Here is a 55,408-nt window from a genome sequence, read left to right on the forward strand (position 1 = left end):
TGCGGCCGATCAGGGCAATGCGTTCGCCCGCGTCGATGGAGAGATCGACGTGGTCGAGCAGGAGCGGCCCGCCCACGCTGTAGTCGAGCTGGTTCAGGGAGATCAGGGACATCGGCAAAGTGTATCAGCCGCCGCCAGCGCGCTCACTCGGGCACCAGCACGCCGCCGCTCCAGCGCCAGCCAAACGCGGCGGCCTCGGGTGCCGGGCCGGACCAGTGCGTCAGGATCCGGCCGCGCTCGCGCTCGGGCAGCGACAGGGCCAGCCAGCCGTCGGCAAGGTTCCAGGTCCAGCCATCGGCCGCGACATCGGCGGCGCGGTCCCAGCCGTGCTCTCGCAGCGCCTTGGGCTGCAGGCCGGTGCCCAGCGCCTTGGCGCGGGCCTCGTCCAGGGTCCAGCGCTGAAAGAAGCGCTGGCGGCGCGCCAGATCGTCTTCCGCGGCCAGCACCTGCACGAACGCCGGCGCATACAGGGCCGAGGCCAGCCCCAGCAGGTCGCGCTGGCGCAGGGCGCGCTCGATATCCACGCCCACCGGCACCGCCGCGACGGCAGCGGCGAGCTGCCCGCCGCTGTGCGCCAGCGACAGGTGCAGGCCGGTCGGCCGTCCGCGCCGCAGCGCCAGCGGCGCGCCGTGCGCATTGCGCTCCAGCGTCCAGTCGCCGGCGCGGCCACCCTCCATTTCCGCCAGCAGCTCGCGGGCGTAGCCGTGCCCGGCAAGAAACTGCGCGCGCCGCAGGGGATGGGTCATCGCCGCCAGGCGCGCACGCTCGTCGCTTCCCAGCCAGGTCTCGGTGGACGGCAGCCGCTCCAGCACCGCGTCGATGTCGTTGACGCCCAAGAGCACACCCATGGCCCCTCCCGTGTGCGCGCCAGCGGGCGCGACCAGGCCATTGTCGCAGGCGCGGTGGCGAACTCAACGAAGCGGCCGATGCTATCGTGCGCACCTGTCATTTTGCGGAGGTTTTTCCATGTCCCTGACCCAGCGCTACGCCGATGAACTGGCCGGCATCGAACGCGACGGCCTGTTCAAGCGCGAGCGCGTCATCGTCTCGCCGCAGTCCGCAGAAATCACGTTGGAAGACGGCCGCAAGGTATTGAACTTCTGTGCAAACAACTATCTGGGCCTGGCCGACCACCCGCGCGTGATCGAGGCTGCGAAGAAGGCGCTCGACAGCCACGGATTCGGCATGGCCTCGGTGCGCTTCATCTGCGGCACCCAGGACCTTCACAAGCAGCTGGAAGCGCGCATCGCTCAGTTCTTCGGCACCGAGGACACCATTCTTTATGCCGCCTGCTTCGACGCCAACGGCGGCCTGTTCGAACCCCTGCTGGGGCCGGAGGACGCGATCATCTCCGACGCGCTCAACCACGCCTCCATCATCGACGGCGTTCGCCTGTGCAAGGCCCAGCGCTATCGCTACGGCAACTGCGACATGGCCGATCTGGAAGCCCAGCTCAAGCAGGCCCGCGCCGACGGCGCACGCACGATCATGATCACCACCGACGGGGTGTTCTCGATGGACGGCTTCGTCGCCCCGCTGGATGAAATCACCGCGCTGGCGAAGAAATACGGTGCCCTGGTCCACATCGACGAATGCCACGCCACCGGCTTCCTCGGTACCACCGGGCGCGGCTCGGCCGAGGTCACCGGCGTGCTGGAGAAGATCGACATCATCACCGGCACGCTGGGCAAGGCGCTGGGCGGCGCGCTGGGCGGCTTCACCACGGCGAAGAGGGAAGTGATCGAGATGCTGCGCCAACGCTCGCGGCCCTATCTTTTTTCCAACTCGCTGCCGCCGCACGTCGTCGCCGCCGGGATCGAGGTGTTCGACATGCTCGACGCCGCCGGCGAGCTGCGCGAAAAGCTGGTGGCGAACACCGCGTACTTCCGCGGGAAGATGACCGCCGCCGGCTTCGACCTGAAGCCCGGCAGCCACCCGATCTGCCCGGTGATGCTCTACGACGCCCCGCTGGCGCAGAAGTTCGCCGAGCGCCTTCTGGAAGAAGGCATCTACGCGATCGGCTTCTTCTTCCCCGTGGTGGCGCAGGGCCAGGCGCGCATCCGCACCCAGATGAGCGCCGCGCACACGCGCGAGCACCTGGACCGCGCGATTGCCGCGTTCACCAGGATCGGCCGCGAGCTGGGCGTGATCGCGTGACCCGAAACGCGAACGGCCGGGCACCAGGCCCGGCCGTTCGCGTGCAGGCCGCGCAATCGGGTTACGGCAGGACCGCGATATCCAGCGCCTCGCGGCGCTGTTCGGACAGGCTCATGCGGCTCTGGTCCGAAAGGTTCAGGTCGCGCAGCGCATACGGGGCCGACAGCGCCGGGTTCATCACGTCCGGAGTGAAACGCAGCTCCAGCACGCCCGAACCCGCCGACACCACCTGGGCACCGTGCGCGATGGCCATCGGCTTGAGTTCACCGGAAGGATCGCTGCCGTAGAGCGTGCCGCGCAGTTCGTAGCGGCCTGCGGCGGCGGTTTCCACCGGCACCTGGAACACCACGCCGCCGTCGCGGCGCAGCACTTCGGCCTCGCCCGTGAAACGCGCCGTCGGCAGGCTCACCATGACCGCGGTGCGGGCATCGCGCAGCACGGTGTTCTTCGCCTGCTGCGTGCTGCCGAAGGCGTGGACTTCCCACGGCTCCAGGCCACCGCCGGCATCGGCCGGAATGTCGAAATGCGTGACGGCGTTTCCGGCCTTGTCCAGCCGGAACTCCAGGTCGAAACTGCGGCCATCCGGGGCGGTGATGAGCCCGGCCACTTTCTTCGCCGAGCGCGCCTTGGACTGATCCAGGAAGCGCGCGTCCAGCGCGATGCGCTGGCCCGGCATCGCCTGCACGGCATTGGCGGACAGCGTCATCGTCACGGTGCTGTTGGGTTCGAGCACGTGCATCAACGCGCCCGCCGCGGATTTCGGCAGGGCCACATCGACGCGCTTGCCTGCGAGGCCCGGTGCCAGCTGGAACACCAGGGTGCCGTCGCTGAACTGCGCGCCGACCGCCTTGAGGTCCGCATCGGCGGCCAGGTGCTCGATCACCGAGGCGCTGTCGCGCACCTCGCCATCCACGCGAAGCTGCACGTCCGCCGCGCGCAGCGAGCGGTTCTTGCTCGCGCCCTGCAGGCTGATGCGCACCAGCGCGCCGTCCGCGGTGGGAACGAAGCCCCAGCCCTGCTTCGCCTTGGCGGCGTCGAGCTGGGTCCAGAACTCGCGGCTCTCGGCGCGGAAGGGCTCGGAGGCGGAAAGTGCGTCATCCGCATCCAGCGCCCAGGCAAAGTGCACCGCCTTCGTTTCACCCGTCACCGGGGCCGAGGCCGCCTTGGCCATGATCAGGCTGGAAGGAATCAGGTCGCCGGCGGACCGCTTGAGCTGCAGGGTCTCGGCGTGGGCCGCGCCAGCCAGCGTGATCGCGGCAGCCAGGAGTGAGAGTTTCATGATCTTCATGGCGGGCCTCACAGGTCGTTGCGCAGGATGACGTCGAGGTTGAAGCACTGGCGACGGCTCTGATGGTGGCTGAGGTAGTAGCCGTTGCTGGTGCGCTGGGTGTCGGTGAACCACCGCGAACCGGCGGCGCGTTGGCTGTCGCAGTTGAGAAAGCCGTCCGAACACGAGTGGAGCCAGGCCTGGGTGATGGTGAGACCGACCTGGTACTGGTAGCCGCCGCAGTAGCTGTTGGCGGTCCACACTGCGGAACGCACGTTGCTGCCGGTCACCGACCAGAAGCCCTTGGGCAGCGCGGGACGCCCCGTGGTGCCGTAGAGGTTCTGCGCGTTGTACTGCGACATCCAGTGGGTCTGCTGCATTTTCACCGCATCCGAGGCGTAGCCCAGCAGCCAGCCGAGCGACTTTTCGAACACATTGCCCGCCGTCACCGCATTGGCCAGCGGCGTGCCGGCCGAGGACGGCGCCAGCGCGTTGACCCAGCGGATCTTGCTGATGATGTTGGGATAGCGGCTGTCGAACGTCGGGTTCGACATGATCCAGCGCATCACGTTGCCGCCGTTGGAGTGCGTGATCACCACCAGATCGGTGATGCCGCGTGCGCTGATGAAGGTGGTGAGCTGGCCTGCGAGACAGCCCGCCGCGCGGCTGTCCCACATGTAGCGCTCGAATTCGCAGTTGATGACGGTGTAGTTGGCCTGATTGGGCAAGCCCTGACGCACCGAGTTGACCATGTCCGCAGTCCAGTAGTCGGCCAGCGCATTGGTCTGGTTGCCGGTGCCGTGGACAAAGGCGACGCCCGTCACGGCATGGGCCGCGCAGGTCGCGACAAGCAGCACGAGACCGGCGATGAGCCGGCCAGCAAGACGTTTCATTCGATTGTTCTCCCCGGAGTCTTCTGATGGGGCGACCCGGTGCGATCCCGTTCCCTCGCACACCGATGCCGCCATCGCCCGGCGTTTCCCTTGGCCGAAGCAGGACGCAGCATACGCAAGCGAATGGAAAGCGCAAGCTCTTTCGATGTTGCGCCGCCGCAACGAAAAACCGGAAACCGCCTCACGCTTCCCGCCCGCGAGCGTGATCGTGCACTCGTTTTCCCGGGATGCGGCCCGCGTCGGCAGGCCCGCATTACCCCCTGCACCGCGCGCCGCGCGACAATGCGTGGTGACATCGCATTGCCCAAGGAGTCACCGCCATGAAGCACGTCTTCGACCACCTCATCATCGGTGCCGGCATGACCGCCGACGCCGCCGCACACGCGATCCACGAGATCGATCCGGGTGCCTCCATCGGCGTCATTGGCGCGGAGAAACATCCGCCCTACAACCGCCCGCCGCTGAGCAAGGCGCTGTGGAAGGATGCCGGCGAGAACAGTATCTGGCGGCCGACTGCAGACAGCGGCGCACAGCTTTTCCTCGGCCGCCGCGCGGTGGCGCTGGATGCCGATGCACACACCGTCACCGACGACCGGGGCGACCGCTATGAATACGGCAAGCTGCTGCTTGCCACCGGCGGCAGCGCGCGCCGTCCGGCCTTCGAAGGCGACCGCATCCTCGCCTACCGCAGCCTCGACGACTATCACCGCCTGCTGGAACTGGCGGGCAAGAACGCGCGGATCGTGGTGATCGGCGGCGGCTTCATCGGCTCGGAAATTGCCGCGGCGCTCGCCGGCCACGGCTGCCGGGTCACGATGGTGTTTCCGGAGCCCGTGCTGGGCGCGCGCGCTTATCCGGCGGACCTGTGCCGGTTCATCGAAGCCTATTACCGGGAACACGGCGTCGACGTGCTCGCAGGCCGCAAGGTGACGAACGGCGAGCAGGTCGGCGCGCGGGTGAAGCTCGTGCTCGACGACGGCGGCACGCTGGAGGCCGATGCCGTGGTCGCGGGCCTCGGGATCATCCCGGAAACCGCGCTGGCCGAGGCCGCCGGCGCGCAGATCGACAACGGCATCGTGGTGGACGAGTGCATGCGCACCACCGTGATCGACATTTTTGCCGCCGGCGACGTGGCCAACTTCCCCAGCCAGACGCTGGGCCGACGCCGCGTGGAGCACGAGGACACCGCCAACTCCACCGGCCGCATCGCCGGTCTTGCGATGGCCGGCAAGCCCGAACCCTACGCCGAACTGCCGTTCTTCTATTCGGACCTGTTCGACCTGGGCTACGAGGCGGTCGGCACGCTCGATGCGCGCCTGGAGATGATCGAGGACTGGGTCGAACCCAACCGCGAAGGCGTCATCTACTACCTCGACCAGGGCCGCGTGCGCGGCGTGCTGCTGTGGAATACCTGGGGCCGGGTCGACGCCGCGCGCGCGCTGATCGCGGACGTCGGCCCGCACTCGGAACAGACCCTGCGCGGGCGCATCCGCGGCTGATTCACCGCGCGCAGAATGCGCAAGGGCCACCCTCGGGTCGCCCTTGCACCGTTCCTGCGGCTCCTGCCGGCACGGATTTCAGGCTCAGTGCGTCTCGACCGCCAGGTGCTGGCGCGCCTGGACGCGGTTGTAGGCGAAGCCGGCGAGCAGCGCCACCACCATCAGCAGCTGCGCGAGCGCGGATTCCCAGGTCGGATGGATGCCCAGCCAGTCGATCGAAGGCAGCGGTGCCGGCGACAGGCTGAACCAGCCGGCCTCCTGCAGCGCCGCGACGCCCTTGCCGGTCAGTACCACGGCGAGCACCGCGATCAGGATCGAACTGGCCGAGAAGAACGCCCCCAGCGGCAGGCGCCGGCTGGTGCGCAGCATGAGCCAGGCGATCACCGCCAGCACGCCGACCGCGGCAACCATGCCCGCCACCATCCACGGGTGGTGGCCGTCGGCCCACAGCGCGGCGTAGAACAGGATGGTCTCGAATACCTCGCGATACACCGAGACGAAGGCCAGCACGAACAGGAAAAATGCCGAACGCCGCTTCAAGGCCGCGCTCATTTTCACCTTGAGATACTGCTGCCAGCGCCCGCCGATGCTCTTCTGGTGCATCCACAGCCCGACGCTGAGCAGCACCACGGCGGCAAAGAGCGCGGCCAGCCCTTCGGTCACCTCGCGGCTCGCTCCGCTGATGGTGATGAAGTAGGTGGCGACAACCCAGGTGACGCCGCCGGCGACGAGCGCCAGCGTCCAGCCTGCATGCACATGGCGCACCAGTTCCGAACGCCCCGACTTTCGCAGGAAGGCCAACAGCGCGATGACCACGAGCAAGGCCTCCAGCCCTTCGCGCAGGAGGATGGTGAAGGAGCCGATGAAGGCGGTGCCCGGACTCGAGCTGCCGGCCTCCAGCACCGACTGCGCTTCCACCAGCAGCGCATCGGCCGCTGCGGCCAGCGCCGCGGCATCGCCATCGCGCCCCGACAGGGCGCTGCGGTACGCGCCCATGGCCGCTTCGATGCGTCCGCGCAGGGCGCGATCGCGCGTGTTCAGCCGCGCCTCGTCCGGCTCCACGCCGTCCAGATACGAGGAAAGGGCCAGGTGCCGGGCCTCATCGCTGCGCCCGGCCTGGTGCGCGGCGAGGCTGGCGGCAAGTTTCGCCCGCGCCAGCGCTAGGCCGGCGGGCGCCTCCAGCACCGCGGCGGGATTCTGCCGCAGCCAGCCCAGCACGCCGCGCGCGGTGGTCAGGTCGAACGTGGAGGCAAGCTGGCCGGCGCGCGCCTGGGAGAGTTCTTCGAGGCTGCTCACGTGCGCCCGCAGCTGCGGCTGGTCGCGCCACGCCGCCTTGCCCTGCCCGGCCTGCGGACCATAGGCCAGCGTGCCGACGTAGTAGGCCAGCGCCCAGAGATCCTCGTCGGAAAGCGCGCCGGAATAGCCCACCATGCCGGTGCCCTCGATGCCCTGCGCCGTCGCCTGATACAGCGACAGCGGGCTGCGCAGATCGGCGCGCGCGGCGTCGGTGAAATCGATGGGCGGCGGATCGAGCGCGGCGGCGGCGGGGCCGTCGCCCGCGCCCGAGGCACCGTGGCAGGAGACGCACTGCTGCTGGTACAGCGCCGCGCCCCGCGCCAGATCCGGGGCGCGTTCGGGTGCCGACGGCACCGGATACGCCGCCAGCAGGTCCGCACCGAGCGCGTGTGCGCGCTGCGCGACTTCCTCGGCGGAAACCCGGTCGTTGACCGCCCGCATCAGGCCCTGCGCCTGCTCGCGCAGCGCCGCGAGGTGTCCGGCGTCCGGCAGGCGCTCAAGCTGCGCGGCCACCGTGGCGCTGAACTCCTGCTGCTCGAGGTACTCGGCCTCGTGCACCACGACGCCAGCATTCACCGCCCCGGGATAATCCGTGGCGACATAGTCGAGCAGCTTCCAGGTCTGCTGAACCACGGTGGTGATGTCGGAAACCGGCCCCTGCGCCCAGGCCATCAGCGGCAGGGCCAGAAGCGCCAGCAGAGCGCATACACGAATGCGAGTCGTTATCATCCGCGCATGCTAACACGCGCCCGGATTGTCGCCAATCAGATCGGATTTGGTGCTGATTGGAAGCCGTCCCGTTGGGCTGTCACGGCCCGATACCAAGGCATCCATCCCCTCGACAGCCATGCACGGCGGACGACCGATTGGCGTTCGCCATCGGGTGTTGCTCGCCGCCGGATCAGCGCTCGCCCAGCGGGGTCAGCAGGCGAATCCGCGGACGCACGTCATGCCGCATGTACACGCCTCCCTCCGCCAGGACGTCGGGCGACGAGGAATCCGACGGCCCCGACGGGTCCTCCCACGGAAGTTGGTGCTTCGGACCGGGCACGTAGGTGGTCCACAACAGCGTCGCGGAGCCCGACGATTCGTCGGGACTCTCGCGCAGACGGAATGCGATGGGCACCATGACCTGCCAATAGGACTCGCCTGCAAGCGGACCTTCGGTGGGCACCCTGAAAGTCCACTCGCGGATCGCCTTGGCCGCGGCCGCGGCCAGCAGGCCGCGCCACTTTTCCATCACGCGTTCCGTGCCATAGGCATGCAGGTTCACCTGTCGAGTGGCCACGTCTTCGACGCGCCCGTCACGTCCAACCTTGACTCCCATGTAAGCATCGCCCTCGATGCGGGCGCGCACCGCCCTGTCCGGGTAGCGCGGTACAACCATGTCCAGATAGGCCACGCTGGACAGGTCATCGGGATCGTATTCGGTAAAAGAAGCGCCTCGGATGGACACCACGTGGCCGCCATCCTCAGCCTGACCGGCAACCAGGCGCAGGCTCATCGGCGCACGCACTGAAAACGCATGGCCCTCAGCATCACGCGCTGGCTCGAACTGCCAGCGTCGCACGGCATCCTGCACGAACGCTTCCACCCCGGGAGGAATCCGCCCGGCGTCTTTCAGGACCACGTCCTCGACCTGCCCCTCGGCGGTCACCGCAACGGTGCCGTCTAGCCTCAGGCTGTGTTCGATCGTCTTCTTTACGGCGCGCGCGGTAGCGGCCGCTTCCGCGCGCGGAACGGACGCGGTAACCAGAGCCAAGGCCAGCAGGAAGGCGAGAAAAATACGATGCACCAGGCAGATTCCTTTCGTCACGGGATAACACCGGGCACGCTACACCGCGTTCCACCGGATCACAATCCCGACAGCGCCCCCATATGCCCGCGGTAGTAGCGCAGCTCATCCACCGACTCGCGGATGTCGGCCAGCGCGGTGTGGGCGGCGTTCTTGGCGACGTTCTGCGCGATCGCCGGGGCCCAGCGTCGCGCCAGCTCCTTGACGGTGGAAACATCGAGGTTGCGGTAGTGGAAATAGCGCTCCAGCGTCGGCATCTGGCGATGCAGGAAGCGCCGGTCCTGACAGATGCTGTTGCCGCACATGGGCGATTTTCCCGCCGGCACCCACTGGGCCAGGAAGGCCAGGGTGCGGCGCTCGGCCTCGGCCATGTCCACCTCGGAGGCCAGCACGCGATCCCACAGTCCGCTGGCGCGGTGGGTGGTCCAGTTCCATTCGTCCATCGCCTCCAGCCGCGCGAGCGGATGGCGGATGGCCAGCTCCGGCCCTTCGGCAAGCAGGTTGAGCCGCGAGTCGGTGACGAGGGTGGCGATCTCGATGATGCTGTCGTTGGCCGGGTCCAGACCGGTCATCTCCAGGTCGATCCAGATCAGGTTGTCGTCGTGGCAGGTGGGCATCGTGCGGTTCCTCGGGAGCACTGCCGCGATCATACCCGCACGCTCAGCGATTCCGGGCTTCGCGCCGGGCGCGGAACCACTCGGAAAGCCGCGCACCGGCGTCTTCCGCCAGCACGCCGCCGTCCACGATCACGCGGTGGTTGTGGCGCGGATCGCGCAGCAAGTCGAACACGCTGCCGCAGGCACCCGCCTTGGGGTTGGCGGCGCCGTACACCAGCCTTGCGATGCGCGCGTGCACCAGCGCCATCGCGCACATCGCGCAGGGTTCCAGAGTGACGTAGAGCGTGCAGCCGTCGAGCCGATAGTTGCCCAGGCGCTGCCCGGCCTCGCGCAGCGCGACGATCTCGGCGTGCGCGGTCGGATCGCGGCAGGCAATGACGCGATTGGTGCCCGTGGCGAGCAGGCGGCCATCAGCGGACACCAGCAGCGCGCCGACCGGCACTTCGTCGCCCGCGCCCGCCGCCTGATCCGCCAGCTCCAGCGCGAGCCGCATCCAGGCGCTGTCGCCGCGCGGCCTGCGGCCCGCGTCCGCATTGATGGCGTCGATGTCCACGCGCGTCCTGCCCGCGGCTCAGCCGTCCAGCGCGGCGCGCATGTAGCGCCGCGCGTCTTCGGCCAGATCATCGTGTTCCAGCGCGAACTGGATGGTCGCCTCGACCAGGCCGATGCGGCTGCCGCAGTCGAAGCGACGGCCTTCGAAGCGGCAGGCCAACACGGGATGCTCGGCGAGCAGCGCGGCGATGCCGTCGGTGAGCTGGATTTCCCCGCCGCTGCCGGCAGGCACGCGCTCGAGGCAGTCGAACACCTGCGGCGGCAGCACGTAGCGTCCCACCACGGCCAGCGTGCTCGGCGCCTCCTCGGGGCGCGGCTTTTCCACGATCGCATCGATACGCCCGGAGCGACCGGAAAAGTGCGGTGCCGCGACGATGCCGTAGCTGCCGGTCTGCTCACGCGGCACGTCCTGCACCGCGACCACGCCGGCACCCTCCGCCCGCGCCAGCGCCAGCATCTGCGCCAGCGCGCCGGGGCCTTTCGACCAGATCAGGTCATCGGGCAGCAGCACCGCGAAGGGCTCGTCGCGCACCACGGGCTGTGCGCACAGCACCGCATGGCCCAGTCCCAGCGCCTGCGGCTGGGTCACGAACACGGCGCGAACGTGCGAGGGCAGCACGTTGCGCACCAGCTCCAGCAGGTCGTCCTTGCCGCCTTTCTCCAGGCGATGCTCCAGCTCGTAGGCAGTGTCGAAATAATCCGCCACGGCGTGCTTGTAGCGGTTGGTGACGAAAACGAGGGTGTCGCAGCCGGCCGCGACAGCCTCGTCCACCGCGTACTGGATCAGCGGCCGGTCGACCACCGGCAGCATTTCCTTGGGAACGGTCTTGGTGGCCGGCAGAAACCGGGTGCCCAGGCCCGCGACCGGGAACACCGCCTTGCGCACGCGCGAAAAGTCCACTGCGCCCATCATGCCGCGCCCGCGCCTTTGGCCCGGTGGCCGATCGCCACCACCTGTGCCGCCGGCTCGCGGGTGTACTCGGGCACGAGCTGGCGCAGCAGGGCTTCGAGTGCACCCTGGTCATAGCGCAACACGGCCTGGCGGGCCTGGTGCAGCGCCTGGTCCAGCGACACCCCGGGAAGATCGCGCGGCTGGGCCAGCATGATCTTGGCGTGCGCGGTGGGGTGATAGCTTTCCTGCGGGTGGAACAGTTCCTCGAACAGCTTTTCGCCCGGGCGCAGGCCGGTGTAGACGATGGAAATGTCGCGCTCGGGCTGCTTGCCGGCGAGACGGATCATCTGCTCGGCGAGGTAGGCGATGCGCACCGGCTCGCCCATGTCGAGCGCGAAGATCTCGCCGCCGTCGCCCAGGGTCGCGGCCTGCAGGATGAGCTGGCAGGCCTCGGGAATGGTCATGAAGTAGCGCGTGACTTCCGGGTGGGTCACCGTGACGGGGCCGCCGCGCTGGATCTGTTCGCGGAACAGCGGCACCACGCTGCCGGCGGAATCGAGCACGTTGCCGAATCGCACCGTGATGAAGCGCATCAGGTTGTCGCGCGCCAGCGCCTGGCAGACCATTTCGGCGACGCGCTTGCTCGCGCCCATGACGTTGGTCGGGTTGACCGCCTTGTCGCTGGAAATCAGCACGAAACTCTCGACCTGGTGCCGGATCGCGGCCAGCGCCAGGGTCTGGGTCGACAGGATGTTGTTGCGGAAGGCCTCGCGCGACTGCTCTTCCAGCATCGGCACGTGCTTGTAGGCCGCGGCGTGGAAGACGGTGTGCGGGCGCGACAGCGCCAGCGCGTGCTCGGCCACGGCCGGATCGCCGCAGTCGCCCAGCACCACGGTGAGAATCAGCTCGGGGAATTCGGCGCGCAGCTCCTGCTCGATGCGGTAGAGGTTGTACTCGGACAGCTCGACCACGCACAGCGATTCCACGCCCAGCCGCGCCACCTGCCGGCACAGTTCCGAACCGATCGAGCCGCCGCCGCCGGAGATCAGCGCGCGCCGCCCGGTGAGGCCGGTACGGATCGCGGTCCAGTCGAGCGAGACGGGATCGCGCCCCAGGAGGTCGTCGATCGCCACTTCCTTGAGCTGGTTGAAGGCCGAACGCCCTTCGATCACGTCCTTGAGCCGGGGCACGGTGCGGAACGGCAGCCGGGTGGCCTCGCACAGCCCGACCACCCGCTGCATCTGCTGGTTGTTGATGCTGGGCATGGCGATCAGCAGCATCTCCGCGGCCACTTCACGCGAGATTTCCTGCAGGCGATCCAGCCCGCCCAGCACCGGCACGCCCTGGATGCGCCCGCCGCGCAGGGTGCGGTTGTCGTCCAGGATGCCGACCGGGCGCAGCAGGTTCTCGCGCCGCAGCTCGCGGATCAGCGACTCGCCCGCACTGCCGCCGCCCAGCACCAGCACGCGCCGCGGCGGCACGCGCGAGTCGGCACCGTAGCGGCTGTCCTTCCAGCGCCGATAGGCCAGGCGCGGCGAGGCCAGCAGCAGCATGAGCAGGATGGGATAGATGATCAGCACGCCGCGCGGCACGCCGTCGAGGCGATTGACCAGAAACACCGCGAGCGCGATGAACAGCGCGCCGAGGGCGGCGGCACGGGCGATGTTCCAGATGTCGGGCATGCTCGCGAAGCGCCACAGGCCGCGGTACAGGCCCGTCCACCACAGCACCAGCGCCTGCGCGCCGAGCACCACGGGAAGCTCGGGCGCGAACACCGGCACCGGCTCGGCATCGGGCACGAAGGCAAAGCGCAGCACGTTGGCCACGTACCAGGCCAGCCACACCATGACCAGGTCGTGCAGGACCACGGCCAGGCGCGGGTGGATGCCGCCAATCAGCGATTTGTAGGTCATCGGATCAATCCCTTGATTCGCGCGCGCCGCCGCAGCATCGATTTGCCCTGCCACCAGAGCACGGCCGCCAGCAGCAGGACCGCGCCGGCGATGGCCGGTGCCGCCTCGGGCCACCGCCATGCGGCGGCGCAGGCGGGCAGCACGACGAAAAGATTCCAGGCCAGATAGCCCAGCGCCACCGCCGCATGGCTGCACCCGGAGCGGACAAGCCACTGGTAGAGGTGTTCGCGGTGCGCAGTGTACCAACGCCGTCCCGTGTACACGCGCCACGCCAGCGTAAGTCCGGCATCCACCAGAATGGCCGAAGGCAGGATCAGCAGGCACGCGGCGCGCCCCGGCGCGAGCACGAGCGCGGCGAGCAGCAGCGCGCCGCACGCCAGCCCCAGCGCCCCGCTGCCGACGTCCCCGAGGAAGATCGCCGCGCGCGGCGCGTTGAAGGGAAGGAACCCCGCGCAGGCACCCGCCAGCGCCAGCGACACGCCGGCCAGCGGACGCGCCAGCAGCGCAGCCTCGCCTTCCACGCCCGCAAGCACCCAGGCCAGCGCCAGGCCCAGCCACAGGCACTGGCTCGCCAGCAGCCCGTTGCTGCCGTCGATGAAGTTCCACGCGTTGATGCAGCCGACCAGCCAGAACACCGCCAGGGCGGCGAACGGCAGGACCAGGGCCGTATCCGCAGCGCCCGCCAGCGGCAGCCAGACGCCGACCAGCACGAGCGCCGCCAGCGCGTGTACCACGATGCGCACGCGCGCCGACAGCGGCCGGTGGTCGTCGATCCATCCCACCAGCGCCACGGACAGCAGCGCGACACCCAGCGCCAGCGGCACGCGCGGCTGTGGCCAGTCGAGCAGCGTCATCCCGAGGAGCAGCGTCAGCACGATGGCGATGCCACCGCCGCGCGGGGTGGGCGCGCTGTGGCTGCGGCGCTGGCCGGGCAGATCCAGGAGCTGGTGCCAGCGTGCATAGCGCAGCGCCAGCACGGTGAACGCCGCGCTCGTGACGAGGCATCCGATGACGAGCAGGAGCGCGTCCAGCGCGGGCGGTGCCATCATTCGCCGAATGCACCGTGGACCGGCCGCACCGTGCCCCAGCGCTTGCAGCTCGGGCACTGCCAGTGGTGCGCGCGCGCGCCGAAGCCGCAGTGGCCGCAGCGGTAGGCGGCGGCGCTGGCCACCAGCTGCTCGCTCAGCTCGCGCACCACGCGCAGGGTGGCCTCCGAATCCTGATCCGTGCGCCGCAGGCCCAGGTCGATCAACGCGTTCTGGCCGCGCACCGAAGGTCGGCGCTGCAGCTGGCGGATCAGGAACTGTGCGGCAGCCGCATCGCCATCGTCTTCCTGTATCAGCCGCGCCAGCGCCAGCATCGGCGAGACGCCGGCGGAGCGCTCCACCATCTCGGCCAGAAAGGCGCGCGCTCGGCTGCGCTCGCCGAGGCGCTCCCAGGCCCCGAGCAGCGACTGGAGTACTTCGGGCAAGTAATCCACGTCATGTCGCGCCACCCGCTCGAAGGCGCGGATCGCGCCCGCATCGTCGCCCGCATCGAGCGCCATGCGTCCTTCGATGATCCCGGCGCGCGCACTGTGCGAATCGACCTCGGCGGCATCGCGCAGGTGGGCCACTGCGGCCGCGGTGTCCTTGCGCGCCAGCGCCGCCTCGGCCAGTTCGCAATGGAATTGCGCCAACAGGCGTCCCATCGGCTCGCCGGTGGCCGCCTCGTAGCGGCGCGCATGGTCGATCGCCTTGGGCCAGTCGCGCTCCTGCTGGTAGATCGAGATCAGGTGTCGCAAGGCCTTGGGGGCGACCTGATCAAACTGGCCCAGGTCGATGAACAGCGCCTCGGCGCGATCCAGCAGCCCGGCGCGCATGAAGTCCTCGCCCAGTTCCAGCACCGCCTGGACCCGCTGCGCCTCGGTCAGCCGCGGGCGCTCCATGAGGTTCTGGTGGATGCGGATGGCGCGATCCACTTCCCCGCGACGGCGGAACAGGTTGCCGAGCGCAAAGTGGGTTTCCACCGTGTCCTTGTCGACTTCGGCGATCTGCAGGAAGACCTCGATGGCCTTGTCGGGCTGCTCGTTGAGCAGGAAGTTGAGGCCGCGAAAATAGTTCGACGACAGGCGGCTGACGCGCTGGCCACCGCGCCGCTCCGCACCGCGCCGCCCGATCAGCCAGCCGGAAAGCGCCGCCACCGGCAGCAGCGCCAGCACCCACCAGACCGACTGCAGCGCCGGGCTCATGGATCTTCTGGAAACGCCGTCGGGGTGGACGGAGCGAGCGCGGTGGTGCCCCGGCGATCCCGCCCGAAGGCGCGAATGCGCCGCTGCTGCGGCCAGATCACGGCAACCCAGAGCACCAGTGCGGCGATCAAGGCTCCGCCCAGGCAGGCCCCGATCAGCGCCACGCCCAGCGGCACTTCGACCTGCCAGCTGTAGAAGTCGAGTACCACGTCGATTGGATTGAGGGCACCAAAGACAATGCCCGCCAGCAGGAATGCGGCGGCAAGTATCAGCGATAGAAGACGCATGCCGGGCCTCGCGGGGAAAACATCCCCTCAAGCTTAGCCGATTGCCGGCATGGGCCGCAGGCTGCGCTCGGATCGGCCATGAACGGATCGGGCGCGACGCGCCCTGCCGGCATGGAATCAGTCGGCGCCGGCGTCCTGCGGCAGCGGCACCACGGCGTTGACCCGCTCGCGCAGCTCCTTGCCCGGCTTGAAATGGGGCACGTGCTTGCCCGGCAGGGCCACGGATTCGCCGGTCTTGGGATTGCGCCCGATGCGCGGCGGACGGTAGTGCAACGAGAAGCTGCCGAAACCACGGATCTCGATGCGGTCACCATTGGCGAGCGAAGCGCTCATCTGCTCCAGCAGGGTCTTGACGGCCAGGTCCACGTCATCGGACTTCAGGTGAACCTGCCTCGCGGCAAGAATCTCGATGAGTTCGGACTTGGTCATGACGCATTCCCCCCCAGGGATGGTGCAACACATGGAACCGGGCCCGGCATGACCCGGCGAACCGGATCATGCCGAAACCCTGCAACGCTTACTCGGACTTGCCGCCCAGCTGCTCGCGCAGGAGCGCGCCCAGCTTGGTGGTGCCGCCGGAGGCGCTCTGGTACTCGGCCAGGGTCTCCGCCAGCTCGGCGTCGTCCTTGGCGCGGATGGAGAGCTGCAGCGTGCGTCCCTTGCGATCCAGGCCGATGTACTTGGCCTCGACCTCGTCACCGACCTTGAGGTGCTGGGTGGCGTCCTCGACACGCTCCTTGGCGATGTCGTTGGCGCGCACATAGCCCTCGATACCTTCGGCCAGCTCGATCGTGGCACCACGGGGATCGACTTCCTTCACCGTGCCGGTGACGACGCTGCCCTTCGGATGCGCGGCCATGTACTGGCCGAACGGATCCTGCTCGAGCTGCTTGACGCCCAGCGAGATGCGCTCGCGCTCCGGATCGACCGCCAGCACCACCGCCTCGACCGTATCGCCCTTCTTGAACTGGCGGACCAGCTCTTCGCCGGTGGCGTTCCAGGAGATGTCGGAGAGGTGCACCAGGCCGTCGATGCCGCCGTCCAGGCCCACGAAGATGCCGAAGTCGGTGATCGACTTGATCTGGCCGGAGACCTTGTCGCCCTTCTTGAAGATGGCGGCGAAAGCTTCCCACGGGTTGGAGCGGGTCTGCTTGATGCCCAGCGAGATGCGGCGACGCTCCTCGTCCACGTCCAGGACCACGACCTCGGTCTCGTCACCCACCTGCACCACCTTGGAGGGATTGACGTTCTTGTTGGTCCAGTCCATTTCCGACACGTGCACCAGACCCTCGACGCCCGGCTCGATCTCGACGAAGCAGCCGTAGTCGGTGACGTTGGACACCTTGCCGAACAGGCGCGCGCCGGTCGGGTAACGGCGGGCGATGTTGTCCCACGGATCCTCGCCCAGCTGCTTCAGGCCCAGCGACACGCGGTTGCGCTCGCGGTCGAACTTGAGCACGCGCACCTTCATTTCCTGGCCCACTTCCACCACTTCGGACGGGTGGCGCACGCGCTTCCACGCCATGTCGGTGATGTGCAGCAGACCATCGATGCCGCCCAGGTCCACGAACGCGCCGTAGTCGGTGAGGTTCTTGACCACGCCGTCCACGATCGCGCCTTCCTGCAGGCGCTCGAGCAGCTGCTCGCGCTCTTCCGAATGCTCGCTCTCGACCACCGCGCGGCGGGAGACGACGACATTGTTGCGCTTGCGATCGAGCTTGATGATCTTGAACTCGAGTTCCTTGCCCTCGAGATAGACCGGGTCGCGCACCGGGCGCACGTCGACCAGCGAACCAGGCAGGAACGCGCGCACGTCCTTGACGTCGACGGTGAAGCCGCCCTTGACCTTGCCGCTGATGCGGCCGGTGATGATCTCGCCGGCCTCCATGGCCTCTTCGAGCTCGTCCCACACCATGGCGCGCTTGGCCTTCTCGCGCGAGAGCACGGTCTCGCCGAAGCCGTTTTCGAGGGAGTCGAGGGCGACCTTGACCTCGTCGCCGATCCCCACGTCGATTTCACCGGCCTCGTTACGGAACTGTTCGATCGGGACGATGCCCTCGGACTTGAGTCCGGCGTTGATCACGACCACGTCGTTGCGTACGTCCACCACGACGCCGATCACGATGGCGCCGGGCTTGAGCTTGGACAGCTTTTCGCTCTCTTCGAACAGTTCTGCGAATGATTCAGTCATTGGATGTTTACTCGGTTGGACACACGGGCCACGCGCACGCGACCCACCTGGTTGAAAAGAAAAAACACCCGGCGGCCGCCCGGCCCCGGGACCTCCTGCAACACGAAAACCTCCGACGCCAAGCGAGGTGCCGTAACGAAATCAGCGTCCCGGCGAGGTGACCATCGCCAGGACCCGTTCGACGACTGCTTCGACGGGGATGCCAGTGGAATCCACGAGAACCGCATCGGGCGCTGCCTTCAACGGTGCCACAACGCGTTGCGCATCGCGCGCATCGCGCGCCTGGATTTCGCGCAGCAGGACGTCAATTGTAACCTCAAGTCCTTTATCACTCAACTGCTTATGCCGGCGGCGGGCGCGTTCCTCGGCGCTGGCCGACAGGAACACCTTGTGCGCCGCTTCCGGGAACACCACGGTGCCCATGTCGCGCCCGTCGGCCACCAGTCCCGGCGGACGCAGGAAATCGCGCTGCTTCTGGAACAGCGCGGCGCGCACTTCGGGCACGGCGGCGATGGCCGAGGCCGCCGCGCCGGCGGTTTCAGTGCGCAACTCGTCGGTCGCATCGGTGCCATCGACCAGCACCCGCGGTTCGGCACTGCCGTCGGTACGGAACTCGATCACGGTGTCGCGGGCCAGCCGCGCGAGCGCGGCCGGATCGGACAGGTCGGCATTGGCCCAGCCCGCGGCGACTCCGACCGCGCGGTACAGCGCGCCCGAATCCAGATAGTGCCAGCCCAGCCGCTGCGCCACGATGCGGCTGATCGTGCCCTTGCCCGACCCGGAGGGGCCGTCGATCGTCAGGATCGGCACATCCGCCCTCATCCGGCCACCCGCGCGATCGCATCCGCCACGTAGTCGAGGTTGGCCTCGTTCAGCGCGCTGACGCAGATGCGTCCGGACGACACCGCGTAAATGGCGAACTCATCGCGCAGGCGCTGCACCTGGGCCGGACTCAGGCCCGAATAGGTGAACATGCCGGCCTGGCGGTTGATGAATGCGAACTCCGGATGCCCGAGCGCCGCCAGCCGCGCGACCAGGCCGTTGCGCATCGCCTTGATGCGCCCGCGCATCTGGCCGACCTCCTCCTCCCACTGGGCGCGAAGGTCCGGGTCGCCAAGGATCGTCGCCACCAGCGCCGCGCCGTGGGTCGGCGGGTTGGAGTAGTTCGCGCGGATGGTCTGCTTGACCTGCGAACGCACGCGCCGGGCCTCATCGGCCGAGGCGCACACCAGCGACAGCGCGCCGACGCGCTCACCGTAAAGCGAAAACGATTTGGAACAGGAGTTGGCCACCAGCAGGTTTTCCACACCCGCCTCCAGAAGGATCGCGATGCCCTGCGCATCCTCCGCGATGCCGCGGTCAAAGCCCTGGTAGGCCATGTCCACGAACGGCAGCAAGCCGCGATCGCGCACCGTGCCGGCCACTTCGCGCCACTGCGCGGTGGAAAGATCGGCCCCGGTCGGGTTGTGGCAGCAGGCGTGCAGCAGCACCACGGTGCCGGCATCCATGGCCAGCAGCGCCGCCAGCATGGCGTCGAAATCCACCCCGTGGCTGTCTGCGTGGTAATAGGGATAGTTGCCGATCTCGAAGCCGGCGGCGCGGAACAGGACCTGGTGGTTGGGCCAGCTCGGCTGGCTGATGGCCACCTTCGCGAAAGGCAGCGTCGCCTTGAGGAAATCGGCACCCACGCGCAGCGCGCCGGTGCCGCCCAGCGTCTGTGCCGTCACCACCCGCCCTTCGGCTGCGGCAGCGCAGTCCTCGCCGAACACCAGGCGCTGGGTGGCGCTGTCGTAATCGGGCAGCCCGTCGATGGGGATGTAGCTGCGCGCCCTGCGCCGGGCGGTCAGAGTGGCTTCGGCGCGCATCACCGACTCGGGCAAGACCTGCCGGCCGTCGGCGTCGTAATACACGCCCACCCCGAGATTCACCTTGGGGCTGCGCGGATCGGCGAGCCAGGCATCGGTCAGGCCCAGGATGGGATCGTCGGGGGCGAGGGCCACGGAAGAAAAGAAGGACACGGCGCGAATCCATGAAAACGGGGAGGAGTTTTCGGCCGTTTACCCGCAAGCCGACCGCCTATTGGATCATCGACCGCACCCGGAAGGCAAAGCACGCATCCGCGCCATCGGCAGCGCATCGCCATCCGGGTGCCGGCACCCGCTGCGCCGATCGGTCAGGGCTGGACGCGGACCTCGGACTCCAGCTTTCGAATCGCACGCACGCGGCAGGAATCGGGTCCAATGCCGGGCCGGTCGAGCACGACGATCTCCCAGCCCATCGCATCGCTGGTGCAGATCATCGACGAGCCGCTCACGCTGCGCAGCGCGATGCGCCGGGTCCAGTCCACGTCGGGACAGTAGCCCAGGAGGGTCAGCTCGTACTCGTCCTTCACGCCCACGCGCAGGCGCACCGTGGTGGCGTCCACGGGCGTGAAGCCGGACACCCGGCCCGAGGAAAAACAGTCGCGTTGAGGCGCCTCCGCCGCCGTTCCGCCGCGGCTGGCGCACCCTGACAGCGCGAGCGCGGCCGCCAGGACTGCCACCGATCCGATCCATGCTTTCACGACACACCTCCTTCCTGCCATCACCTGCCGGCACGCTAAACCCCCGTCGCGCGCGTGCCAAGCCGCCCGGCGTGCGGCGGCGTCCCGCGATTCAGCCACCGGCACGATTGGCCCGGGAACCGCCATGATTTCCGACCCGCGGTCGTGGCAGTCTTTCGCGATGCGTCCTGTTTCCACCTTCCACGCCGCGCGATGGCTGCTCGCGGCCCTGCTGCTGGCGGCGTCCCTGCTCGCCCTGGACCGGGCGTTCCCGCTACCCCTGCCCGACATCCAGCGCGATGGCGCGAGCGTGGTGCTGGCACATGACGGCACGCCGCTGCGCGCCTTTGCCGACGCCGAAGGCGTGTGGCGCTATCCGGTCGAATCCACGGAAGTCTCGCCGCTGTATCTCCAGGCTCTCATCACCTACGAGGACCGCTGGTTCTTCCGCCACCGTGGAATCAACCCGTTTGCGACCCTGCGTGCCACGGTGCAGGCGCTGTGGCATCGGAAGATCGTCTCGGGCGGCTCCACGCTGACGATGCAGGTTGCGCGCCTGATCGAGCCGATTCCGCATTCCTGGAGCGGCAAGCTGCGCCAGATGGCGCGCGCCCTGCAGCTCGAATGGCACCTGGACAAGGACGAGATCCTCACCCTTTACCTCAACTACGCGCCCTTCGGGGGAACCCTGCAAGGCGTGCAGGCGGCAAGCTACGGCTATCTGGGCAAACCGGCCTCGGAACTCTCCCGGGCCGAAGCCGCCCTGCTCGCGGTGCTGCCGCAGTCGCCCAGTCGGCTGCGCCCGGACCGCTGGCCGGAACGCGCGCAGCGGGCACGCGACAAGGTGCTCGATCGCATGGTCGCGCAGGGCGCATGGCGCGCGGCGGACGTCGCCGACGCGCGCGTCGAGCAGGTTTCGGCGCGCCGGCTCCAGCCGCCCCTGCACGCCGCGCTCGCGGCCGAACGCCTGCGCCGCGACAATCCGCGCAGCCGCCGCATCCGCTCCACGCTGGATGCCGACCTCCAGGTGCGCATCGAGTCGCGCGTGGCCGACTGGGTCGATCGCCTGCCACCGCGCACCTCGGCCGCGGTCATCGTTGCCCGAACCGACAGCATGGAAGTGCTGGCCTACGTCGGTGCCGCGCGCTTCGGCGACGATGCCAGCTTCGGCCACATCGACATGGCGCGCGCCTGGCGTTCGCCCGGCTCCACCCTCAAGCCATTCCTCTACGGGCTGGCGCTCGACGACGGCCTCATCCACTCGCAGAGCCTGCTGGTGGACGCGCCGCAGGCGTTCGGCGGTTACCGTCCGGGCAACTTCGATCAGCGCTTTCGCGGCCCCGTCGCCGCACACGACGCGCTGCGCGAATCGCTCAACGTGCCGGCCGTGGCGTTGCTCGACGCCGTGGGCCCGGCGCGCTTCAGCGCGCGCATGGCGCATGCCGGCGCGCCGCTGCGCCTGCCGCGCGGCAGCGAACCGAATCTGGCGATGATCCTGGGCGGCACCGAGGCACGCCTGGAGGATCTCGTCGGTGCCTACGCCGCGCTGCAGCGCGAGGGCCTCGCCGCGCGCCCGCGCCTGATCGCCAACGAGCCCCTGCGGGAACGCCGCCTGCTCTCGCCCGGTGCCGCATGGATCGTGCGCCAGATGATTTCCGACACCGCCCGCCCCGGCACGCTGGAAGAACGCATCGACACCTCGCGCCGCGCGAACCTGGCGTGGAAAACGGGCACCAGCTACGGTTTCCGCGACGCCTGGGCCATCGGTGCCGCGCCGGGAGCGATCATCGGCGTATGGATCGGCCGCCCCGACGGCACGCCGCTGCCCGGCCAGTACGGTGCCATCACCGCCCTGCCCCTGCTGTTCGCCATCAACGACATGCTTCCGCGAACGCTGCAGGCCGCGGCGTCATCCGCACCGGCCAGCGTCGGCACCGCCACGATCTGCTGGCCGCTGGGCCAGCGCGAGGACGCCACGCTTCCCGAACACTGCGTGCGCCGGCACGCCGCCTGGGTGCTGGACGGCACGATTCCACCGACCCTGCCCGGCCCGACGCATGCGGCACCCGCACCCGTCTCCTACCGTCGCGACCGGCACAGCGGCCAGCGCCTGGGCGATGCGTGCAGCCGCCCGCACGCGGACGAGCTGGCCAGCCTCGCTCCGTGGCCACCCCTGGTCCTGCCCTGGCTGGCGGCGGGCGAGCGCCGCCAGGCGACCCTGCCGGCGCTGGCCCCGGACTGCGTCGACACCGCAGAACCCGTACAGGCGCTGCAGATCGTCGGCCTGGTGGACGGCGCGGTGCTGCGCAGCCCCGGCAACCGGCAGCGCGCCCCGGAGGTCACCCTGCGCGCACTGGGTACCGGCGAGACCGTGCAGTGGCTGCTGGATGGACGCCTTGTGGCACACAGCCGCAGCGGCAGCACCGTGCAACTGCGATTCGACCAGGCCGGCCCGCAGCGGCTCGTGGCCATCGACGCCCAGGGCCGCTATGCCAGCATCGACCTGCGGGTGCTCGATGATGGGCGGGAACGAAACGCCACGGATACCCTCGGTCCTGTTGACAGAACCCGGCCGACGCCGTAAATTGCGCGGCTCGCCCGCCGGCTCGGCGAGCGGTTCGACACCTTGCCCAGGTGGCGGAATTGGTAGACGCACTAGTTTCAGGTACTAGCGGGTAAAACCGTGGAGGTTCGAGTCCTCTCCTGGGCACCACGAAATGACTTTCCGCTTGGCGTTCAGCGGGTGGTGGCGCAGATTTCCCGCCCACTTCTCCTCGCGCCTTGCGCGGCGGCGAAACCGTCGAAGCGGCTGGTTTCTTTTCTGAGCGTGCGGATCACCTCGATCTTGACGAACAGCATCGATCTCCGCATAATTTCACGTCTTGTGCGCCCGTAGCTCAGCTGGATAGAGCACCAGGCTACGAACTTGGGGGTCGGGAGTTCGAATCTCTCCGGGCGCGCCACAAGAATGACTGAAGGGTCAGTGTCTTACGGCACTGGCCCTTCTGCTTTTCCGGGCTGAAGCGCCTGTGACGGCTCCTGTGGCAGTGCCGCGTCTTCACCGCTGCCGTACACGGACTCCTTGGCTTGGTGATCCGATGCCTGCCCGAGCTGCTGGTTTGAAGCAGCTGCCCCAACGGAAACGCGGCGCAGCGCTTCACCGACGACCTGGCCGGGCAGCAACCGCCTGCGTGAACATCCTGCCTGGCGTCACGCCGGTGTACCGCTGGAAGGTTGGTCCCGCTACTTCCCGCGATCCTTCCCAAGGTTACGCCTCCCACCATCGTCGAAGAACCTGGGCCGGAATTCGCCGTCGAATTCGCGCAGGAGGTTCCCGAGACTGTCGTCAACCTTCCAGCGCCAGTTGGACGCGAGGCGAGCCGGAACCGGGATACGTGCCTGCCTTGACGGTGAGCGCAGGCTTTGTGGAGACGCCGCCCAAGACTTTGAGGACGCTTTCAAGTTCCTAGGCAAGGAGCGGAACACATGCCCGAAGCCTCTTCCGCCAAGCCATTTTCCGGGTGCCGTGCTAGGCCGTGTTCTATCGCGTCGTCCCGGGTAAGGCGCGCAATGGCGTCGTTCCATTGGGACAAATCCGGGGCAAACGAGAACTTGTTCCGTCCGGAAACTCAGGCCACCCTGTGGCAGGATCAAAAAGAAAAAAGCCCGCAAGTCATTGAACTTGCAGGCTTTATAGTGGTGGAGCCAGGGAGGATCGAACTCCCGACCTCGTCATTGCGAACGACGCGCTCTCCCAGCTGAGCTATGGCCCCATGCGAGCGCGGCATTGTAGCGATTTTTTGGTCTCGCTGACAAGGCGGCCGTTGGCGGGCGTGCATCAGCGCGGGGCGGGCGCGAACCGCATCCATCGCAGCACCGCCGAACCGCCCTTTTCGTTGGCATTGCCGTGCCGGGCCTGCTGATCTCCGATCCGGTTGCGTCGGCCCGCGCATGCGTGTCTACTTGGAGCCAACACCAGAGATCGCACGCGGCAGGATCTGCGGCGGAGCTATCCGGGAAAGTACCAACACTCGGGAGAGGAATCGTGAAGCGGATCGTTCTCGCATTGGGCGTTGTGCTGGTCCTGGGCTTGGTACCTGCAGCGGGAGCGCTGGCTGCCAACTATCGCCTTGCGGTCGAGCCCATGTACCCACCCGACCAGGCGCAGGAAGTCTACAAACCGCTCATCGACTATCTGAGCCGCACCACCGGCCACCGCTTCCAGCTGGTTGTCTCGCGCAACTATCACACCTACTGGCGCGACCTCAGGAACAACAGCCCGGTGGACTTTGCCTTCGACGACCCGCACTTCGTCGACTTCCGCATCCAGCGCTTTGGTTTCGTGCCGGTCGCGCGCAATGCCCAGCCCACGGTCTACGCGCTGCTCGGTCAGCCCGAGTTGGAGGGCGAGAATGTCCGCGCCCTGATCGGCATGCCGGTTGCCTGCATGCCCTCTCCCAGCCTCGGTTTCGCGCTGCTCGGCGAGATGTACGGCAACAACCCCCTGGCCCAACCGGATATCCGCTCCGAGGCGATTTCCTGGCGCGACGGCGTGGAAATGGTGTTCGCCGGCGAAGTACAGGGCGCGATGGTGCCCGGCTATCTGGCCGAAACCTATTACAACCTGCCCACGCTCGCCCGCACCAGGCCGCTGCCGGGCAAGGCGTTCACCGCATCTCCCAAGGTACCGGCCGAAGACGTGGCCTCGGTCGCCAAGGCACTTGAAACACTGCACGAGGACGCCGAGCTCTATGACGTCCTTGCCGAGCTGGGTGCCCCCCGTTTCGAGCCCGCGACGGCGGCGGAGTACGCGGGGCTGGAGAAGATTCTGAGCGGTTTTTACGGCTACCGGACGGCCCCGAAGCCAGGCCAGGAAGCCACAGTGGAAGCCGAGGCTGTCGACGGCAACTGAGCGACACGACGCAGCGCGCGTTTCAGGACGCGGCCTCTGCTGCTCAGGGAGCCTGCGCGGGCGCATCCTGCGCCACGGTTTCGCCAAAAGCCGCTGCCAGATCCCGGTAGGCGCGACGCTGTGCGTCGTTCTCCGCTGCCGGGGCCCGCACCTCGAGCACCACGAACTGGTCGCCGGCGGGCTTTCCCGCAAGGCCGCGACCGCGAAGCCGCAGGCGCTTGCCGCTCCCCGAACCCGCCGGCACGTTCAGGCTGACCGAACCGCCGAGAGTGGGCACATCGAGGGCTCCGCCCAGCGCCGCCAGCCACGGCGGCACGGCGCGCCGCACGATCACGTCGCGCCCGTCCAGTTCAAACACCGGATGCGGCCTGTAGCCGATCTCGATCAGCAGATCGCGTCCGCCCGCGCCCTGACCCTTGAGGCGAATGTTCTGCCCGGGTGCGATGCCGGCCGGGATCCGGATGTCGAGCGTCCGTCCGCCCACATCGACCCGCGTCTGCCCGCCGGCATGGGCGGTTTCCAGATCGATGTCCAGACGGGCGCGTGAATCCGCCGGCGCGCGCGCGCCGGCACCGTGACCCGTGCGCGCGCGTCCGAACAGCGATTCGAAGAAGTCGCTGAAACCGCTCTCGCCGAAGCCCTCGAAGTCTTCGCGCGTGTAACCCTGTCCGCCCGGGTTCGGCGGCTGGTAGCTGTCGCCCGGGCGATAGCCGCTGGCGCGCAGGCGGTCATACTCGGCGCGGCGTTCGGCATTGCCCAGCACCTCGTACGCTTCGCTGACCGACTTGAACCGCTCCTCGGCGTCGGGCTCCTTGCTCACGTCCGGGTGATACTTGCGTGCGAGCCGGCGATAGGCCGACTTGACCGCCTTCTCGTCGGCACCCGGCTCGACGCCCAGCACGCTGTAGTAATCCTTGAATTCCATGTCCTGCCCCTGCTCCGCCTCCTTCAGCGTCGCGCGATGATACCCATTGCGTCATTCGATGCCGCACGGGCCGCCATGCAAAGCGGCCTGCGAGGTTGCCCGCGCAGGCCGCTGTCCAGACCTCGATCCACCCGGCGACCGCGCCGCCGCCGTGCCTGACGCCTTACTGCACCTGGATGCGGCGCGGCGTGGTTTCGGGCTTCTTCGGGATGCTGATTTCCAGCACGCCGTTGCGGCCGCTTGCGGTGATGCCCTCGGCATCGGCGCTGTCGGGCAGCGAGAAGCGGCGGTGGAACACGCCCTGCGAACGCTCCACGCGGGTGAAGCGCGGGCCCTCGTCAGTCTCGAACGTGGATCGCTCACCCTTGATCGTCAGGATGCCCTTGTCCATGTGGATCTCGATGTTCGCCGGGTCCACGCCGGGGATGTCGGCGAGGATCACGAAACGCGTGTCCTCTTCCTTGATGTCTACGCGCGGTGCCCACTGGCTGGTCACGACGTTGCTCTGATCGGACTCGGCATCGTGCAGCACGCGATCGAAAAGCTGCTTGAACTCCACCGGCCAGCCGTACTGCGTGGCCAGGCGGGAGAGGGGGTTCTGGAATGTGCTCATGGGACGCTCCTTTCAGCTGAAGTGGGGCGGCACAGCTGCCGCGTGACTCAGGAAATGGAGTCCGTGCCGCGCTTCTCAAGGCCACGCTCATCGGACGCAAGCGGGCATCCTCCTGCGTTTGGCTGTGCTTCAGGTTCGCGCCGTGCTCACGCGATGGCCGACAGCCGTCGCAAGGTGTCCTGCACGTCGCCGGGCTGGATCGAACCGTTCCAGTCCTCCATCAGTACCGCATAAATCAGGGTCTCGAACTGCCGCGCGAAGCGGCGCGCGACCCAGCCCGGATCGGGAATCGACTTGGCGTCGGCGATCAATCCGAAGTGCACTCGGCCCTGGTAGCTCAGGATCGACAGGCCAACCCCGATGCCGCCGGTCTGCGGCACCCAGAACATGAACTCGGTGATGGGCGCGCCGGCAAGATAGAGCGGCATCTGCGGGCCCGGGACGTTGGTCGCCACCGCGGACGCCTTGCGGCTGAAAATGTCGAGCGCGATGCGCTGCACGGGCGTGGGCGTCATGCCCAGCGTGGCGAGCGCGCCGAAGGTCATCAGCGCCTGGCGCGAGGACTTGATGCGGTTCATGTTTTCGGCCACCGCCAGCACGCGCGCGACCGGATTGGCCTGCCCCACAGGCAGTTCGAGGAACACCAGGCCGAAGTGGTTGCCGAGCTTCTTCGCGTGTTCGAGCGGTCGCAGATTGACCGGCACCGTGGCGCGCAGGATCAGGCCGTCGGGATCCTCGTCGCGCTCGACCAGGTAGTCGCGCAGCGCGCCCGCGGCACACGCCAGCAGCACGTCGTTGACCGTGCACCCCAGCACGCGCCCGACCGTCTTGACCTCGTCCAGGCTGAGCGGCTCGGCCCAGGCGCAGCGCTTGATGACGCCCAGCGGCCGCTTCAGCGCGGTAGGCGGATCGTCGCTCAGGGTCAGCGCCTGTGCCAGCTCGCGCGCGATTTCGCCGCCCTCGCGCGCAATCACCGTCGCCAGCCCCGGATCGCGGTAGAGCGCACGGCTGCCGTCGAGCACCCTGCCGCCGAGCTTCATCGCCTGATCGACCTGGCGCCGGCCGGGGTAGAAGAAACGGCGGGTGATCCTGTCCCCGTCCTGCTTGAGCCAGGCATCGGCCAGATTCTCGTCGGGCGCGGGCTCGGGCGAAACATCGGTGAGCGAGAGCAGCACCTGGACCAGGGCAATCCCGTCGGCGTAGCAGTGGTGCACGCGCGCGATCAGGGCGCTGCCGCCGTTGTAGTTTTCCACCAGATGGAACTGCCACAGCGGCTTGGAATGATCCAGCGCGGTGGACGCCAGCTGGCTGACCAGCCGCTGCAGCTCGGCGGTTCCCGCCTCGCCCGGCAGCGCGGTCAGGCGCACGTGCCATTCCAGATCGAAATCCGCGTCGGTCTCCCAGTGGCAGGAGGTGCCCGCATCGACGGCCTTCTGACGGAAGCGACGGAACGCCAGGAACCGCTCGCCGATGAGCTGGCGCAGCGCGGTGATCGACAGGCGCTGGCCGAACATCAGGACGCCGGTGATCATCATGAGGTTCGTGGGTTTTTCCATCCGCAGCCACGCGGTGTCCACCTTGGACATGGCTTCGCGCCCGTACCTGCTGCCGTAGGTCATCACCGTTTCCGATCCCGTTGTCGTCCGGCGATGGTGCCCGCGCGTCCCGGAGCCGTCAATGCGGACCCGGGGTGCCGAACCGCGCGGTCGGCGGGCAGCGATCAGAGCGCCGGTTCCCACTCCGCATGGAACACCTGCCAGCCATCATCGCCATCGCGCCAGTGGCTTTCCACCGTCCAGGGGCGCGCGCTGTCCGGCAGCAGGCCACCGCTGCCGCCCGTGGCCATCACGCTGAACTTCACCGTGGCGCGCTCACCGTGCAGGCTGACATCCAGCGGCCCCAGCGTCACGCCGATCGCGGCGTGGCGCAGCACCTGCACCCGCACGAGGTTGCGCAGACCGGTGCGGTCCAGCCCGGACCCGCCGGCGAAGTCGTCGGCCACGCCCGCCATGAAACCAGAAACTTCGCGCGCCTCGAGCGCCTGCTGCATTTCGGCGATGCGCTCGCGCAGGCGCGCTTCCGGCGGCGGGCGGGAGCACCCGGCAAGGCCCAGAATCACCAGCAGCACCGCGGCGGCGGCCCGAATCGCGGCACGCCACGCAAAACAACGATCCATTCGCCTTGCCCCGCCCGTTTCGCCTGTGCTCCAATCGGGAAACATACCGCGAACGCCCTGCGCGCGCAGGCTTTCGCCCCAAGAAGACCGCGGAGGAAGGCACCCATGAGCATCGAGCGTCCCTGGCTGGCGAATTATCCCAAAGGCGTCCCGGAACAGATCGATCTCAGCCAGTTCAAATCGGTGCCCGACGTGCTTGCCGTGGCCTGCCGCGACTTCGCCGCCCGCCCGGCCTACGAAAACCTGGGGCGCACCCTGAGCTATGCGCAGATCGACGCGCTGAGCCAGCAGTTCGCCGCCTACCTCCTGCACGGGCTAAAGCTCAAGAAGGGCGACCGCGTCGCCATCATGCTGCCGAACGTGCTGCAGTACCCCATCGCCATCTTCGGCGCGCTGCGCGCCGGGCTCACGGTGGTCAACACCAATCCGATGTATACCGCACGCGAGCTCAAGCATCAGCTGGTCGACTCGGGGGCTTCGGCCATCGTCGTGCTGGACAACTTCGCCGCCACGCTCTCGGAAGTGCTGCACGACACCCCGATCCGCCAGGTTGTCACCACCGGCGTCGGCGACCTGCTGGGCTTTCCCAAGGGCACCCTGGTCAACCTCACGCTCAAGTACGTGAAGAAGGCGATCCCCGAGTTCCACATTCCCGGTGCCATACGCTTCAACGATGCGCTCTCGCAGGGCGCCGGCAAGGCGTTGCCGTCGATCACGCTCTCGCATGAGGACATCGCCTTCCTGCAGTACACCGGCGGCACCACCGGCGTGGCCAAGGGCGCAATGCTCACCCACGGCAATCTCGTGGCCAACATGCAGCAGGCGGCCGCGTGGCTCGGCAGCAACGTCAAGCCCGGCGACGAGCACATCATCACGGCGCTGCCGCTCTACCACATCTTCGCGCTGACGGCGAACTGCCTGGTCTTCATGAAATTCGGCGGTCTCAACCATCTCATCACCAACCCGCGCGACATGGCGGGCTTCGTGAAGACCCTCTCGCGCATTCCCTTCACCGCCATCACCGGCGTCAACACCCTGTTCAACGGCCTGCTCAACACGCCAGGCTTCAGGAACCTGGATTTCTCCCACCTGCACCTGACCCTGGGCGGCGGCATGGCGGTGCAGCGCGCCGTGGCCGAACGCTGGAAACAGGCCACCGGCATCACCTTGGTGGAAGCCTACGGCCTCACCGAGACCTCCCCCGCGGCCTGCATCAACCCGATGAACCTGGCCGACTACAACGGCTCCATCGGCCTGCCGATCCCCTCCACCGACTGCTGCGTGATGGACGAGGAAAACCGCATCCTGCCCATGGGCGAAGTGGGCGAGCTGTGCGTGCGCGGGCCGCAGGTCATGGCCGGCTACTGGCAGCGCCCGGAGGATACCGCCGCGGTCCTTTCCGCCGACGGCTGGCTGCACACAGGCGACATGGCGAAGATGGACGCCAAGGGGTTCTTCTACATCGTCGACCGCAAGAAGGACATGATCCTGGTCTCAGGCTTCAACGTGTACCCCAACGAGATCGAGGATGTCGTTGCACAGATTCCCGGCGTGCTGGAAGTCGCGGCGGTCGGCGTCCCGGACGAAAAATCGGGCGAAGCGGTGAAGCTCGTCGTGGTGCGCAAGGATCCGGGCCTGACCGCGGACGACATCCGCAACTTCTGCCGCGCCGAACTGACCGGCTACAAGCAGCCGCGCATCATCGAGTTCCGTACCGAGCTGCCCAAGTCCAACGTCGGCAAGATCCTGCGGCGGGAATTGCGCGACAGCGCGCCGCACACATCCAACGGCACGCACTGAGTCCTTCAGCGCCTTCAGCGGATGCCAAGCCCGCGCGGCGGGCCGTTCCAGCCCGCCTGGCTGGCGTAGTCGACTTCGAGCACCTTGAGGTCGGCCTGCGAGGCGTAGTCGACGTAGAACACCTTGACCTGCGCCTGCGAGGCGTACTTGGCCTTCCACCACAGCGCATCGCCGTTCGCCTGGCTGCGATGGCGCACCCAGTGGATGCGCAGATCGGCCTGCGAAGCGTAGCGCACGCGGAACAGCTTGAGATCGGCCTGCGAGGCGTACTCGACCTCGTGCACGGTCAGGGCACCGGCAGGTGCCGGCGCGAGCAGCGCCAGCGCCAGCAGTGCGCCCGGCGCTCGTCGGATGCCCGCAGTCATCGGCATCTCACGCCTCCTCGGACCGATAGGCCTCGGCCAGCGCCTGGAACTCCTGCGCGAGGCGACGGCGCAGCCGCAGCGGCTTGATCACTTCGACCTCCCGACCCTGGCTGCGCAGCCACCAGACCAGCCGCTCGCTTTCATGCACCTGCGCGAAGACGCGGATGCCGTCCTCGCGGTACACGATGCGCTGGTCGTGCGACAGCCTGCGCTCTTCCAGGAAGCGCGCGAGCCACTCGCCGACGCGCAGTTCGAGCCGCAGCATCGCCTCGCCGGGAAGATCGAAGGCGTGGCTGCGAAGGTAGGTATCGAGGTCGAACCCCGCCTTGTCGCGCGCCGCGTCCGCGCTGACGCGCGCGCTGCGGATCCGATGCAGGGCCAGATGCCGGGCGTCCTCGAAGTCATCGAGCATCGCGACCAGATACCCGACCCGCCCCGAATACACCAGCGCCAGCGGATGCACGCGATAGTGCCGCGGCGCGCGCGCCCCGAGCGCCAGATAATCGGCTTCCAGACAGCGCCCGTGCAGGAGTCCCTCATGAACCTGGGCCAGGACATCGGCGGCAAGGTCGGGCGCGATCAGCGGCGCGCCGTCGTCGATCACCGTGACGCGCTTGCGCCAGCGCGTGATCGCGGGCGGAGCCAGGGTATCGAGCGCCGCGCGCGCGGCCCGCAGCCTCGGCGCCAGCGCGGCCTGCTGGGCAACCGGGAGCAGCGCGTGCAGGTGTTGCCCGAGCAGCTCCAGTTCCAGCGCCTCGCCCACGGCCAGGCCCGGCGCGATGACGTCCGGCGCGTCCGCGAGCCAGAACCACCCGCGCGGGCGGCCGCTGCTGTCGGAGCCGACTGGAAACTGCTGCGAGAGCCGCACCAGGTCGCGCTCCACGCTGCGCCGGTCGATGCTGAAGCCAAGTGACTCCAGCGACTGGAGGATCTGAGGAACGGTGCGCTTTTGCGGGTAGCGCGGCAGCAGACGCAGCATGTGGAGCAGGCGCATCGTGGTATCGGACATGGGGTCTCCCGCGGGCGGTGGCAGGGCGAGCGCGACGCCGGGTGTCGCAAACTGCGCCATCATGCCCCCAACCCGCGCCGCAGGACAGCCCCGGTGCGGGCGGCGTGAGCCCCGTCCTGCTACTTCGCGCCGCTGGATTCGGGGCGCATGTAGGGAAACAGCAGCACGTCGCGGATCGAGTCGCTGCCGGTCAGCAGCATCACCAGCCGGTCGATGCCCAGACCCAGGCCGCCGGTCGGGGCCAGGCCGTATTCGAGCGCGCGGATGTAGTCGGCGTCGTAATGCATGGCCTCGTCGTCGCCACCGTCCTTGGCCGCGACCTGGGCGCGGAAGCGCGCGGCCTGGTCTTCCGGATCGTTCAGCTCGGAGAAGCCGTTGGCCAGTTCCTTGCCGTTGACGAACAGCTCGAAGCGGTCGGTGAAGCCCGGCTCGGTGTCGCTGGCGCGCGCCAGCGGCGAGACTTCCTCGGGGTGCTGGGTGATGAAGGTCGGCTGGATCAGGGTGTGCTCGACCGTGGCCTCGAAGATTTCCAGCAGCAGCCGGCCCCAGCCCCATTCGCGCTTCACCTTGATCTTCAGGCGCTCGCAGTGGCGCGCCAGCGCCTCGCGATCGGTGCAGTCGGCCACGGTGATTTCCGGATTGTGGTGGCGCACCGCCTCGTCCATGCGCCAGCGCCGGAAGGCCGGGCCGAGGTCGATGGCGTTGCCTTCCCAGGTGACCGTGGTCGTGCCGAGCACCGTGCGCGCGGTGTCGCGGATGAGGTTTTCGGTAAGGTCCATGACGTCACTGTAGGTGGCATAGGCCTCGTACAGTTCCAGCATGGTGAATTCGGGGTTGTGGCGCGTGGAGACGCCCTCGTTGCGGAAGTTGCGGTTGATCTCGTAGATCCGCTCCAGCCCGCCGACCGCCAGGCGCTTGAGATACAGCTCCGGTGCCACGCGCAGGTACAGGTCGATGTCGAGCGCGTTGTGGTGGGTGACGAAGGGCCGCGCGGTGGCACCGCCGGGGATGAGCTGCATCATCGGCGTTTCCACCTCCAGGAAACCCCGCGCGTCGAGCCAGTTGCGCAGTTCGCGCACGATCTTCGAGCGCAGGATGAAGACCTCGCGCGATTCGGGCGTGACGATGAGATCCACGTAGCGCTGGCGGTAGCGCTGCTCGACGTCGGCCAGGCCGTGCCACTTGTCCGGCAGCGGACGCAGGCTCTTGGTCAGCAGGCGGATCGCATTGGCGCGGATCGACAGCTCGCCGGTGCGCGTGCGCGTGAGCGTGCCGGTGACGGCGATGATGTCGCCCACGTCCCAGCCCTTGAAGGCCTCGTAGGCCTCGCCCAGCGCATTGGCCTGCAGGAACACCTGGATACGGCCGGACTCGTCCTGGATCTGGGCGAAGCTGGCCTTGCCCATCACGCGCTTGGCCATCAGGCGGCCGGCCAGGTGCAGCTCGCGTCCGAGTCCTTCGAGCGCCTCGGCATCCCAGCGCCCGGCGTCGGCGAACTCGGCCTGCAGGTCGCCGGCGTAGTGCGCGCGGCGAAAGTCGTTGGGATAGGCCACGCCCTGCGCGCGCAGCGCGCGCAGCTTCTCGCGACGCTCGGCGATGAGGTGGTTTTCGTCAACGGGTGGGGTGGCGGAGTCGGTCATGGCGGTCAGCCTTGTAGAGCCGAGCTTGCTCGGCTGGAATCTTCCGAAGGCAGCGGAGCAGGCTCCGCTCTACGGGGTATTTCCGCTGCGGGAGCGGAGCGAGCTCCGCGCTACGGGGCGGTGGCACATCAGGCGGCGTCGCTGCGCTTGGAGCCGGCGTCCAGTCCGGCCTTGAGGGCGGCCTCGACGAATTCGTCGAGGTCGCCGTCCAGCACCTTCTGCGTATCCGAGCGTTCGATCCCGGTGCGCAGGTCCTTGATGCGGCTCTGGTCGAGCACGTAGTTGCGGATCTGGCTGCCCCAGCCGATGTCGGACTTGGTGGCCTCCACCGCGTCGCGCTCGGCGTTGCGCTTCTGCACCTCCAGCTCGTACAGGCGCGCCTTGAGCATCTTCATCGCGCGATCGCGGTTGGCGTGCTGGCTGCGCTCGGTCTGGCAGGCCACCACGACGCCGGTGGGAACGTGGGTGATGCGCACCGCCGACTCGGTCTTGTTGACGTGCTGCCCACCGGCACCCGAGGAGCGGTACACGTCGGTCTTGAGATCGGCGGGATTGATGTCGATCTCGATGTCGTCATCGACTTCCGGCGAAACGAACACCGAAGTGAAGCTGGTGTGGCGGCGGTTGTCCGAATCGAACGGGCTCTTGCGCACCAGGCGGTGCACGCCGGTTTCGGTCTTGAGCCAGCCGTAGGCGTGGTCGCCTTCGACCCGGATCGTGGCCGACTTGATGCCGGCCACGTCGCCGCCGGAGGCTTCCAGCAGCTCGGTCTTCCAGCCGCGATCCTCGCACCAGCGCAGGTACATGCGCAGCAGCATCTCGGCCCAGTCCTGCGCCTCGGTGCCGCCCGCGCCGGCCTGGATATCGACGAACGCGGGGGCGGCGTCCATCCGGCCCGAGAACATGCGGGCGAACTCGAGCTTGCCCAGTTCCGCCTCGATGCGCGCGACATCGGCGACCACAGCCTGCGCGGTATCATCGTCGCCCTCGGCTTCCGCCAGGTCCAGCAGCTCGGCCCCTTCCTCCAGGCCCTCACCGACGCGCCGCAGCCCGCCGACGATCTTGTCGAGGCTGGCGCGCTCGCGCCCGAGGGACTGTGCGCGCTCCGGGTCGTTCCAGACGTCCGGGCTTTCCAGCTCGCGCGTCACTTCCTCCAGGCGTTCGACCTTGAGGTCGTAGTCAAAGATACCCCCTGAGCGCGTCGAGGCGCTCGGTGAGGTCGGCGATCTGCGAGCGGACGGGATTGAGTTCGATCATGGCGAAAAGGCGTGCTGCACTGCGGAAAACAACCGTGAATCTTAACAGAAGCCGCGCCGGATCCGCCGCCCGGAACGCCGCGAGTGCCCGCATTCGGCGCGTGTGGATCACGCCTGCGCGAACCGCACCCGCCGCGTCAGCACGCAGCTCAGTTCGTAGCTGATGGTGCCGGCGCTGGCGGCGACTTCCTCGATGGCAAGCCCGTCACCCCAGAGCACCACCTCGTCGCCCACCTTCGCATCGGGTGCCTGCGCGAGATCCACCGTGACCAGATCCATCGATACCCGCCCCACGGTGCGGCAGCGCGCGCCGTTGACGAGCACCGGCGTTCCGGTCGGCGCGTGGCGCGGGTAGCCGTCGCCGTAGCCCACCGCCACCGCGCCGATGCGCATGGGTTCGGGGCACACGAAGCTGCCGCCGTAGCCGATGGCCGCGCCGGCGGGTTTGTCGCGCACCGCCACCAGGCGCGCGGAAAGCCGCATGGCCGGGCGCAGGCCGTCATCGGCGGCACAGCGGCCCGGCTTGGTGGTCAGCCCGTAGAGCGCGCCGCCGGGGCGAATCCAGTCGCCGTGGGCATCGGGGTGGTCGAGCACGGCGGTGGAGTTGGCCAGCGAGACGGGAAGCCCCAAACCGGCCGTCGCGGCGCGAAAGCGCGCGATCTGCCTGGCCACGGTCGGGCTGTCCGGTTCGTCGGAGGCGGCGAAGTGCGTCATCAGCACGATGTCGGGGGCCACGCCGGGAAGGGCGCGCAGCCGCGCCAGCGCCTCGGGCACCTCGTCGGGTGGAAAGCCCAGGCGGTTCATGCCGCTGTCGATCTTGAACCAGACGGAGATCGGCGCGGCTGCGCCGCGCGCTTCCAGCATGGCGATCTGGGCGGGATGGTGGATGACGGGGCGTACGTCGAGCTGGCGCAGGAGATCGATGTCCGCGGGCGCATCGAAGCCGCCGAACAGGACGATGGGCCGGGTCAGGCCGGCGTCGCGCAGGTGCTGCGCCTCGCCCTGCCCCGCCACGCCGAAGCCATCGGCATCGGCCTCCAGCGCCCTGCCCGCCGCCAGCGCGCCGTGGCCGTAGGCGTCGGCCTTGAGCACGGCCAGCATCCGGCTGCGCGGCGCACGGCGCTGCAGCAGATCCATGTTGTCGCGCATCGCACCGGCATCGATCCGCGCCAGCACCTCGCGGCTCATTCGAAGGAGCCCGAATACGGCTGCGCGGAATAGTTGTCGAAGCGGGTGAAGCGGCCGTTGAACACGAGCTTCAGCATGCCCGTGGGGCCGTTGCGGTGCTTGCCGATGATGATCTCGGCCAGGCCCTTGTCGGGCGAGTTTTCCTTGTTGTAGTACTCGTCGCGGTAGATGAAGACGATCATGTCCGCGTCCTGCTCGATGGCACCCGATTCGCGCAGGTCGGCCATCACCGGACGCTTGTCGGTGCGGCTTTCCAGCGAGCGGTTGAGCTGGGAGAGCGCGATCACCGGCACGTTGAGCTCCTTGGCCAGCGCCTTGAGCGAGCGGCTGATTTCGGAGATCTCGTTGGTGCGGTTTTCCCGGGTGCCGGGCACCTGCATCAGCTGCAGGTAGTCGATCACGATCAGGCCCAGCTCGTGTTCGCGCGCCATGCGCCGCGCGCGCGAGCGCAGGTCGATGGGCGACAGCGCCGGGGTGTCGTCGATGAAGATCTTGGAATCGGCCAGCATGGTGATGGCGCTGGTGACCCGGCTCCAGTCCTCGTCCTCGAGCTGGCCGGTCTTGAGGTGCTGCTGGTCGACGCGGCCGAGCGAGGAAATCAGACGGAAGGCGAGCTGGCTGGCGGACATTTCCATCGAGAAGACCGCCACCGCCTTGCTGGTCTTGAGCGAGGCGTACTCGGCGATGTTGAGCGCGAGCGAGGTCTTGCCCATCGCCGGTCGCGCCGCAAGGATGATGAGATCCGACGGCTGCAGCCCTGCCGTCATGTCATCCAGATCGATGAAGCCGGTCGGCAGGCCGGTGATCGCGCCCTTGTTCTCGTGGCGCTTGAGCAGGAGGGTGAAGGCCTCGTGCACGGCACCACGCATGGGCATGAGGCCGGTGCGCCCACGGGCACCGGCCTCGGCGATGCGGAACACTTCCTGTTCGGCCTTTTCCAGCACCGCCCGGCTGTCGCGCCCGCCAGGCTGGAAGGCGTCATTGACGATGTTCGTGCCGACGTCGATCAGGCGACGCAGGATCGCCTTCTCGCGCACGATGTCGGCGTAGCCGGAAATGTTGGCGGCGCTGGGAACGGTGCTCGCCAGCTCGATCACGTAGGCGCTGCCGCCGACCTGCTCGGCGAGGCCGTGGGACTGGAACCACTCGCCCAGGGTGACCGCATCGCTCGGCTTGCCCTGCTCGGAAAGCTGGCCGATGGCGCGGAAGATGAGCTGGTGGTCGCGCCGGTAGAAATCCTCCTCGCTCAGGCGATCGGCCACCTTGTCCCAGGCCTCGGCCGACAGCATCAATCCGCCCAGCACGGCCTGTTCGGCTTCGATCGCGTGCGGCGGCACGCGCAGCGCGTCGATGCGCGGGTCGCGATCCGGAAAGGAGTGGACGACAGCCATGAAGCGTGAATCCTGCAGCCGGGTAGGTGCCAATGATACGGGCAGGTCTCCTGCCGTGCAGGGGACATCCCTGTGGAAAAGCAGGGGACAAGCGGTCGCCGTTCCCCGAAACGACGACGGGCGCCGAAGCGCCCGTCGCAGTGCAGCGCGGGAAACCCGGGGGGGATCAGGCTTCCGCCTCGACCACGACCTTGACCGGCACCGTGATGTCGGCGTGCAGGTGCAGCATCACCTCGAATTCGCCGGTGCGGCGCAGCGGGCCTTCGCCCAGGATGACTTCGGACTTGTTGAGCGGCAGGCCGGCGGCGGTGAAGGCCTCGGCGATGTCGCGCGGACCGACCGAGCCGTACAGCTTGCCTTCGGTCGAGGCATTGGCGTACAGGGTCACGCTGGCGTCGGCGAAGCGGGCGCGGCGCGCATCGGCATCGCCCAGGAGCGCGGCGGCCTTGGCCTCGTACTCGGCGCGGCGCGCCTCGAATGCGGCGATGTTGGCCGCCGTGGCCGGAACCGCCTTGCCCTGCGGCACGAGGTAGTTGCGGCCATAACCGCGCTTGACGGTGACCTTGTCACCCAGGGCGCCGAGGTTGGTGACTTTCTGAAGAAGGATGAGTTCCATGGTGATTCTCCGTTTTCGTTAGCGGGCACTGGCCCGCAACGGGTGCTGTCCGAAAGGACGGGGAAAACCGCATCGCCCCCGCATTCCACCCGGCCGCCGCGCGGGGCGGCGACGGATGGAGCGCGACGTGATGCGGCGCGGATCAGGCGTCGTGGTTGTCGGTATACGGCAGCAGCGCGAGGAAGCGCGCGCGCTTGATCGCGGTGGCGAGCTGGCGCTGGTACTTGGCCTTGGTGCCGGTGATCCGGCTCGGCACGATCTTGCCGGTCTCGGTGATGTACTGGCGCAGGGTGTTGAGATCCTTGTAGTCGATCTCGGTCACGCCTTCGGCGGTGAACTTGCAGAACTTGCGGCGGCGAAAGAACTTGGACATGTCGATGTGCTCCTTGGGTCAGGCGATCAGGCGGCGTCGCGGCTGGCAGCCGCGCTGGAGTCGCCGGAGGCATCCGACGCTTCGCCACTTTCCGACTCGTCGTCGCGACGGCGGCGATCGGGCTTCTCGTCCTTGCTCTTGAGGATGAAGGACGCCTCGGTATCCGGGCCGTCGCGGCCGATGACCAGGTGGCGCAGCACCGCATCGTTGAAGCGGAAGCCGGACACGAGTTCCTCCAGCACCGGCTGGCTGCACTCGATGTTGAACATGACGTAGTGGGCCTTGACCAGATTCTCGATCGGATAGGCCAGCTGGCGGCGGCCCCAGTCTTCCAGGCGGTGGATCTTGCCGCCGTCGCCCTCGATCAGCACCTTGTAGCGCTCGATCATGGCGGGAACCTGCTCGCTCTGGTCCGGGTGGACCAGGAACACGACTTCGTAATGACGCATGGTTGTTTCCTCGTGGATGACGCCGACGTGACCCGGCGAACAGCCTCCCGCACGGGCGGTGAGGCAAGGTCTCCCGGCGCAGGCGGCGCAGGGAGCCGGGCATTGTAGGCGTAGTCGGGGGCCGGGCGCAATTTTGCCGGGGACAGGCATTGCAGCAGGCCGCTGTTCTCGAGCCAGGCCCGGCCGCACCGCCCCAGTCATGGTCGGCATTCATCTCCGGGAGCGCCTGGCGGCAGCTCCCGCCCCGGAACGCTGGCATCATGTCGGCCTTGCAGGAGGACGACCTCCCCCGCGCCATGCGGGCAGCCACGCGGGACGGCCCGGAACGTTGCAGGAGTCCTTGTGATGGCGTGGATCTCGCTACTGCTGGCAGGCGTGCTGGAGGTGGTGTGGGCGTTTTCGATGAAGCGTTCGGAAGGCTTCACCCGGCTTGCGCCCAGCCTCGTCACCCTGGTGGCGATGATCGCCAGTTTCGTGCTTCTGGCACGCGCGATGCGCGAGCTGCCGCTCGGCACGGCCTACACGATATGGACCGGCATCGGTGCCGTCGGAGCCTTTGCGCTGGGCGTCCTGGCGCTGGGCGAACAGCTTTCGCCCATTCGCGTCGCCGCAGCCGGGCTGATCGTCGCGGGCCTGGTGCTGATGCGGGTCTCGGAGGGGTGACGCGGGGCCGCGCGGGGCCGTCAGAATCCCTCGCTCACGGTGAAACTCTCGCCGCAGCCGCAGCCGCCGGTGGCCCTGGGATTGTCGAACACGAATTCCTGGTTGAGGCCGCGGCGAACGAAGTCGATCGTGGTGCCGTCCACCATCGGCAGACTGCGCGGATCGACCAGCACCCTCACGCCTTCCTGCTCGAACACGGCGTCATCCGACTCGACCCGTTCGGCCACATCCACGGCGTAGCCGAAGCCCGAGCAGCCGCTCTTCTTCACCCCAAGGCGCAAACCGGCGGCACCGGGGCGGGTTTCAAGGAAGCGCCGCGCGCGGTCAAGGGCGGCCGGGGTCAGTTGGATGCTCATGGGTCGTCCAGTGGAAGCTCGTCTGATCGAATCGGGCCAAGGTAGCGCCGCAGGCCGGCGGCGTCCATGCCATGACGGCCGGCCGTTTCGCTATCATGACCGACCCCATGTGCGCCCGGCGGCGCGGAGATTCAAGGCAATGTCAGTGGTCAGCGTGCAGAAGGCACTTTCGGGCGACATCGGCACCGGCAGCGAAGTCACGGTCCGCGGCTGGGTGCGCACCCGGCGCGACTCCAAGGCCGGGTTGAGCTTCGTCAACCTGAGCGACGGCTCGTGCTTTGCGCCGATCCAGGTCGTGGTGCCGGACTCGCTGGAAAACTACGAATCGGAGGTGAAGCGCCTTTCCGCCGGCTGCGGCGTGATCGCCACCGGCACGCTGGTGCCCTCGCAGGGCGCGGGGCAGAGCTTCGAGCTGCAGGCGACGGCGATCGAGATCACCGGCTTCGTGGAAGACCCGGAAACCTATCCGATCCAACCCAAGGCGCACTCGCTGGAGTTCCTGCGCGAAGTGGCGCACCTGCGCCCGCGCACCAACCTGTTCGGCGCAGTGACCCGCATCCGCCACTGCCTGGCACAGGCCGTGCACCGCTTCTTCCACGAGCGCGGCTTCTACTGGATCAGCACCCCGATCATCACCACCTCCGATGCCGAAGGCGCGGGCGAAATGTTCCGCGTCTCCACCCTGGATCTTGCCAACCTGCCGCGCGATGCCGGGGGCGCGGTGGACTTTTCGCGCGACTTCTTCGGCAAGGAAACCTTTCTCACGGTCTCGGGCCAGCTCAACGTCGAGGCCTACTGCCTGGCGCTGAGCAAGGTCTACACCTTCGGCCCGACTTTCCGCGCGGAAAACTCCAACACCACCCGGCACCTGGCCGAGTTCTGGATGATCGAGCCGGAAATCGCCTTCGCCGACCTCAACGACGATGCCAATCTGGCCGAGGAGTTCCTCAAGTACCTGTTCCGCGCCGTGCTGGCCGAGCGCGGCGACGACATGGCCTTCATCGCCGAGCGGGTGCAGAAGGATGCGATCACGCGGCTGGAGAAGTTCGTCGAGGCACCGTTCGCGCGCATCGAGTATGGCGAAGCGATCCGCCTGCTCCAGGCCAGCGGCAGGAAGTTCGACTATCCGGTCGAATGGGGACTGGATCTCCAGACCGAGCACGAGCGCTGGCTCACCGAGGAACACGTCGGACGCCCGGTCGTGGTGGTGAACTACCCCGAGCACATCAAGGCCTTCTACATGCGCCTGAACGACGACGGCAGGACGGTCGCTGCGATGGACGTGCTGGCGCCGGGCATCGGCGAGATCATCGGCGGCAGCCAGCGCGAGGAGCGCCTGGACGTGCTCGACGCGCGCATGGACAAGTTCGGGCTGGATCGCGGGCACTACGGCTGGTACCGCGACTTCCGCCGCTACGGCACGGTGCCGCACGCGGGCTTTGGCCTGGGTTTCGAGCGGCTGGTCGTCTACGTGTGCGGCCTGTCCAACATTCGCGATGCGATTCCCTACCCGCGCGCGCCGGGCCAGGCGGAATACTGATCGTGGGCAATCGCTGAATGGGCATGTTCCTCGCATTGATCGCCGTCGCCGTCGCCATCTCCGGCACGCTCGCCTTCGCGCTGTTCTGGGCGATGACGCTGGTGCACCTGCGCGACCGGCACCCTGCCGTGCTGCAGGGCTTTGGCACGATTCCCTTCATCGCGCCCGGTGCGCTGAACTGGCTGCTGCTGGGGCGCTATCGCGCGCTGCTGGATCGGGCGCTCAACGGCCTGGCGACGCCGGCGCGACTGGCCCTCTGGTGCACGCTGGGCGCGCTGGTCATGGCCGCCGCACTCTGGCTGGTCTATCGATGAGGCGCACCCGCTCATGACCGGCAGCGATCAGTGGTGGGTGGTTCGGCTGGGAAACCTGCTGATCTGGAGCCGGCTGCGGCTGCGCGCTTCGGGCACGGCCGAAGTACTCGACAGCGTCGGCAACACCCTCAGCTACGACAGCGAGGACAGCGCGCGCGCCGCCCTGCTCGATGCCGGATTCCTGGCGCTCGACGGCATGGACCACGACGACGCCGCCGCACTGGGCCTCGGGCTGGAGCAGCTGGTTCCGCCCGAAGGCGACGACGAGGCGCTGCGCACCCGCATGGTGCAGCCGTTCCCCGCACGCCATTGAGCCCGTCCGCGGCGCGTCCCGCCTTCGGGCTCAGCGCCGCACCCGGCACCGCTCACCACACCAGATCGTCGGGCACCTGATAGCGCGGGTCGGCATAGTCCTCCTCGGACGGCGGCGCGTTCGGGTCGACCTGCAGCGCGAGCGAATCGGCGAGGATGGCTTCGGCCTGCGCGCCATCGGCGGCGGTGACCAGGTGATAGCGTCCGGCGAGCTGCACCACCGCCAGCGTGCCGGCATTGAGCGCGGCCAGCTGGTCGGCGGTGACGTGGATGCGGCGGATCTTGCCGCCGTAGGGGAAATGCCGCGCGATTTCCGCGGTGTCGTCGTTGAGCCGCACGCGCCGCAGGAACTCGTCCAGCTTCGCCCGCGCCTCGCGGCGCTGGCGCGCGTCCTCCTGACGCTGACGTTCGGCGGCGATGCGCTCGTCCTTTTCCTTCTGCGCGCGGATGGCAAAGGCCTTGCCGAGGTCGATGTCGCCCTCGTGACGCGGCCGGCCGCGGCCTTCCGGGCGGCGCGCCGGCGCGCCCCTGGCCTCACCCGAAGGTCGGCCGTGCTCCTGCCGGCGCTCGGGCTTGCGCTCGGCCACCGGCTTGGGTGTCGGCTTGAAGCCGAGCTTCATCAGCTGGTCCTTCAGCGAATCGGTCATCGGTCACTCTCAATAGTGCGGGGGCGGCGGCTCGTTGGCCGCGCCCGAGGACAAGCCTTCGCGCAGGCTCAGGAGGTCCGCCGTGGCCTCCGTCAGCGCGCGGCGCAGCGACTCCAGCTCCAGGCGCTGGCGGTTGACCAAGTCGCCCAGGTCCTGCAGCGCGGATTCCTGGAAGGCGAGCCGGGTTTCGATTTCGATCAGGCGGGCGTCGTCGTTCATCGCCGGATTTTACCCGCTGGCGGGTGCGGGTTTCACGCAGCGTGTACGCGATGCCGGTCACAACGGGCGGCACCCGCATGAACGCGTGCCCCACGCCGACGCGCGCCGCGCCGGCGGACAAGGCGATGGACGCTACCATCTGCTTCCTGCATTGCGCCCGCCTGGCCTTTCCAGCCTGTATGCGGAGCAATGGGCCACCTTGCGGATCCGGCATGGACTATTCCATCGTTCTCCACGTTCTCGGTGCCCTGCTGGTCATCATCGGCCTGGCCGGCTCGGTCCTGCCTGCGCTTCCCGGCACGCCGCTGATGTTCGTCGGCATGCTGCTGGTGGCCTGGGGCACGGGTTTTACCACGCTCGGCTGGGGCATTCTCGCCATCCTTGCTGCCCTGACCATGCTGTCGCTGGTGCTGGATTTCGTCGCCAACCTGCTCGGCGCCAAGCGCGCCGGTGCGAGCCGACTGGCCCTGGTCGGTGCGGCGCTCGGCACCCTCATCGGATTCTTCTTCGGGCTCGCCGGCATCCTGCTTGGCCCCTTCATCGGTGCGTTTGCGGGCGAGTACATCCACAGCCGCCACGGCGGCATGGCCACCCGCGTCGGCATCGGCACCTGGGTGGGCATCCTGCTGGGCCTGGTGGCGCGCGTCAGCATCGCCTTCCTGATGCTGGGCATCTTCGCGCTCGCTCTGGTGCTCTGAAACGCCCTGCCGCCTCCGCGATCCTGCCGGTGCGCGCCGCGATTCCCCTACACTAGCCGGCTCACTTCCACCGTTTCGCACAGCGCGCCACGCGCGGCGATTGTCTGATGACATCGATCCTCCATCCCCCGCTGCCCCACGGCAGCCAGAAACGCGCCGACTGGCGCGCGCCGTCGAGTCTTTCCGCGCTGTCGCTGGCGGTGGCGCGCGCGGCCGGCGAGCACCCCGGGCTGCTGCTGGCGGTCACGCGCGACAGCCACGCCGCGCGCGTGCTGGAAACCGAGCTGGCGATCTTCGCGCCCGAGCTGCCGGTGCTGCCCTTTCCCGACTGGGAAACCCTGCCCTACGACCTTTTCAGCCCGCAGCCGGACATCATTTCCCAGCGCGTGGCCACGCTCTACCGGCTGCCGTCGGTGACGCGCGGGGTGCTGGTGGTGCCGGTCTCCACCCTGATGCAGCGCCTGGCACCGCCGGGCTTCATCGCCGGGCAGTCGCTGGTGGTCGAACACGGGCAAAGGCTCTCCCTGGAAACCGAAAAGCGCCGCCTGGAGGCCGCCGGCTACCGCAACGTGCCGCAGGTTCTCGATCCCGGCGATTTTGCGGTGCGCGGCGCGCTGCTCGACATCTTCCCGATGGGTAGCCCCGAGCCGTATCGCATCGAGCTGTTTGACGAGGACGTGGACTCGATCCGCACTTTCGATCCGGAAACCCAGCGCTCGCTGCACAAGGTCGATGCGGTGCGCCTGCTGCCGGCGCGCGAGTTCCCGCTCGACGAGGAGGCCTCGAAACGCTTTCGCGGCGCACTGCGCGAGCGCTTCCCGATCGATCCGCGACGCTGCCCGATCTACCAGGACATGAAGGAAGGCGGCACGCCGGCCGGCGTCGACTACTACCTTCCGCTGTTCTTCGAGCACACCGCCACGCTGTTCGACTACCTCGGCACCGATACGCTGTGCCTGCTGGGCGAAGGCGCGCTGGAGGCGGCCGAGGCCTTCTGGGCACAGACCGGCGAGCGGCACGAACAGCGCCGCCACGATATCGAACGCCCGGTGCTGCCGCCCGCCGACCTGTTCCTGCCGCCCGAAGCCCTGCGCGAAACGCTCAACCAGCGCCGCCGCATCGAAGTGCTCGGGCGAGACCATCCGCGCCACGAACAGGCGCACGCCCTGGGCGATGCGCCTGCACCCGCCCTGCCGCTGGTACACAAGGGCGAGGCCAGCGCCGCGGCGCTGCGCGGATTTCTCGAAAGCTACCCGGGCCGGGTGCTGATCGCCGCCGATTCCGCCGGCCGGCGCGAAGCCTTGATCGACACCCTCGGCCACCTCGGGCTGAAGCCGGAAACGGTGGCGGACTGGAACGCTTTCTTCGCTTCCGCGCCCCGATTCACCATCACCGTGGCAGCGCTGGAAGACGGCTTCGCCCTGGCCGAGCCGGCGCTGTGCGTGCTCACCGAGCGCCAGCTCCATCCCGAACGCGCGGTCGGCACGCGCCGACGCGCCCGCGCCGGGCGCGATCCGGAAACTATCCTGCGCGACCTCTCGGAAATTTCCGCAGGCTCGCCCATCGTGCACGAGGATCACGGCGTGGGCCGCTACATCGGGCTGGAAATGCTCGACGTGGGCGATCAGCGCGCCGAGTTCCTGTGCATCGAATACGCCAAGGGCGACAAGCTCTACGTGCCCGTGGCGCAGCTGCACCTGGTCAGCCGCTACGCCGGGGCTTCGCCCGAACTTGCGCCGCTCCATTCGCTGGGCGGTGAACAGTGGGAAAAGGCGAAGAAGAAGGCCGCGGAAAAGGTCCGCGACGTGGCCGCCGAGCTGCTGGAAATCCAGGCGAAGCGCCAGGCCCGCGCCGGCATTGCGCTGCAGGTGGATCGCGCCATGTACGCGCCGTTCGCCGCGCAGTTCCCGTTCGAGGAAACCCCGGATCAGCTGGCCGCCATCGAAGCGGTGATCGCCGATCTCGATTCGGCCCAGCCGATGGATCGGGTGGTCTGCGGCGACGTCGGCTTTGGCAAGACCGAAGTCGCGGTGCGCGCGGCCTTCGTCGCCGCCGCCGCCGGCAAGCAGGTGGCCGTGCTGGTGCCCACCACCCTGCTCGCCGAGCAGCACTACCGCAACTTCCGTGACCGTTTCGCCGACTGGCCGCTGCGCGTGGAGGTGCTCTCGCGCTTCAAGACCGCGAAGGAGATCAAGGCCGAACTCGACACGCTTGCCGCCGGCGGGATCGACGTCATCGTCGGCACCCATCGGCTCTTGCAGGAGGACGTGAAGTTCAAGGATCTCGGCCTGGTCATCGTCGACGAGGAACAGCGCTTCGGCGTGCGCCAGAAGGAGCGCCTCAAGGCGATGCGCGCGCAGGTGCACCTCCTCACGCTGACCGCCACGCCCATCCCGCGCACGCTGAACATGGCGATGGCGGGTCTGCGCGACCTGTCCATCATCGCCACCCCGCCACCGAACCGCCTGGCCGTGCAGACCCTTGTGACCCAGTGGGATCCGGCGCAGATGCGCGAAGCCTTCCAGCGCGAACTGGCGCGCGGCGGGCAGGTGTACTTCCTGCACAACGAGGTCAGCGACATCGAGCGCGTGGCGCGCGAGCTGGGCGAACTGGTGCCCGAGGCGCGCATCCGCGTCGCCCACGGCCAGATGCCCGAGCGCGAACTGGAACAGGTGATGCTCGACTTCAACCGCCAGCGCTTCAACGTGCTGGTGTGCACCACGATCATCGAATCGGGCATCGATATCCCCAACGCCAACACCATCGTGATCGACCGCGCCGACCGCTTCGGCCTGGCCCAGCTGCACCAGTTGCGCGGCCGCGTCGGGCGCTCGCACCATCGTGCCTGGGCCTACCTGATCGTGCCGCCGGACAAGGCCATGACCCCGGACGCGCGCAAGCGCCTGGAGGCCATCGCCTCACTTGATGAACTGGGCGCAGGCTTCACCCTGGCCACGCACGACCTGGAAATCCGCGGTGCCGGCGAGCTTTTGGGCGAAGGCCAGTCGGGCCAGATCGCCGAGGTCGGCTTCTCGCTCTACACCGAGCTGCTGGAGCGTGCGGTGCGCTCGATCAAGCAGGGCAGGATTCCGGACCTGGACGATGCCGACCGCCACGGCGCGGAGGTCGAGCTGCACATTCCCGCGCTCATTCCCGACGACTACCTGCCCGACGTGCACACCCGCCTGACGCTCTACAAGCGCATCGCCTCCGCGCCCGATGCCGAGGCGCTGCGCGAACTGCAGGTCGAGATGATCGACCGCTTCGGCCTCCTGCCCGACCCGCTCAAGAACCTCTTTGCCGTAGCGGAACTGCGCAACGCGGCGACCGCGCTGGGTGTGCGCAAGCTGGAGCTGGGCGAGCGCGGCGGCCGTATCCGGTTCGTGCCGCAGCCGAAAATCGACCCCATGACCATCATCCGCATGATCCAGGGCCAGCCCCGCGTCTTCCAGATGGACGGCCCCGACAAGCTGCGCCTGAAGCTGGAGCTGCCCGGTGCCACGGAGCGCCTGGCCGCAGCACGCGACCTGCTGCACGCCTTCGGCGGCAAACCGCCGGGTGGGTGAGGGCGTGCGGGGCTGACCTGGAGCTGCACGGCGCGACGACCGCGCCCTTTTCGCCCATCCACTCGGCTACAATTCCGCCGTTTTGTGCCTCCGGAGCCGAACATGAACGCCCCCGCCGCGCCGAAGTATCGCCGCATCCTGTTGAAACTCAGCGGCGAGGCGCTGATGGGCGCTGCCGATTACGGCATCGATCCCGAAGTGCTCGGACGCCTGGCGCGCGAGATCGTCGAACTGCAGAACGACGGCGTGGAAGTGGGCCTGGTGATCGGCGGCGGCAACATCTTCCGCGGTGCCGGCCTCGCCTCGGCCGGCATGGATCGCGTCACCGGCGACCATATGGGCATGCTGGCCACCGTGATGAACGCGCTGGCCATGCAGGACGCGCTGGAAAAGCTCGGTGCCCGCGCCCGGGTGATGAGCGCGATCAAGATCAACGAGGTCTGCGAGGACTACATCCGCCGACGCGCCATCCGTCATCTGGAGAAGGGCCGCATCGTGCTGTTCGCGGCCGGCACCGGCAACCCGTTCTTCACCACCGATTCGGCCGCCGCGCTGCGCGCGGTGGAAATCGGCGCCGAACTCCTGCTCAAGGCGACCAAGGTCGACGGCGTCTACGATGCGGACCCGAAGAAGAAGAAGGACGCGCGCCGCTTCGAGCACCTGTCCTACGACGAGGTCATCTCCCGCGATCTGCAGGTGATGGACACTGCCGCGATCGCGCTGTGCCGCGACTACAACCTGCCGCTGCGCATCTACGACATCACCCGCCCCGGCGACCTCAAGCGCATCGTGCAGGGCAAGGCCATCGGCACCCTCGTGCACGGGCGCAGCTGAGCGCCCGGGATCGGAGCTCCACGCGCGCGGGCGCGCCGCGGTGCGGCGCGTTTCGCCTATACTTCCGGATTGCCCACCCCATTCGACCGGAACCCGGCCCATGCTCAACGACATCAAGAACGACACCCAGGCCCGCATGGCCAAGTCCATCGACGCGCTGCGCTTCGAACTGGCCAAGGTCCGCACCGGGCGCGCCAGCACCGCGCTGGTCGACAACCTGAAAGTGGTGTACTACGGCTCGGACATGCCGCTCTCGCAGGTGGCCACGGTGGCGGTGGCCGATGCGCGCACGCTCACGATCACGCCCTGGGAAAAAGGCATGGTCGGTGCGATCGAAAAGGCGATCTACGCCTCCGACCTCGGCCTCACGCCGAACACCGCCGGCACCGTGATCCGCATCAACCTGCCGCCCCTCACCGAGGAGCGCCGCCGCGAACTGGCCAAGCACGTGCACAGTGAAGGCGAGAACTCCAAGGTGGCGATCCGCGGCGTGCGGCGCGACGCGCTGCAGCAGGTGAAAGAGCTGCAGAAGGCCAAGTCGATCAGCGAGGATGAAGAGCGCCGTGCCGAGGACGACATCCAGAAGCTCACCGACCGCTTCGTGAAAGACGTCGATGCCGTGGTCAAGGCCAAGGAAGACGAGCTGATGGCGGTGTGACCGGAGCCGGGAATCGAGAATCCATGAACGGAAATGGAAAGCGGTGAGCGGGTGCCCGCTGAAACCGATGCCGCCCAACGCTGCGGGTGCTGCTTGAACGATTCCCCATTCCCCATTCCCGATGCCGCACGGCCGCGCCATATCGCGATCATCATGGACGGCAACGGGCGCTGGGCAAAGGCGCGGCACCGACCGCGCAGCCTCGGCCACCGCGCCGGCGCGCGCGCGGCGAACCTGTGCATCGACGCCTGCCTGGACGCCGGCATTCCGGCGCTGACTCTGTTCGCGTTCTCGCGCGAAAACTGGCAGCGACCCGATGAGGAAGTCGGCGCGCTCATGCAGCTGTTCCTGCGCGCGCTGGACCGGGAAGTCGACGAGCTGAACCGACGCGGGGTGCGGCTGCGCTTCATCGGCGAGCGCGATGCCTTCAGTCCGGACATCCGCGAGCGCATGGCGCGCGGCGAGGCGCTGACCCTGCGCAACACGCGCCTTCACCTGACCATCGCGGCCGACTACAGCGGCCGCTGGGACCTGGTGCAGGCGGCGCGGACCCTGGCCCGGCAGGTGGCGGGCGGCTCGCTTTCGCCCGAGGCCATCGACGAGGCGCGCCTGGGTGCGGCGCTCGCGCTGTCCGATCTGCCCGAGCCGGATCTCTTCATCCGCTCCGGCGGCGACATGCGCATAAGCAACTTCCTGCTGTGGCAAGTGGCCTACTGCGAGCTGTATTTCACCGACACCCTGTGGCCGGATTTCGACGCGACGGAGCTGCGGCGCGCGCTCGATGCGTTTGCGCAGCGCGAGCGCCGCTTCGGTCGAACCTCGGAACAGCTCGCCATGGAGGCCTCGCCATGAGGCAGCGCGTCATCACCGCACTTGTGCTCGCACCGGCGGTCGTCGCCGGCATCCTGCTGCTGCCACCGGGCCCGCTCATGGCACTGGTCGCCGCGGCGCTGCTCGCCGGCCTGTGGGAGTGGACGCGGCTGATCGGGTTCACCGCTCCCGTGGCCCGCGCGCTGATCCTGCTCGCCCATGCGGCGGCAATGGCGTGGCTGGCGCGATTCGGCTGGTCGGCACTGTTTCCCTGGGTCGCGCTGGCCGGAACGCTCTGGTGGCTGTGCGCGCTGGCCTGGCTGCGCCAGCCGACGCTGGCCAAGGCGGCGACGCCCGGCAACCGCGCGCTGAAGCTGATGATCGGCACGCTCCTGGTCGTGCCCACCTGGTGTGCCTTCGCCCTGCTGCACGCGGACGCGCCGATCTGGGCGCTCTATGCGCTGCTGCTGGTATGGGCGGCCGACACCTTCGCATTCTTCGCCGGACGACGCTTCGGCGGCCGCAAGCTCGCGCCCGCCATCAGCCCCGGCAAGACCTGGGCCGGGTTCTGGGGCGGGCTGTTCGGCGTGCTGGTGCTGGCGCTGGCGATGGCACCCCTGCTAAGCGTGTCGCTGCGCGAGCTGCCGCTGCTGCTTGCGGTCAGCCTCATCGCCAGCCTCGCCTCGGTGCTGGGCGATCTGTTCGAAAGCGTGATCAAGCGCCAGGCCGGGGTCAAGGATTCGGGCCGCCTGCTGCCGGGACACGGCGGCGCGCTGGATCGCATCGACAGCCTGCTCGCCGCGCTGCCGGTACTGGCCATCCTCAAGGCGTGGTTCGGGCTGTGAGGCGAATCGCGATCCTGGGGGCCACGGGATCCATCGGCGGCAGCGCGCTGGATGTCGTCGCGCGCCATCCGCAGCGGTTTCGCGCCAGCGTGCTGAGCGCCAACGAAAACGTCGACGCGCTGGTCGCGCTGTGCTGCCGCTTTCAGCCGGATGTGGCCATCATCGCGCGGGAAGACCGGTATGCCGCGCTGCGCGACGCGCTGGCGCAGGCTTCGCCCGCGACGCGCCCGATGGCGGGAATCGCGGCGCTGGCGGACGTCGCCGCGTCCGAGCTGTGCGATACGGTCGTTGCGGCCATCGTCGGTGCCGCCGGCCTGGGCTCGACGCTGGCCGCGGCGCACGCGGGAAAGCGCATCCTGCTGGCCAACAAGGAATCCATCGTGGTCGGCGGTGCCCTGCTGATGCAGGCGGTGCGCGCTTCGGGTGCCCGGCTTCTGCCGGTCGACAGCGAGCACAACGCGCTTTACCAGTGCCTTCCCGAACCGGCGATCGGGAGCGCGATGCGGCCCGAGGTGCGACGCCTGGTGCTGACCGCCTCGGGCGGCCCCTTCCGCGGCTGGAGTCGCGAGCAGCTCGCCCCGGTCACGCCCGAACAGGCCTGCGCCCACCCCAACTGGCGCATGGGCCGCAAGATTTCGGTGGACTCGGCCACGCTCATGAACAAGGGGCTGGAGGTGATCGAAGCGCACTGGCTGTTCGATGCTCCGCCGGAGCGCATCGAGGTCGTCGTGCATCCGCAGAGCATCGTGCACTCGCTGGTGCAGTACACCGACGGATCGACCCTGGCCCAGCTCGGCAATCCGGACATGCGCACCGCGCTGGCCTACGGACTCGCCTGGCCCGAGCGGATCGAGGCGGGCGTCCCGGACCTCGATCTCGCCGCAGTGGCCCGGCTCGACTTCCAGCCACCGGACGAAGTGGCCTTCCCCTGCCTGCGCCTGGCGCGCGAGGCCCTGCGCGAGGGTCCGGCAGCCACCACCATCCTCAATGCGGCCAACGAAGTGGCGGTTTCAGCCTTTCTTCAGGGACGGCTGAGTTTCCTAGGCATCGCGGCGCTGCTGGAATCCACCCTGACCAGGCTGCACGAACGCGAGGCGGCGGATATTCCGGCACTGCTGGACATTGACGCGCGCGCGCGCCGGACGGCGCTTTCCCTGATCACCGACGAGGCATTCTGATCATGTCCCAGTACGCAGGCTGGATCTGGTGGCTGATCGTCAGCCTCGGCATCCTCGTCACCTTCCACGAGTTCGGCCACTACTGGGTGGCGCGACGCTGCGGGGTGAAGGTGCAGCGCTTCTCGGTGGGCTTCGGCCGGCCGATCTGGCGTCGCACCGCGCGCAGCGGCACCGAATACGTGGTCGGCTGGATCCCGCTCGGCGGCTACGTTCGCATGCTCGACGAGCGCGAGGGCGACGTTCCCGAGCACCTCCTGTCACAGGCCTTCAATCGCAAGAGCGTCTACCAGCGCATCGCCGTGGTCGCGGCCGGTCCCATATTCAACCTCATCCTGTGCATCGTCCTGCTGTGGGCGATGTTCGTGATCGGCAAGGCCGACTTCCTGCCGCTGGTCGGTCAGGCGCAGGGGGTCGCGGCGCAGGCCGGGCTGCGCCCGGATGATCGCATCCTCGCCGTCGACGGACAGCGCGTGGACACCTGGACCCACGTCCAGATGGCGCTGGCCACCGCCGCCGTCGACCAGCGCCCGATCCAGCTGGAAGTGATGCGCGGCAACGGCGACAGCGCGCAGCTTCGCCTCGATCTCGAAAACCTCTCGCCCGCGCCCAAGCCGGCGGCGGTGCTGCGGGACATCGGTCTGGTTCCTCGCCAGTTCCTGCTGCCGCCCCGGGTCGGCGGCGTCACCGCGGACGGTGCTGCCGCGCGCGCCGGGCTGCAGGCAGACGATCGCCTGCTCATGGTCGGCACCCGGAGCCTGCGAAGCTGGGACGAAATCGGCGCGGCGGTTCAGGCCCAGGCACGCGAGGACACTCCGCTGGCCATCGTGTTCGAGCGCGACGGCACCCGCCACGAGGCCCGAGTCCAGCCCGCGTATGACGCCAGCGCCGATCCCCCGCGCTGGCTGCTGGGCATCTCGGCGCCGCGCGTGGCGGTGGAGTACGACGCCCTGCTGCGTTTCGGGCCGATCGACGCCGTCGGCGCGGCGCTGGACGAGACCTGGCGCCTGACCGGCGCAACGCTCGGCATCGTCTGGCGCATGGTGCGCGGCGCGGTGTCGCTGGAGAACATCAACGGCCCGATCTCGATCGCCCAGTACGCCAGCGCCTCGGCCCAGCTCGGCCTGGCATGGTTCCTGTCCTTCCTGGCCATGCTCAGCCTCAGCCTCTGCATCATGAACCTGCTGCCGATTCCCATCTTGGACGGCGGTCACCTCCTGTATTACCTTATCGAGATGGTCAAGGGCAGCCCGGTCAGCGAGCGCACGATGATCGCCGGCCAGTTCGTGGGCATGGTCCTGCTGGTGGGGCTCATGGGTCTGGCGTTCTACAACGATATCCTGCACCTGGTGTCGTCCTGACCGCCCGCCATTCGCCCACCGACGACGACGAGGACCATGTGCAAGGATCTTCCCTCATGACCCGCCCCACGAGCGGCCGGTATCCGGTCCGCTGCGGGTCGCCCTGTCTCCTTCGTTCCGTTGCCTGCACGCGGTGCCAGCGCGCCGCCTCTACCCGGATGTCCCCATGAAGCGTATTGCTGTCGCTGCACCACTGCTCGCCTCGCTGGCACTGGCCACGCCGATCCACGCGCAAAGCCTGCCCGCCCAGCCGTTCGAGCCGTTCACCATCAGCGACATCCGCGTCGACGGCCTGCAGCGCATCTCCGCCGGCACGGTCTTCACTTACATGCCGCTCGAGCGCGGCGACCACGTCGACCAGGCGGCGGCCGCGCGCGCCATCCGGGCGCTGTTCCGCACCGGCTTCTTCAACGACATCCGCCTCGAGCGCCAGGCCGACATCCTGGTGGTGACGGTGCAGGAGCGTCCCGCGATCAACAAGATCACCCTGGTCGGCAACAAGGACATCAAGACCGAGGAGCTGAACAAGAACCTCAAGGAAATCGGCCTGGCCGAAGGCGAGACCTTCGACCGCCTCCAGCTCGAACGCGTGGTGCAGGAGCTGACCCGCGCCTACAACAACCGCGGCAAGTACAACGTCGCGGTGCAGCCCTCGGTCACCCCGCTCGACCGCAATCGCGTGGACGTGCAGATCGACATCAAGGAAGGCAAGGCCGCCAGGATCCGGCACATCAACATCGTCGGCAACGAAACCTTCGAGCAGGACGAACTGCGCAAGGGATGGGAGTCCAACACCACCAACTGGAAGTCCTGGTACAAACGCGACGACCAGTACTCGCGCGAAAAGCTGTCGGGCGACCTGGAAAAGCTCAATTCGTATTACCTGGACCGCGGTTACGTGGACTTCGACGTGGAATCGACCCAGGTTTCCATCAGCCCCGACCGCCGCGACATGTACCTGAGCGCGAACGTGCACGAGGGCGAGACCTACACCATTTCCGAAGTCATCGTCACCGGCGACACGATCATTCCCCATGAGGAAATGGAGCGGCTCGTGCTGGTCCGCCCCGACACGATCTTCTCGCGGCGGCTGCTGGAAATCACCTCCGATGCGATGACCGCGCTGCTGGGCAACATCGGCTACGCCTTCGCCAACGTCACGCCGGTGCCCGAGGTCGATCGCGAGAATCGCAAGGTCAAGATCAACTTCTACGTGGAGCCCGGCAAGCGCGTCCAGGTGCGCCAGGTCCGCTTCGTGGGCAACACCCGAACCGGCGACGAGGTGATGCGCCGCGAACTGCGCCAGTTCGAAGGCAGCTGGTACTCGCAGTCGGCGATCGACCGCTCCAAGATCCGCCTCAACCGGCTGGGCTTCTTCAGCGAAGTGGAGATCGAGACGCCCGCGGTGCCGGGTACCGACGACCAGGTCGACGTGGTGTTCAAGGTGACCGAGACCACCTCGGGCAGCTTCATGGTGGGCCTGGGCTATTCACAGCTCGCCGGCCTCATCACCTCGCTCTCGGTCAGCCAGAACAACTTCCTCGGAACCGGCAACCGCATCGGCGTGGCGATCCAGAACAACGCCTACTCCAAGCGCTACGACGTCAACTACTTCGACCCCTACTACACCCGCGAGGGCGTCTCCGTCGGATACAACCTGACCTACTACGAACTGGACCAGTCCAACTTCAACATCGCGACCTACTACGCCGATCGCGGCTCGGCGCGCGCCATTTTCGGCCTGCCGCTGTCCGAAACCGACTCCGTGGGCCTGAGCTTCGGCATCGACTACAACACCATCCGGCCGGTCGAGGGTTACACCGCGCAGCCGATCGTGGACTACATCGACGCCCTCGGCCAGCGCACCTTCCACGCCTGGCGCACCGAGCTTTCCTGGGCGCGCGATTCGCGCAACGCCTACTGGAATCCGACCCGCGGCACCTACCAGCGCGCGGCAGCCGAGCTGACCCTGCCCGGCTCCACCGTCGAATACTACAAGTTCAACTACCAGTTCGCCCGCTACTGGCCGGTGCATCGCGCCCTGGTGCTCCTGACCAGCGCGGAGATCGGCTACGGCGATTCCTACGGCGATCGCGTGGAGCGGGTGATCTACAACGAAGACGGCACCGTGGCGCGCGAAGTGGTCGCCGACGGCCTGCCGTTCTTCGAAAACTTCTACGCCGGCGGCGTGCGCTCGATCCGCGGCTTCGAAGACAACACCCTGGGGCCATGGGCCACCGCGGAGCTGAGCAACTGGCGCCAGCCGCTGGGCGGCGCGCTCAAGACCACCGGCTCGTTCGAAGCCATCTTCCCGACCCTGTTCGACACCGACAAGACGCGCCTGTCCGCCTTCATCGACTTCGGCAACGTCTATCGCAGCGCCAACGACTTCGAGTTCCGCGAATTCCGCGGATCGGCCGGCGTGTCCCTGCAGTGGCAGGCTCCGGTCGGGCCGATCGTGCTGAACTTCTCCTATCCGTTCATGTCCGACCGGGATGACCGTACCGAGCGGCTGCAGTTCTCCTTCGGATCCCAGTTCTGAGCACGGACCGGACGGAGTTGCGCC

At 68.3% G+C, this 55,408-nt stretch carries 54 protein-coding genes and 3 tRNA genes (1 of these 57 running past the window's edge); 20 read left to right on the forward strand and 37 right to left on the reverse strand.

Annotated elements, in window-relative coordinates; all coding sequences use genetic code 11:
- Positions 1-112 carry the 5' end (the start) of an ATP-binding cassette domain-containing protein gene (locus WB794_RS07190; RefSeq protein WP_337335170.1) on the reverse strand. The gene continues 1,769 nt to the left of window position 1, outside the view, so 112 of the gene's 1,881 nt are visible here — the first part of the coding sequence; its start codon is at positions 110-112; its stop codon lies off the left edge, out of view.
- Positions 113-143: 31 nt separating this feature from the next.
- A complete protein-coding gene (locus WB794_RS07195; RefSeq protein ID WP_337335171.1) occupies positions 144-848 on the reverse strand; it encodes a 4'-phosphopantetheinyl transferase family protein in 705 nt (234 codons plus the stop codon).
- A gap of 118 nt (positions 849-966) precedes the next feature.
- Here WB794_RS07195 and kbl point away from each other — a divergent pair, with 118 nt between their 5' ends.
- A complete protein-coding gene (gene kbl / locus WB794_RS07200; RefSeq protein ID WP_337335172.1) occupies positions 967-2,157 on the forward strand; it encodes a glycine C-acetyltransferase in 1,191 nt (396 codons plus the stop codon).
- Positions 2,158-2,218: 61 nt separating this feature from the next.
- Here the strand turns inward: kbl and WB794_RS07205 are convergent, their stop codons facing one another.
- Positions 2,219-3,436, reverse strand: a complete 1,218-nt coding sequence (locus WB794_RS07205; RefSeq protein WP_337335173.1) for a DUF4785 domain-containing protein — start codon at positions 3,434-3,436, stop codon at positions 2,219-2,221.
- A gap of 17 nt (positions 3,437-3,453) precedes the next feature.
- The gene (locus WB794_RS07210; protein ID WP_337335174.1) at positions 3,454-4,317 is read right to left on the reverse strand and encodes a hypothetical protein; all 864 of its coding nucleotides are present in this window, start codon (positions 4,315-4,317) and stop codon (positions 3,454-3,456) included.
- A gap of 320 nt (positions 4,318-4,637) precedes the next feature.
- On the opposite strand from WB794_RS07210, the gene WB794_RS07215 reads away from it, so the two are divergent.
- Positions 4,638-5,816 carry an NAD(P)/FAD-dependent oxidoreductase gene (locus WB794_RS07215; protein ID WP_337335175.1) on the forward strand — a complete coding sequence of 393 codons (1,179 nt, stop codon included), beginning with the start codon at positions 4,638-4,640 and terminating at the stop codon, positions 5,814-5,816.
- An 84-nt stretch (positions 5,817-5,900) separates the two neighbouring features.
- On the opposite strand, the gene WB794_RS07220 is transcribed toward WB794_RS07215, so the two are convergent.
- The 14 genes from WB794_RS07220 to WB794_RS07285 form a co-directional block, all read right to left on the reverse strand.
- Positions 5,901-7,841, reverse strand: a complete 1,941-nt coding sequence (locus WB794_RS07220) for an FTR1 family protein (RefSeq protein ID WP_337335176.1) — start codon at positions 7,839-7,841, stop codon at positions 5,901-5,903.
- Between the two features lie 172 nt (positions 7,842-8,013).
- Positions 8,014-8,928, reverse strand: a complete 915-nt coding sequence (locus WB794_RS07225) for an energy transducer TonB (protein WP_337335177.1) — start codon at positions 8,926-8,928, stop codon at positions 8,014-8,016.
- 38 nt (positions 8,929-8,966) lie between these two features.
- Complete coding sequence (gene orn, locus WB794_RS07230; protein ID WP_337335178.1) at positions 8,967-9,524, reverse strand: oligoribonuclease; 558 nt, start codon at positions 9,522-9,524, stop codon at positions 8,967-8,969.
- A gap of 43 nt (positions 9,525-9,567) precedes the next feature.
- The gene (tadA, locus tag WB794_RS07235; RefSeq protein WP_337335257.1) at positions 9,568-10,017 is read right to left on the reverse strand and encodes a tRNA adenosine(34) deaminase TadA; all 450 of its coding nucleotides are present in this window, start codon (positions 10,015-10,017) and stop codon (positions 9,568-9,570) included.
- A 78-nt stretch (positions 10,018-10,095) separates the two neighbouring features.
- Positions 10,096-10,977, reverse strand: a complete 882-nt coding sequence (gene galU / locus WB794_RS07240) for a UTP--glucose-1-phosphate uridylyltransferase GalU (RefSeq protein WP_337335179.1) — start codon at positions 10,975-10,977, stop codon at positions 10,096-10,098.
- 8 nt (positions 10,978-10,985) lie between these two features.
- A complete protein-coding gene (locus WB794_RS07245) occupies positions 10,986-12,881 on the reverse strand; it encodes a polysaccharide biosynthesis protein (RefSeq protein ID WP_337335180.1) in 1,896 nt (631 codons plus the stop codon).
- Positions 12,878-13,930, reverse strand: a complete 1,053-nt coding sequence (locus WB794_RS07250) for a glycosyltransferase family 4 protein (RefSeq protein WP_337335181.1) — start codon at positions 13,928-13,930, stop codon at positions 12,878-12,880. Before WB794_RS07250 ends, WB794_RS07245 begins: the two co-directional genes overlap by 4 nt.
- Positions 13,927-15,111: a lipopolysaccharide assembly protein LapB gene (lapB, locus tag WB794_RS07255; RefSeq protein WP_337335182.1), complete on the reverse strand. Its 1,185-nt coding sequence runs from the start codon at positions 15,109-15,111 to the stop codon at positions 13,927-13,929. The genes WB794_RS07250 and lapB overlap by 4 nt, the downstream gene beginning before the upstream one ends.
- The gene (locus tag WB794_RS07260) at positions 15,108-15,398 is read right to left on the reverse strand and encodes a lipopolysaccharide assembly protein LapA domain-containing protein (RefSeq protein ID WP_337335183.1); all 291 of its coding nucleotides are present in this window, start codon (positions 15,396-15,398) and stop codon (positions 15,108-15,110) included. The genes lapB and WB794_RS07260 overlap by 4 nt, the downstream gene beginning before the upstream one ends.
- A 117-nt stretch (positions 15,399-15,515) precedes the next feature.
- Positions 15,516-15,827 (reverse strand): integration host factor subunit beta, encoded by a 312-nt coding sequence (locus tag WB794_RS07265; RefSeq protein ID WP_337335184.1) that lies wholly within the window; start codon positions 15,825-15,827, stop codon positions 15,516-15,518.
- Between the two features lie 88 nt (positions 15,828-15,915).
- Positions 15,916-17,589, reverse strand: coding sequence for a 30S ribosomal protein S1 (gene rpsA, locus WB794_RS07270; protein WP_337335185.1), 1,674 nt, complete (start codon positions 17,587-17,589; stop codon positions 15,916-15,918).
- 141 nt (positions 17,590-17,730) lie between these two features.
- Positions 17,731-18,411 carry a (d)CMP kinase gene (cmk, locus tag WB794_RS07275; protein ID WP_337335186.1) on the reverse strand — a complete coding sequence of 227 codons (681 nt, stop codon included), beginning with the start codon at positions 18,409-18,411 and terminating at the stop codon, positions 17,731-17,733.
- Entirely contained in the window at positions 18,408-19,607 is a 1,200-nt protein-coding gene (locus WB794_RS07280) for an amino acid aminotransferase (RefSeq protein ID WP_337335187.1), read from the reverse strand. The genes cmk and WB794_RS07280 overlap by 4 nt, the downstream gene beginning before the upstream one ends.
- Before the next feature lie 155 nt (positions 19,608-19,762).
- Entirely contained in the window at positions 19,763-20,152 is a 390-nt protein-coding gene (locus tag WB794_RS07285) for a DUF6491 family protein (protein ID WP_337335188.1), read from the reverse strand.
- Between the two features lie 160 nt (positions 20,153-20,312).
- Here WB794_RS07285 and pbpC point away from each other — a divergent pair, with 160 nt between their 5' ends.
- Entirely contained in the window at positions 20,313-22,715 is a 2,403-nt protein-coding gene (pbpC, locus tag WB794_RS07290) for a penicillin-binding protein 1C (RefSeq protein ID WP_337335189.1), read from the forward strand.
- 44 nt (positions 22,716-22,759) lie between these two features.
- Positions 22,760-22,844 (forward strand) — tRNA-Leu (locus tag WB794_RS07295).
- Between the two features lie 23 nt (positions 22,845-22,867).
- Here WB794_RS07295 and WB794_RS07300 read toward each other — a convergent pair.
- Positions 22,868-22,990, reverse strand: coding sequence for a hypothetical protein (locus tag WB794_RS07300; RefSeq protein ID WP_337335190.1), 123 nt, complete (start codon positions 22,988-22,990; stop codon positions 22,868-22,870).
- A gap of 27 nt (positions 22,991-23,017) precedes the next feature.
- Between WB794_RS07300 and WB794_RS07305 the strand changes: the two genes are divergently transcribed.
- Positions 23,018-23,094: transfer RNA gene (locus tag WB794_RS07305), tRNA-Arg, on the forward strand.
- Between the two features lie 734 nt (positions 23,095-23,828).
- Here the strand turns inward: WB794_RS07305 and WB794_RS07310 are convergent.
- A tRNA-Ala gene (locus WB794_RS07310) sits at positions 23,829-23,904 on the reverse strand.
- Between the two features lie 272 nt (positions 23,905-24,176).
- Between WB794_RS07310 and WB794_RS07315 the strand changes: the two genes are divergently transcribed.
- A complete protein-coding gene (locus tag WB794_RS07315; RefSeq protein ID WP_337335191.1) occupies positions 24,177-25,043 on the forward strand; it encodes a phosphate/phosphite/phosphonate ABC transporter substrate-binding protein in 867 nt (288 codons plus the stop codon).
- Positions 25,044-25,086: 43 nt separating this feature from the next.
- On the opposite strand, the gene WB794_RS07320 is transcribed toward WB794_RS07315, so the two are convergent.
- The 4 genes from WB794_RS07320 to WB794_RS07335 form a co-directional block, all read right to left on the reverse strand.
- Entirely contained in the window at positions 25,087-25,968 is an 882-nt protein-coding gene (locus tag WB794_RS07320; RefSeq protein ID WP_337335192.1) for a DnaJ C-terminal domain-containing protein, read from the reverse strand.
- A gap of 163 nt (positions 25,969-26,131) precedes the next feature.
- Positions 26,132-26,581, reverse strand: a complete 450-nt coding sequence (locus tag WB794_RS07325) for an Hsp20/alpha crystallin family protein (RefSeq protein ID WP_337335193.1) — start codon at positions 26,579-26,581, stop codon at positions 26,132-26,134.
- Between the two features lie 146 nt (positions 26,582-26,727).
- Positions 26,728-28,200, reverse strand: coding sequence for a WS/DGAT/MGAT family O-acyltransferase (locus tag WB794_RS07330; protein WP_337335194.1), 1,473 nt, complete (start codon positions 28,198-28,200; stop codon positions 26,728-26,730).
- Positions 28,201-28,301: 101 nt separating this feature from the next.
- Positions 28,302-28,757 (reverse strand): hypothetical protein, encoded by a 456-nt coding sequence (locus tag WB794_RS07335; RefSeq protein ID WP_337335195.1) that lies wholly within the window; start codon positions 28,755-28,757, stop codon positions 28,302-28,304.
- Between the two features lie 105 nt (positions 28,758-28,862).
- Between WB794_RS07335 and WB794_RS07340 the strand changes: the two genes are divergently transcribed.
- A complete protein-coding gene (locus tag WB794_RS07340; RefSeq protein ID WP_337335196.1) occupies positions 28,863-30,557 on the forward strand; it encodes an AMP-binding protein in 1,695 nt (564 codons plus the stop codon).
- Between the two features lie 14 nt (positions 30,558-30,571).
- Here WB794_RS07340 and WB794_RS07345 read toward each other — a convergent pair whose 3' ends face one another.
- The 10 genes from WB794_RS07345 to rpsF all read right to left on the reverse strand — a co-directional run bounded on the left by WB794_RS07345 (position 30,572) and on the right by rpsF (position 38,844).
- Positions 30,572-30,928, reverse strand: a complete 357-nt coding sequence (locus tag WB794_RS07345) for a 7(1) septoil knot domain-containing protein (protein ID WP_337335197.1) — start codon at positions 30,926-30,928, stop codon at positions 30,572-30,574.
- A 1-nt stretch (position 30,929) separates the two neighbouring features.
- Positions 30,930-31,931 carry a helix-turn-helix transcriptional regulator gene (locus WB794_RS07350; RefSeq protein ID WP_337335198.1) on the reverse strand — a complete coding sequence of 334 codons (1,002 nt, stop codon included), beginning with the start codon at positions 31,929-31,931 and terminating at the stop codon, positions 30,930-30,932.
- Positions 31,932-32,050: 119 nt separating this feature from the next.
- A complete protein-coding gene (gene lysS, locus WB794_RS07355) occupies positions 32,051-33,571 on the reverse strand; it encodes a lysine--tRNA ligase (RefSeq protein ID WP_337335199.1) in 1,521 nt (506 codons plus the stop codon).
- Between the two features lie 128 nt (positions 33,572-33,699).
- Positions 33,700-34,828, reverse strand: a protein-coding gene (gene prfB, locus WB794_RS07360) for a peptide chain release factor 2 (RefSeq protein WP_337335200.1) whose coding sequence is annotated in 2 segments (ribosomal slippage) — positions 33,700-34,752 and positions 34,754-34,828 — 1,128 coding nt in all. Because the reading frame shifts where the segments join, the coding sequence is not laid out codon by codon here.
- Positions 34,751-34,939, reverse strand: a complete 189-nt coding sequence (locus WB794_RS07365; RefSeq protein ID WP_337335258.1) for a hypothetical protein — start codon at positions 34,937-34,939, stop codon at positions 34,751-34,753. The genes prfB and WB794_RS07365 overlap by 78 nt, the downstream gene beginning before the upstream one ends.
- Positions 34,936-36,015: an alanine racemase gene (gene alr / locus WB794_RS07370; RefSeq protein WP_337335201.1), complete on the reverse strand. Its 1,080-nt coding sequence runs from the start codon at positions 36,013-36,015 to the stop codon at positions 34,936-34,938. The genes WB794_RS07365 and alr overlap by 4 nt, the downstream gene beginning before the upstream one ends.
- Positions 36,012-37,406: a replicative DNA helicase gene (locus tag WB794_RS07375; RefSeq protein WP_337335202.1), complete on the reverse strand. Its 1,395-nt coding sequence runs from the start codon at positions 37,404-37,406 to the stop codon at positions 36,012-36,014. Before WB794_RS07375 ends, alr begins: the two co-directional genes overlap by 4 nt.
- A gap of 166 nt (positions 37,407-37,572) precedes the next feature.
- Entirely contained in the window at positions 37,573-38,022 is a 450-nt protein-coding gene (gene rplI, locus WB794_RS07380) for a 50S ribosomal protein L9 (protein ID WP_337335203.1), read from the reverse strand.
- A gap of 142 nt (positions 38,023-38,164) precedes the next feature.
- Complete coding sequence (rpsR, locus tag WB794_RS07385; protein WP_337335204.1) at positions 38,165-38,395, reverse strand: 30S ribosomal protein S18; 231 nt, start codon at positions 38,393-38,395, stop codon at positions 38,165-38,167.
- 26 nt (positions 38,396-38,421) lie between these two features.
- A complete protein-coding gene (gene rpsF / locus WB794_RS07390; protein ID WP_337335205.1) occupies positions 38,422-38,844 on the reverse strand; it encodes a 30S ribosomal protein S6 in 423 nt (140 codons plus the stop codon).
- Between the two features lie 345 nt (positions 38,845-39,189).
- Between rpsF and WB794_RS07395 the strand changes: the two genes are divergently transcribed.
- Positions 39,190-39,507, forward strand: a complete 318-nt coding sequence (locus WB794_RS07395; RefSeq protein ID WP_337335206.1) for a DMT family transporter — start codon at positions 39,190-39,192, stop codon at positions 39,505-39,507.
- 20 nt (positions 39,508-39,527) lie between these two features.
- Here the strand turns inward: WB794_RS07395 and WB794_RS07400 are convergent, their stop codons facing one another.
- Positions 39,528-39,863 (reverse strand): HesB/IscA family protein, encoded by a 336-nt coding sequence (locus WB794_RS07400; RefSeq protein WP_337335207.1) that lies wholly within the window; start codon positions 39,861-39,863, stop codon positions 39,528-39,530.
- Between the two features lie 139 nt (positions 39,864-40,002).
- Here WB794_RS07400 and asnS point away from each other — a divergent pair, with 139 nt between their 5' ends.
- The 3 genes from asnS to WB794_RS07415 are packed head-to-tail and all read left to right on the forward strand — an operon-like array spanning position 40,003 to position 42,030.
- Positions 40,003-41,403, forward strand: coding sequence for an asparagine--tRNA ligase (gene asnS, locus WB794_RS07405; protein ID WP_337335208.1), 1,401 nt, complete (start codon positions 40,003-40,005; stop codon positions 41,401-41,403).
- A gap of 17 nt (positions 41,404-41,420) precedes the next feature.
- On the forward strand, positions 41,421-41,717 hold the full coding sequence (locus WB794_RS07410) for a hypothetical protein (protein WP_337335209.1): 297 nt from the start codon (positions 41,421-41,423) through the stop codon (positions 41,715-41,717).
- Between the two features lie 13 nt (positions 41,718-41,730).
- Positions 41,731-42,030, forward strand: a complete 300-nt coding sequence (locus WB794_RS07415; RefSeq protein WP_337335210.1) for a hypothetical protein — start codon at positions 41,731-41,733, stop codon at positions 42,028-42,030.
- Positions 42,031-42,082: 52 nt separating this feature from the next.
- Here the strand turns inward: WB794_RS07415 and WB794_RS07420 are convergent, their stop codons facing one another.
- Positions 42,083-42,676 (reverse strand): DUF2058 domain-containing protein, encoded by a 594-nt coding sequence (locus tag WB794_RS07420; RefSeq protein ID WP_337335211.1) that lies wholly within the window; start codon positions 42,674-42,676, stop codon positions 42,083-42,085.
- 9 nt (positions 42,677-42,685) lie between these two features.
- A complete protein-coding gene (locus tag WB794_RS07425; RefSeq protein WP_337335212.1) occupies positions 42,686-42,895 on the reverse strand; it encodes a SlyX family protein in 210 nt (69 codons plus the stop codon).
- A 212-nt stretch (positions 42,896-43,107) separates the two neighbouring features.
- Between WB794_RS07425 and WB794_RS07430 the strand changes: the two genes are divergently transcribed.
- The 9 genes from WB794_RS07430 (at position 43,108) to bamA (ending at position 55,384) form a co-directional block, all read left to right on the forward strand.
- On the forward strand, positions 43,108-43,593 hold the full coding sequence (locus tag WB794_RS07430) for a DUF456 domain-containing protein (protein WP_337335213.1): 486 nt from the start codon (positions 43,108-43,110) through the stop codon (positions 43,591-43,593).
- A gap of 107 nt (positions 43,594-43,700) precedes the next feature.
- Positions 43,701-47,159, forward strand: coding sequence for a transcription-repair coupling factor (gene mfd, locus WB794_RS07435; protein ID WP_337335214.1), 3,459 nt, complete (start codon positions 43,701-43,703; stop codon positions 47,157-47,159).
- Between the two features lie 102 nt (positions 47,160-47,261).
- Positions 47,262-47,993: a UMP kinase gene (gene pyrH, locus WB794_RS07440; protein ID WP_337335215.1), complete on the forward strand. Its 732-nt coding sequence runs from the start codon at positions 47,262-47,264 to the stop codon at positions 47,991-47,993.
- 100 nt (positions 47,994-48,093) lie between these two features.
- Positions 48,094-48,651, forward strand: coding sequence for a ribosome recycling factor (gene frr, locus WB794_RS07445; protein WP_337335216.1), 558 nt, complete (start codon positions 48,094-48,096; stop codon positions 48,649-48,651).
- 93 nt (positions 48,652-48,744) lie between these two features.
- Complete coding sequence (gene uppS / locus WB794_RS07450; protein ID WP_337335217.1) at positions 48,745-49,503, forward strand: polyprenyl diphosphate synthase; 759 nt, start codon at positions 48,745-48,747, stop codon at positions 49,501-49,503.
- Positions 49,500-50,306: a phosphatidate cytidylyltransferase gene (locus WB794_RS07455; RefSeq protein ID WP_337335218.1), complete on the forward strand. Its 807-nt coding sequence runs from the start codon at positions 49,500-49,502 to the stop codon at positions 50,304-50,306. The genes uppS and WB794_RS07455 overlap by 4 nt, the downstream gene beginning before the upstream one ends.
- Positions 50,303-51,484 carry a 1-deoxy-D-xylulose-5-phosphate reductoisomerase gene (locus tag WB794_RS07460; RefSeq protein ID WP_337335219.1) on the forward strand — a complete coding sequence of 394 codons (1,182 nt, stop codon included), beginning with the start codon at positions 50,303-50,305 and terminating at the stop codon, positions 51,482-51,484. The genes WB794_RS07455 and WB794_RS07460 overlap by 4 nt, the downstream gene beginning before the upstream one ends.
- A 2-nt stretch (positions 51,485-51,486) precedes the next feature.
- Positions 51,487-52,842, forward strand: a complete 1,356-nt coding sequence (gene rseP, locus WB794_RS07465; protein WP_337335220.1) for an RIP metalloprotease RseP — start codon at positions 51,487-51,489, stop codon at positions 52,840-52,842.
- A gap of 166 nt (positions 52,843-53,008) precedes the next feature.
- Complete coding sequence (gene bamA / locus WB794_RS07470; protein ID WP_337335221.1) at positions 53,009-55,384, forward strand: outer membrane protein assembly factor BamA; 2,376 nt, start codon at positions 53,009-53,011, stop codon at positions 55,382-55,384.
- The last annotated feature ends 24 nt before the right edge of the window (positions 55,385-55,408 follow it).

The sequence above is a fragment of the Denitratimonas tolerans genome (genome assembly GCF_037203605.1).
Taxonomy (GTDB): Bacteria; Pseudomonadota; Gammaproteobacteria; order Xanthomonadales; family Xanthomonadaceae; genus Denitratimonas; species Denitratimonas tolerans.

Excerpts from the sequence above, each read along its gene's own strand:
- WB794_RS07195 (WP_337335171.1), bottom strand. The coding sequence starts at position 848 with ATGGGTGTGCTCTTGGGCGTCAACGACATCGACGCGGTGCTGGAGCGG.
- kbl (WP_337335172.1), top strand. The coding sequence starts at position 967 with ATGTCCCTGACCCAGCGCTACGCCGATGAACTGGCCGGCATCGAACGC.
- WB794_RS07205 (WP_337335173.1), bottom strand. The coding sequence starts at position 3,436 with ATGAAACTCTCACTCCTGGCTGCCGCGATCACGCTGGCTGGCGCGGCC.
- WB794_RS07210 (WP_337335174.1), bottom strand. The coding sequence starts at position 4,317 with ATGAAACGTCTTGCTGGCCGGCTCATCGCCGGTCTCGTGCTGCTTGTC.
- WB794_RS07215 (WP_337335175.1), top strand. The coding sequence starts at position 4,638 with ATGAAGCACGTCTTCGACCACCTCATCATCGGTGCCGGCATGACCGCC.
- WB794_RS07220 (WP_337335176.1), bottom strand. The coding sequence starts at position 7,841 with ATGATAACGACTCGCATTCGTGTATGCGCTCTGCTGGCGCTTCTGGCC.
- orn (WP_337335178.1), bottom strand. The coding sequence starts at position 9,524 with ATGCCCACCTGCCACGACGACAACCTGATCTGGATCGACCTGGAGATG.
- tadA (WP_337335257.1), bottom strand. The coding sequence starts at position 10,017 with ATGCGGCTCGCGCTGGAGCTGGCGGATCAGGCGGCGGGCGCGGGCGAC.
- WB794_RS07245 (WP_337335180.1), bottom strand. The coding sequence starts at position 12,881 with ATGACCTACAAATCGCTGATTGGCGGCATCCACCCGCGCCTGGCCGTG.
- WB794_RS07250 (WP_337335181.1), bottom strand. The coding sequence starts at position 13,930 with ATGATGGCACCGCCCGCGCTGGACGCGCTCCTGCTCGTCATCGGATGC.
- lapB (WP_337335182.1), bottom strand. The coding sequence starts at position 15,111 with ATGAGCCCGGCGCTGCAGTCGGTCTGGTGGGTGCTGGCGCTGCTGCCG.
- WB794_RS07260 (WP_337335183.1), bottom strand. The coding sequence starts at position 15,398 with ATGCGTCTTCTATCGCTGATACTTGCCGCCGCATTCCTGCTGGCGGGC.
- WB794_RS07265 (WP_337335184.1), bottom strand. The coding sequence starts at position 15,827 with ATGACCAAGTCCGAACTCATCGAGATTCTTGCCGCGAGGCAGGTTCAC.
- rpsA (WP_337335185.1), bottom strand. The coding sequence starts at position 17,589 with ATGACTGAATCATTCGCAGAACTGTTCGAAGAGAGCGAAAAGCTGTCC.
- cmk (WP_337335186.1), bottom strand. The coding sequence starts at position 18,411 with ATGAGGGCGGATGTGCCGATCCTGACGATCGACGGCCCCTCCGGGTCG.
- pbpC (WP_337335189.1), top strand. The coding sequence starts at position 20,313 with ATGCGTCCTGTTTCCACCTTCCACGCCGCGCGATGGCTGCTCGCGGCC.
- WB794_RS07300 (WP_337335190.1), bottom strand. The coding sequence starts at position 22,990 with ATGCTGTTCGTCAAGATCGAGGTGATCCGCACGCTCAGAAAAGAAACC.
- WB794_RS07320 (WP_337335192.1), bottom strand. The coding sequence starts at position 25,968 with ATGGAATTCAAGGATTACTACAGCGTGCTGGGCGTCGAGCCGGGTGCC.
- WB794_RS07325 (WP_337335193.1), bottom strand. The coding sequence starts at position 26,581 with ATGAGCACATTCCAGAACCCCCTCTCCCGCCTGGCCACGCAGTACGGC.
- WB794_RS07330 (WP_337335194.1), bottom strand. The coding sequence starts at position 28,200 with ATGACCTACGGCAGCAGGTACGGGCGCGAAGCCATGTCCAAGGTGGAC.
- WB794_RS07335 (WP_337335195.1), bottom strand. The coding sequence starts at position 28,757 with ATGGATCGTTGTTTTGCGTGGCGTGCCGCGATTCGGGCCGCCGCCGCG.
- WB794_RS07340 (WP_337335196.1), top strand. The coding sequence starts at position 28,863 with ATGAGCATCGAGCGTCCCTGGCTGGCGAATTATCCCAAAGGCGTCCCG.
- WB794_RS07345 (WP_337335197.1), bottom strand. The coding sequence starts at position 30,928 with ATGCCGATGACTGCGGGCATCCGACGAGCGCCGGGCGCACTGCTGGCG.
- WB794_RS07350 (WP_337335198.1), bottom strand. The coding sequence starts at position 31,931 with ATGTCCGATACCACGATGCGCCTGCTCCACATGCTGCGTCTGCTGCCG.
- lysS (WP_337335199.1), bottom strand. The coding sequence starts at position 33,571 with ATGACCGACTCCGCCACCCCACCCGTTGACGAAAACCACCTCATCGCC.
- alr (WP_337335201.1), bottom strand. The coding sequence starts at position 36,015 with ATGAGCCGCGAGGTGCTGGCGCGGATCGATGCCGGTGCGATGCGCGAC.
- WB794_RS07375 (WP_337335202.1), bottom strand. The coding sequence starts at position 37,406 with ATGGCTGTCGTCCACTCCTTTCCGGATCGCGACCCGCGCATCGACGCG.
- rplI (WP_337335203.1), bottom strand. The coding sequence starts at position 38,022 with ATGGAACTCATCCTTCTTCAGAAAGTCACCAACCTCGGCGCCCTGGGT.
- rpsR (WP_337335204.1), bottom strand. The coding sequence starts at position 38,395 with ATGTCCAAGTTCTTTCGCCGCCGCAAGTTCTGCAAGTTCACCGCCGAA.
- rpsF (WP_337335205.1), bottom strand. The coding sequence starts at position 38,844 with ATGCGTCATTACGAAGTCGTGTTCCTGGTCCACCCGGACCAGAGCGAG.
- WB794_RS07395 (WP_337335206.1), top strand. The coding sequence starts at position 39,190 with ATGGCGTGGATCTCGCTACTGCTGGCAGGCGTGCTGGAGGTGGTGTGG.
- WB794_RS07400 (WP_337335207.1), bottom strand. The coding sequence starts at position 39,863 with ATGAGCATCCAACTGACCCCGGCCGCCCTTGACCGCGCGCGGCGCTTC.
- asnS (WP_337335208.1), top strand. The coding sequence starts at position 40,003 with ATGTCAGTGGTCAGCGTGCAGAAGGCACTTTCGGGCGACATCGGCACC.
- WB794_RS07410 (WP_337335209.1), top strand. The coding sequence starts at position 41,421 with ATGGGCATGTTCCTCGCATTGATCGCCGTCGCCGTCGCCATCTCCGGC.
- WB794_RS07415 (WP_337335210.1), top strand. The coding sequence starts at position 41,731 with ATGACCGGCAGCGATCAGTGGTGGGTGGTTCGGCTGGGAAACCTGCTG.
- WB794_RS07420 (WP_337335211.1), bottom strand. The coding sequence starts at position 42,676 with ATGACCGATTCGCTGAAGGACCAGCTGATGAAGCTCGGCTTCAAGCCG.
- WB794_RS07425 (WP_337335212.1), bottom strand. The coding sequence starts at position 42,895 with ATGAACGACGACGCCCGCCTGATCGAAATCGAAACCCGGCTCGCCTTC.
- WB794_RS07430 (WP_337335213.1), top strand. The coding sequence starts at position 43,108 with ATGGACTATTCCATCGTTCTCCACGTTCTCGGTGCCCTGCTGGTCATC.
- mfd (WP_337335214.1), top strand. The coding sequence starts at position 43,701 with ATGACATCGATCCTCCATCCCCCGCTGCCCCACGGCAGCCAGAAACGC.
- pyrH (WP_337335215.1), top strand. The coding sequence starts at position 47,262 with ATGAACGCCCCCGCCGCGCCGAAGTATCGCCGCATCCTGTTGAAACTC.
- frr (WP_337335216.1), top strand. The coding sequence starts at position 48,094 with ATGCTCAACGACATCAAGAACGACACCCAGGCCCGCATGGCCAAGTCC.
- WB794_RS07455 (WP_337335218.1), top strand. The coding sequence starts at position 49,500 with ATGAGGCAGCGCGTCATCACCGCACTTGTGCTCGCACCGGCGGTCGTC.
- rseP (WP_337335220.1), top strand. The coding sequence starts at position 51,487 with ATGTCCCAGTACGCAGGCTGGATCTGGTGGCTGATCGTCAGCCTCGGC.
- bamA (WP_337335221.1), top strand. The coding sequence starts at position 53,009 with ATGAAGCGTATTGCTGTCGCTGCACCACTGCTCGCCTCGCTGGCACTG.